Here is a 55,616-nt window from a genome sequence, read left to right on the forward strand (position 1 = left end):
TCGCGCAATGACGCCATTGGCAATGTGGCGGTGATGTTTGCCGCCCTTGGTGTATGGGGCACGGCAACGGGCTGGCCCGACCTGATCGTGGCGACAATTATGGCGGGATTGTTCCTGTCATCGGCCTTTCAGATCGTCCGCCAAGCCCTGGAAGAGCGGCGGGACATGACCGAACACGGGCCTGCAAAAGTATGATGCAAGTGGTCCTGGGCTTTCTTGGCCTTGTAATCGCGGCAGGCACCTTTGCCGCGATGCACTGGCCCATGCCGACCGGGCATCCGATCACATCGCTCTTGACCCCTCACCGCGCATCCACCAAACCCGTCTCATGATCCCAGAAGACAGACTCCACCAGATCACATCGCGGTTTGAATACCTTGAGGCCCAGATGGCCGAAGGGTCCGGCGACATTGCGGCGTTGGGCAAGGAATATGCCGATCTGCGCCCGGTGGTGGACCAGATCAACGAATGGAAGCAGGTCAGCTCCGATATCAGGGACGCCGAAGCGATGCTCGACGATCCCGAGATGCGCGAACTGGCGCAAGAGGAATTGCCCGCATTGAAAGCGCGTTTGCCCGAGGTCGAACACGCGTTGCAGCTGGCCCTTCTGCCCCGCGACAAGGCGGATGCGCGTCCGGCGATGCTGGAAATCCGGCCCGGCACGGGGGGCGACGAAGCCGCATTGTTCGCGGCCGACTTGCTGCGCATGTACCAGCGCTACTCCGAAGCGCGGGGATGGCGGTTCGAGATCATCGAGGAAACCGCAACCGAGATTGGCGGCATCAAGGAAGTCGTGGCCCATATCAAGGGCGACAACGTCTTTGCGCGCCTGAAGTTTGAATCGGGCGTGCACCGCGTCCAACGCGTGCCAGAGACGGAATCGGGTGGCCGCATCCATACCTCTGCCGCCACCGTCGCCGTGTTGCCCGAGGCCGAGGACGTGGACATCCAGATCAACGCCAATGACCTGCGGATCGACACGATGCGCAGCTCTGGGGCAGGGGGTCAGCACGTCAACACGACGGATTCGGCGGTACGGATCACCCACCTGCCCACAGGACTGATGGTCACCAGTTCGGAAAAATCCCAACACCGCAACCGCGAGATCGCAATGCAGGTGCTGCGCGCGCGGCTGTTCGATCTGGAACGGCAGAAGGTCGACGATGAACGCTCGGCCGATCGCAAAAGCCAGGTGGGGTCGGGGGATCGCTCTGAGCGTATCCGGACGTATAATTTCCCACAGGGCCGGATGACAGACCACCGGATTGGCCTGACGCTTTACAAGCTTGACGCGGTGATGGGCGGCGATCTGGATGAAATCATCGACGCGCTCACCGCTGACGCGCAGGCCACCATGCTGGCCGAGATGACGTGACCCACGATCCGAAAGACGCCCTGCACAAAGCGCGTCAACGGCTTGAGAGTGCCGGCTCTCCGAGTGCGGCGCGCGATGCGAGCGCGCTGATCAGCAAGGTGCAGGGGAATGCCTCACCCTGGACACCATTGAGCGACGCGCAGATGGCCGAGCTTGACCGTTATGTGCAGCGCCGTGCGCGCCGTGAACCGGTCAGCCAGATCGTTGGCAAACGCGCCTTCTGGATGCATGACTTCACCGTGACGCCAGAGGTGCTCGACCCGCGCCCCGAGACGGAAACGCTTGTGGATGTCGCACGGCAAGCGCCATTCTCAACGGTTCTCGATCTGGGAACCGGGTCGGGGTGCATTGTCCTGTCGCTGCTGCACGAACGGCCCGAGGCGCGGGGACTTGGCGCCGATGTGTCGGCGGCGGCGCTGGACGTGGCGCGCGGCAATGCGGATACCGTCGGTGTGGCCGACCGCGTGACATGGCAGGTGTCTGACTGGTTTGGCGAAATCAATGGGCGATTTGACATGATCGTGTCGAACCCGCCTTATATTGCGAAATCCGAAATGCCGGATCTTGCGCCGGAGCTTGGGTTTGAACCGCGCCTGGCGTTGACGGATGAGGCGGACGGTCTTGAGGCCTACCGGGCCATCACCAAAGACGCGGGGGCGCATCTCCATCCCGATGGACGCCTGATCGTGGAAATCGGCCCGACGCAAGCCGCTGATGTCCAAGCGCTCTTTGAAGCACGAGGGTTCACACAGGTGGCAACCCACACGGACCTCGATGGCCGCGACCGGGTCGTTTCCGGCGTATTCCTGCCGCAAAACACCTAATTTTCCACAGTTTTCGGCACATTTTCCGCAAATTACTCTTGTAAGCCTATCGGAGCATGGTTACTCAAGGATATCGCTGCAGTTGAGGCAGGTTGATTTCCCCTCTCGCGCGACAGTAAGCCCTTACATGGACGCACTTGCTCAAGACCCGCGCACAAAGCGCACACAGCAATGCAAAAACAGCTGAAAGAAGGCTGAAAAGTTACAGATGCGCTCTTCCAATAAACGCTCGCGGAACAAGAACAACCGCAACCGCTCGAACAACAATGTCGGCAATGTCGTCAATCGTGTCTTTGACAGCTCCGGCCCCGAAGGCAAGGTGCGTGGCACCCCTCAGCAGATCATTGACAAGTACAACCAGCTTGCGCGCGACGCACAGCTCAGCAATGACCGTGTGAACGCCGAAAACTTCCAGCAACATGCCGAACATTACATGCGCATGTTGTCCGAAGCGCAGCGCGAACAGGACGCGCGCCGCGAACAGCAGGAACGCGAAAACCGCGAACGGCAGGCGCAGCGGGATGCAGAACGCGCGGCACGGGCCGAACAGGACCAGCAGTCACAGCCGGACGATGAGCCGCGCGGCAAGCAGCCCGATCCTGCGGACGCACCGCAGCCCGACGTGATGGATGTCAGCGCTGACAGTGACAGCGGTTTGGTGGAAACCCCCGAAGCCAAGGCTGAAGAGGCCCCGCAGGACAAACCCAAGAAACCCCGCGCCCCGCGCAAACCCCGCAAGAAGCCGGAACCCAAGGCAGACGCGGCCGAAGCCCCGACGCCTGACGCGGCGGAATAAGATCGGATCAGGTGGCGCTGGCCACCGATCGCGCCAGCGCGCAAAACGCTTCCACCGACACCCGTTCGGCCCGCTCTGTCGGGGCGATGCCAACGGCGGTCAGATGATCCTCGATATTTGGTGCCACGGATTTCAACGACGCCCGCAGCATCTTGCGGCGTTGGTTGAACCCTGCCGCCACAACCCGTTCCAGCACTTTCGGATCCGCGTCGTATTTCGGTGTTGGCAGGGCGCGCAGATGCACAACGGCAGAGCTGACCTTGGGCGGCGGCGTAAACGCCTCGGGGGGCAGATGCAGCACGATCTGGGCGGTGCAGCGCCACTGGGCCAGCACCGCAAGCCGCCCGTAGGCCTTTGCACCGGGCTGCGCCACGATGCGTTCGGCAACCTCTTTCTGGAACATCAGGGTCAACGTGTCCCACACCGGCGGCCATGTCGGCGGGGTCAGCCAACGCACCAGCAACTCGGTACCGACATTGTAAGGCAGGTTGGCGCAGATCGCGATGGGCGGGGTTAAAGAGTCGAGCGGATTGATGGCCAGCGCATCGCCCTCGATCACCTCAAGCCGACCGGGATAGGCGGCGGCAATCTCGGCCAGGGCGGACAGACAGCGGGCATCTTTTTCCACGGCCAGCACCTTGCGGGCCCCTTCGGCCAGCAAGCCGCGTGTCAAACCGCCGGGGCCGGGGCCGATTTCCAGAACATCCATGCCGGTCAGATCGCCCGCCTGACGCGCGATTTTCGCGGTCAGATTGAGATCGAGCAGAAAATTCTGCCCCAGCGCTTTTCGCGCGCTCAGATCATGCGTGGCAATAACGTCGCGCAGCGGGGGGAGGGTATCAATTGCCGCCAAAACACCACCTCCCAAGAAGACCGCCCTGTCGCATCTTCTTTTTCAAAATATGCATCAACTGTCCGCTCCACCAGTGAGCCGCATGTGTTGCGCACAGGCCAATGACCACGCCATGCGCAAGGCTTCAATCGTCGAGGTCGGGTTGGCCTGACCGGTTCCGGCGATATCAAACGCGGTGCCGTGATCGGGCGATGTCCGAACGATGGGCAACCCCAGCGTGACGTTCACGCCGCGGTCGAAATCAAGCGTTTTGATCGGGATGAGGGCCTGATCGTGGTACATGCAGATCGCCGCGTCATACTGCGCGCGGGCCGCCGGATGAAACATGGTGTCTGCCGATAAGGGGCCTGCGATCACCATCCCTTCGGTGCGCAGTTCGTCCAGCACCGGGGCGATCACATCCAGTTCCTCGCGCCCCATGCGCCCGCCTTCGCCCGCATGCGGGTTGAGTCCGGCCACCGCAAGGCGCGGCGTGCCGATGCCAAACTGCGTCACCAGCGCGTCATGGGTGATCCGGATGCGGGTGCGCAACAGGTCTGCGGTGAGGGCGGTTTTGACCTCTGACAGGGGGATATGGATGGTCACCGGCACCACGCGCAACGCCGGACCGGCCAGCATCATCACCACATCCGTCTGATCGCAAAGATGCGCAAGGAACTCGGTATGCCCCGGAAAGGCAAATCCCGCGCCTTCCTGCAGCGCCTGTTTGTGAATGGGCAGCGTACACACCCCGCCAGCCTTACCGCTTGCCGCCAGTGCCACGGCCCGTTCGATGGCGGTCACCACGCCCTTGGCCTGCGCCGGTTGTGGCTGACCCGGAACGCGGTCGCCGTCAAATGGTTGCACCAGCACGGGCAATGCGGATCCGTTTGGGTCCACTTCGTCCGGGGCGGCCACTTCTGTCCAACCCGTCCCTTTCGGCAAATGGCGCGGATCCCCGATCAGGAAAAACGGCACCGTGCCGCGCAGCGCGTCAAACGCCGCCACGGCCAGTTCGGGGCCGATGCCCGCAGGCTCGCCGATCGTCAGGGCAATGGCCGGTGGCGTCATTTCTCGACGATACGCGCGTCGGCCTTGAGCTGCGCCAGATAGCTTTCGGCAAGCGATTGCAGACGTTGGTTCCGCAGACCAAGCGCAAACTGGTCGCGGTCCACTTCTTCGTTGATCTCGGCCGTGCGTCCACACAACATCAGGAACATCAGCGTCTGCCCGTTCGACCGGGTCAGCGCGGTCGACACTTCGCCGGGGTCCAGCTTGGAAAGCTCAAACGCGACATCGGTGGGAATCTCCGCAGGCGGCAGCGTCTGGCGTTCCAGCACCTCTTCCGGCTGGCCCCGTGCCACACCATAAAGATCATCGCAGCGGTCGACCTTGCTGGCCAGCACGCGGGCCTGCGCCAGCGTGGCATCGCTGCGGCCACCGGGCAGGTAATAGGCGGCATATTCGATGGCCGAATAGGTCGGGGCGGTGAAACCGGTTTCCTCGATATCGCGCAACTGGAACAGCGCGACGGCGTTGGGGATCGGCAGCGGCGCGGTCACTTCGCCCGGGGCCAGTGCCAGCACAAGCGGCCGCAGAACCGGGGGCAGGTCTTCGATGTTCTGCCAAGGCAACCGGCCTCCGGCACCCCGGGTGGCGGTTGCGGAATAGCGGCGGGCTTCCGATGAAAACGCCGCTTCGGATGTGATCTGGCTGATCCGTTCGGCCCGTTCGCGCACGGCCTCGGCCTGTGGCGGCGGGGCTGGCATGATGATTTCGGACAGCAGCACGCGGACGGATGATCCGCCCGATGCGCCCAGCGCGCGGTCAACTTCGGCTTCGGACAGGTTCACCCGCCCGGCAAACCGGGCCTGTACCAACAGACGCCAGCTCAGACCGGCGCGCACGAAGTCGCGGAAGGTCTGCGCGGCCACGCCATTGGCTTCCAGCGCCTGAATGAACTCGTCGCGGCTCAGGTTGGCGCGCGCGGCAAATTCGGTCATGCCGTCCAGCACTTCTTCGGGCGACGGGACGATCCCGGCCTGTTCGGCGGCCTGAATGCGCAGCCGGTCCTCGACCAGTTGCTCGCGCGCCAGTTCCTTGACGTTGCCGGGTGCGCGCAGAACGGTCATCATCCGTTCGCGCTGTTCGATCTCGTAGGCCGTCACAACGCTGTCATTGACCTGGATCGCCGGTGCAAACAGGTTCTGCGCCTTGCCTGGGACCGGGCCAAATGTCAGCGCAACGCCAAGCGCCAACGCGCTCAGGTGACGGAATGAAGTGCTCATCAATTGCATGAACGGCGGTACTCCTTGCCGCTGCCGCCTGTGCTGAACCCTGTCAGCGCGACGGTCAGGCCGAAATCGGTAGATGGTTCAAGATTAGTGGAAGAGGCAAAGCTGCGCGAGACCGAAAAGTCCACTGCGACGCATTCATTTCGATATTCTGCCCCGATGCCTGCGGTCAGGAACTGACCTTCGGCAATGTCATAGCGGGTGCTGCCCGTTGCCGTCCACTGGCGGTCGATATTGTAGCGCCCGTTCAGACGCCATTGGGATTGCGCATCATCGCGGTCCTCTGCCGGGTCGGTAGTCAGCAAGATGTAGGACGCCCCAAGCGAATATTTCGGTTGGGTCACGTTGGCGCGGATCTCGGCCTTGGTGAAACGCGTGTCCGCCCCATCAAAAAGCCCGCGCGCCAGAAGCTGGATACCGGTCTTGTGCGAAAACTGCCCCGCCAGAAGCCAGTCTGACGTGGTGCTGTCCATCCCGGACGAGCGCGAGAAATCGGGGTCCGCGTCGTCACGCCAGACGCGCCCTACGGTCAGCGCCGCGCGCCAGCCATCGGGATCTTCGCGCATCCAGCGCAGCCCGGCCGCACCGATCAATCCGCGTTCCCGCCGATCTGCTGCAGGAAAGCGCGACAGCGACAGCAAATTGCCCTCGTCAAACTCGACGCGGGTGCTTTCGTCATTGGGCACATCGGTGCGGTCGCCGCCGATCCACCCGACCTGCGCAATCGGCTCCAGCAACACGCGCCCGCCATTCTGGGTTTTCTTGACCAGCGGCCAACGCAGTTCCAAAGACGCAGCCGGGGTGACTTGTGTATAATCGCCCTCGGCCACGGCATCCTGCCGCACCGCGAAATGGTCAATCCAGACCTCCGTCACGGCACCGGCACGGATCCCTGCGGGCAGGGTCCAGCGATCGCGCCAGCTTAGCCCGATATTCACGCGCCCCACATCGCGCCCGTCGACCACGGTGTCGGCATCGCTGCCATCCACATCCGTATCCGAATACCGGTAATGGCTGTGCGCGGCGACACCCAGCCGCACTTCGCCGCCGATACGCTTGGGAAAGAACCGGCGGTTGTAGCGCAGATCGCCGATGATCGTGGGCTGCGTGGCGTTGTGTTCGCCATCGGTCAGGCTTTCGTAATGGATCAGCCCCGTTGAAAAGAACGTATCGCGGGTTGTGCGCGACAGGGTGATGGCACTGTCCAGCCGGTCTTTTTTGAACCTGCTGTTATAGTCGTTCAGATAGGCGTCATCGGTGACCGCTTCGATGTCAAAGGACAGGCGGAACCCCCGGTTCAACTGGAACGCGCCATCCGCGAACAGCAAGCCGCGCAGCGTGCCGCTTTCCAGCGTATCCCGACTGACCGCCGTATTCACCGTGATATCGCCATTCCTGAAGGCCTGCCGATAGCGGCCCTCAAGCGTGCGGGTGATAGGCGACAGGTAGGGCGTCAGCGTCAGGTCCGCGTGGTCGCCAATGGGGATGAAGTACGGCAGCTTGATCCCGAAGCCGAGCAGCGTTGAGGTTTTCAGTTCCGGGATCAGGAACCCCCGCGCGCGCTCCAGCGTCGGATCGGGCAGGCGCATGCGGGGGATATAGAACACCGGCACGCCCAGAACCCGCAGCTGAGCGTCGTCGAAATAGATCTGCCGCTCTTCGGCATCATGCACCACACGGCTGGCGCGGATTGCCCAAAGTGGCGGGCGGTCGCTGCCGCAAACCTGGCAGGACGTTGCCGCGACCTGGCTCATCGCCGTGTAGCGCCCATCAATCCGCGCCGCACGGGCGGACGCGATCTGAAGCTGTTCATCCAGCACAAAACGCGCGCTTTCCAGCAGCCCGTTGCGAAACCCCTGATCCAGCTGTGCTTCGGTGGCGGTCAGAATCTCGCCGGTGGGTTGGGTGATCCGGATCGGCCCCTGGATATCAAGCGTGTTGGCAACGCGATCATAAACGATGCTGCTGGCCGTCAGCCGGGTTCCGTTGTGCAAGGCTTCGACATTGCCGGTGGCCACCAGCTTGTCCCCGCCTTGTTCCACAAGAACGGAATCCGCCAGCAACACCACGTTGTCCGATTGTGCAACAGCCACGGCCGCAGTCAGGCAAAGCGACAAAAAGGACGCCATCAGGACACGCAACATCACCCGTCCTCCCGGTGCAGGATCAACCCAAGCGCCAGCAACACCGAGGCCAGCGGCGGCACCCATGCTGCCGCAAGCGGATTAAGCTGGCCGTTTTCACCCAAAATCTGCGCAAAGTTGCGAATGTAGTACAGCGTGAACCCCAGCATTACCGCCGACAGCACGGCCACCCCGGTCCCGCCCATCCGGCTGTGCCGCATGGTGAAGGCCGCGCCGATCAGGACCATCGAGATCAGGAACACCGGACGCGCCAGTTCCATCTGCAACCACACCGAATGCCGCCGAGCGGAAAATCCGGCGTCTTCCAGATCGGTGATGAAATCGCTCAGATCCCAAACGGAAATGGCCGATGGCCTGCCAAACCGGTCCTTGATGTTGTCTTCGGTCAGGCTGGACGACACGATCAACGTGTCATGCGTGGCCGCGTTCGTTTCGGGGTTTACCCCGGCCACCAGCGGCCAGACCTTGGCATCGCGCAACACCCATTGGCCGGGTTCAAGTTCAGCCTCTGCCGCCTGAATACGCCGGATCGGGCCACCGCCTTCGGCATAGGCCACGAACATCACATCAAAAAGCACCGTACCGTTCGGATTGGCGCGTGCCGCCCGGATCACGGTTTGCCCGCGCGGATCGCCCTGGCGCAGCCACAGACCTTCCGCGCCGATCGACAGCGCCGAGGTGCCGCCACTGCGATAGCTTTCGCGCAAGTCGGAATATGCTTTGGACGTCGCCGCAACAATCGGGTTGCCCATCGCCACAGCCAGCCCGCCTATGATCGCAGCCACCGTCAGGGGGCCCACCAAGGCCGCCAGCCCCGACCGCCCGGCAGCCCGCGCAACCACCAATTCGGATGACCGCGCCAGCGCGACAAACAACGCAATCGACGACAGGATCATGACCAATGGCAGGATCTGGTACATCCCTTCGGGCGTGTTCAGCAACGTCAGGCGCATGACCTCACCGAAACTGACCGAGCTGTCCAATCGCCGGATTTGCTCGACCAGATCAAGCAGAAGCTGAAACAGGAAAAACACGCCAAAGATCGCCAGAAAGGTCCAGAAGAACCGCCGCGCGAAATAGAAATGCAGGGTCATGTCGTGCCCTCCACCGCGGGTGTGCGCGACGGACGGAACGGGCGCGACGCAAGGTGCAGCACGCCTCCGGCAATCGCCAGACCAACCACCGACGGCAGGTACACCAGCGGCCAAAGCAGCGCGTTGTTGCGGGTGGGGTCGGTGACCGCACTTTCCACAAGTTTCACCACCACCAGCAAAAAAATCGCCACGATGATCTGTCGCCCGACACCGAAACGGCTGAAACTGCCGGTCATCAGCGTCGAAAACCCGATCAGCGCCGCCACCAACCCCAGCAGGGCTTGCTGAAACCGGCCGTGCAATTCTTCGTAAATCCGCGAGATCGGCACCCGCGTCAGGGTCGCCATCTCGTCTGTCCGCGTGATCATATCCCATGTTGCCAGATGCCGGGGGCGCAGGTTCATGTTCTGGCTCTGCACGATCAGATTGCTGACATCATAGGTGAAATTGTCAAAAATCGTGGTCGACAGGGCATTGGTTTCGGTGCGCAACGTTTGCGCCAAACCGCTGACCATGACCAGTCGCGGCCCTTCATCGCTTTGCACCACGTAGGCGCGGTCTGCGGTATAGGTCACTTCGCGGTCGGTCTGGCGGCGATCCGACATGTAAACATCGCGCAATTCACCTTCGGGGGTGATGTCGCGGATGAAAAACGTCACCCCGGGGCCGGGATGCAGGAACGTGCCTTCGCGCAGCAACCGGGCACTGACGGAACCTGAAATATCAACCTCACGCTGCTTGAGCTGCGCAATCGAGGCCGGCACGAGGAAATGCGTCAGGATCGACATCATCACCGCAACGATCACCCCGAACACCAGAACCGGCCGCGCCAGCCGCCACGGGCTGTAGCCGGTGGCCTGCACCACGGTCAGTTCGGAATCGCCCATCAGGCGGTTGGTGACGTAAACCGCCGCCGCAAAGGACGCCATCGGCATGACCAGCGCGATCACGCTGGGCAGGCTCAGCGCCGAGAATTCAAGGAACACACCTGCCGAATGACCGTCCGCAATCAGGCGATCAAACAGCACCACGGCGCGGTTCACCCAGTACACCGAAACAAGCACCAGAGCGAAGAACCCAAAGAGCACCATGAGTTGCGACAGCATGTATCTGTCGAATCTTGGCAAAGCGGACCCCTTCACACGACATAGAGTAGGCCTACATGACCCTACACCCTAGGGTTTGGGGGAAAACCCCGCTCTGGTCAACCGCGCGCACGAGCGCTACCCCTATGGGCAAACCAATTTACGGAGTCGAATATGGCGGATCTTCGCGCACTGACCTTTGCACCGGTCGATCTTGATGCATTGCCCACAACCCAGGGGCGGATCGCGGTCTGCGTGACACCTGACCTCAAACTGAGCGCCGGGGCACGCCGGTTGAACCGCCTGACCAAAGGCGCGCTGGCGCGGGCCACGGCATCCGAAGGTTGGGACAAGCTGTCCGAAGGCAAGGTCATGTCGGTTGCTTGGCCTGCCGGGCTTGAAGTCGAGGCGGTTGATATCCTGAAACTGCCGCGCCGTCCGGCCCCCGATCTGGCGCGCAAGGCGGGGGCTGCGCTGGCGGTCGCCGCAGGTGCGGCGCAGATGACGGTTCTGGTGGAAGGCACGACGCGGGCCGAGGAACTGGCGCTGGGGCTTGTCCTGCGCGGCTACGGGTTTGACGATCACAAGACCAAGAAAGCCGACGCCCTTGGCGCAGCGGTTCTGATGTGTGCCAAGCCGGACGAGGTTGAAGCCGCCGCGCTCCCACGACTGGCCGTCGCCGAAGGCGTACATTTCACCCGCGATCTGGTGAATGAGCCTGCCAACGTGTTGACCACCACGGAATTCGCCGCGCGTCTGGAAGGTCTGCGCGATCTGGGGGTCGAGGTCGAAATCCTGGAAGAAGACGCGCTTGAAAAGCTGGGCATGCGGGCCTTGCTGTGCGTCGGGCAGGGGTCTGACAGCCCGTCCAAAGTCGCGATCATGCGCTGGAAGGGCGGCGCAAAAGACGCAGCCCCACTGGCATTGATCGGCAAAGGGGTGGTGTTTGACACCGGGGGGATATCCCTCAAACCCGCTGCTGGCATGGAAGACATGACCATGGATATGGGCGGCGCCGGGGTTGTGGCGGGTGTGATGCATGCCGTGGCGAAGCGCAAGGCGCAGGCCAATATCGTCGGCATGGTGGGTCTTGTGGAAAACATGCCATCGGGCAGCGCCGTGCGCCCGGGCGACGTGGTGGCATCCATGAAAGGCGACACGATCGAGGTGGTGAACACCGATGCCGAAGGCCGCTTGGTGCTGTGTGATATCATGTGGCACGCGCAGGAAACGGAAAAACCGGCCGCGATGATTGATCTGGCAACCTTGACCGGGGCCTGCATTATCGCTTTGGGGCACGAAAACGCGGCGGTCTATGCCAATGACGAACCGTTGGCGCGCGCGTTTCTGAAGGCGGCAGAGACGGAACAGGAAGGTGCTTGGCGGATGCCATTGGGGCAGGCCTATGATGATTTGCTGAAATCCCCGGTTGCGGACATGAAGAATATCGGCGGTCGGGCGGCAGGATCGGTTACGGCAGCGCAGTTCTTGAAGCGTTTCGTCAAAGACGATTTGCCGTGGATTCACTTGGACATCGCGGGCGTCGCTCATGTGGCACGTGATCTGGATCTGTCACCCAAGGGGGCGACGGGCTGGGGCGTGCGCGCACTGGATCGGCTGATCTCGGACATGTTCGAAACCAAGGCGTGATCCGGTGGGGGCCGCCTATTTCTACCATCTGACGATGAAACCGCTGGAGGCGACCTTGCCCATGCTGCTGGGCAAAGCGCGCGACGCCGGGTGGCGTGTGGCGGTGCGCGGGACGGAAGCCGACCGGATGGCATGGCTGGATCAGAAGCTCTGGCTGGGCCCGGAAGAGGGGTTCCTGCCACACGGGCTTGCCGGCGGGCCACATGATGCCGCGCAGCCGATCCTCTTGACCACGGACCGGCAGGCCGCGAACACGCCACAGTGCCTGATGGCGATTGACGGGGCCGAGGTTGATCCCGATGAAGTCACGGCACTGGAACGGGTCTGTGTGCTGTTTGATGGCAACGACCCTTCGGCGGTTGAACGCGCGCGGGACCAGTGGCGGACCATCACCCATGCGGGTTGTGCGGCGCAATACTGGTCCGAAGCGTCAGGGCGGTGGGAGAAAAAGGCCGAGGCCTGATTTGTATTCCTTACCAGATGGTTAAAGGGTCACGGTGCCTGACCCATTGTTTCGCGTGCGAAACATTGGGTCCGATCTGGACCTATCCTGTCGCTCCCCATTGTCGGCCCTTGGGCTTTCGCCTACGCTTTGCAGAACCATACGCTTTTTGGGAGGAGAGCAGGCCATGAGCGAACGCTTTGACATGATTGTCATCGGGGCGGGCCCCGGTGGATACGTGGCCGCCATTCGCGGCGCGCAGCTTGGTCTGAAAGTCGCGGTTATCGAGCGCGAACATCTGGGCGGTATCTGCCTCAACTGGGGGTGCATCCCGACCAAGGCGATGTTGCGGACATCCGAGGTGTTTCACCTGATGCACCGTGCCAAGGAGTTCGGTCTGAAAGCCGAGGGCATCGGTTATGATCTTGACGCGGTGGTCAAACGCTCCCGAGGGATCGCAAAGCAACTGGCGTCGGGTGTTGGGCATCTTCTCAAGAAAAACAAGGTGACGGTGATAATGGGCGAGGCCTCGGTCCCCGCCAAGGGGCGGGTGTCCGTCACATCCGACGGCAAAACGCAAGAGTTGCAGGCCGCCAATATCGTCTTGGCCACAGGGGCCCGCGCACGTGAATTGCCGGGGTTGGAGGCGGATGGCGAGCTGGTCTGGACCTACAAACACGCGCTGGTGCCGAAGCGCATGCCGGAAAAGCTTCTGGTGATCGGCTCCGGGGCCATCGGAATTGAATTCGCCAGTTTTTACAACGCTCTGGGCGCGGACACGACGGTGGTAGAGGTGATGGACCGGATCCTTCCGGTCGAGGATGCCGAGATCAGCGCGTTCGCAAAGAAACAGTTCGAAAAGCAGGGCATGACGATCCGCGAAAAGGCGATGGTCAAACAGTTGGACCGTGGCAAGGGTACGGTGACGGCGCATATCGAGCAGGACGGGTCCGTGACCAAGGAACAGTTCGATACAGTGATTTCGGCTGTCGGGATTGTCGGGAATGTCGAAGGGCTGGGGCTGGAGGCGTTGGGCGTCAAGGTGGATCGCAGCCATGTGGTGACGGACACGCACTGCCGCACCGGAGTTGAGGGGCTGTACGCCATCGGTGACATCGCCGGTGCACCATGGCTGGCGCATAAGGCAAGCCATGAAGGCGTGATGGTCGCGGAACTGATCGCGGGTGGCCATCCACATGCTGTTTCGCCGGACAGCATTGCGGGCTGCACCTATTGTCAGCCACAGGTTGCCAGCGTCGGCCTGACAGAGGCGCAGGCGAAAGAGCAGGGATTTGACATCAAGGTCGGGCGGTTCCCGTTTATCGGTAACGGCAAGGCCATTGCGCTTGGTGAACCCGAAGGCCTTATCAAAACCGTGTTCGATGCAAAAACCGGTGCGCTCTTGGGCGCGCATATGGTGGGTGCGGAAGTGACGGAATTGATCCAAGGGTACGTGGTCGGGCGGCAGCTGGAAACGACCGAAGAAGATCTGATGCAGACCGTGTTCCCGCATCCGACGCTGTCAGAGATGATGCATGAAAGCGTTTTGGATGCCTGGGGGCGGGCGATTCATTTCTGACGTGAGGTTCCGAAAGCGGACGTTTACCCAGAATTTACTGGGCGCGTTGCAGAATCTTCGTACGAAGATTCTGGGGCCGCTCCACTATTTTCTGGTGCGTGTCAGACGTGTTGTCCGCCATTCACCTCAATTTCGGTTCCAGTGACATAACCGCTTTGACCAGAACACAGAAAGAAGATCACGTCGGCCACTTCCGCCGGTTGACCCAACCGGCGGAGCGGCAGCTTTTCGACGATTTTGTCGGTGCCTTCGCTGAGAATGCTGGTGTCCACCTCACCCGGCGCGATCGCATTCACCCGCACGCCCAGTGGGCCAAAGTCATGGGCCATTTCCCGGGTCAGCGCCGCGAGCGCTGCCTTGGATGTTGCATAAGCGGCACCTGCAAAGGGATGCACGCGCGACCCGGCAATCGAGGTGACATTTACAATCGCACCCTGCGCCTTGGCCAATTCTTCTTTTAGCCCGCGTCCCAGAACGACTGATGCGAAAAAATTGACGTGGAACACCTTGCCCCAGTCACGCAGATCGGTGTCCAGCGTGCAGAGCCGTTCGCCGTCGGGCCCTTTCGGCGAGACGCCCGCATTGTTGACCAATGCATCCAGTCGGCCGCCGTCGAGCCGTTCTTTCACCACGCGGACCGCATCCATCGTTTGTTGCGGATCGCTGAGATCGACCTGAATGTGATTGCGCTCGCCTCCGGGCCAGGGGCAATTGGGCGAAAAGGCCTGCCGCGAGCAACTGATCACGCGCCAGCCTTCTGCGGCAAATTTTTTGACGGTGGCATGGCCGATGCCCCGGCTGGCGCCGGTCAACAGGAGTGTGCGGGGAAGGTCGGTGTCTGTCATGGCGCTACCCTAGGTGAAGCGCCCGTCATGTGCGAGTTTGAAATGTTTGCCAAGAGACGCCGCGCCCCTTGGGGTGGAGGCGTTCCAAAATTCTCAGGTCTCCGGGCCTGTTATGCGGTATGCTGATCTTGCGGGCAGTTGCGGGAGGGGTGCCATGTCGTCGAATGTCATGGTGATGACCGATGCGTCGGTTGACGCGTTCGTTGACAGCGTCGCGCATCCCGGGCGCCGGGAGGATGCCCGCGTCCTGTTGGAGCTGTTTCGCGACGAGACAGGGTTTGCACCCAGGATGTGGGGGCCGTCGATCATCGGGTTCGGGTGGTATCACTACACCTATGCCAGCGGGCGGGAAGGCGATTTTCTGGCCACCGGGTTTTCGCCACGCAAGGCCAATATGTCGGTCTACATTCTGCCCGGGTATACGGATTATTCGGAAATTCTGGCCGCACTGGGGCCGCACAAACTGGGAAAATCCTGTTTGTATCTTGGGCGGTTGTCGAAAATTGATCTGACAGTCTTGCGGCGTTTGATCCGCGCGGGGCTGGATGATCTGGGCAAAACCTGGCGCGTTCATCCCACCTGAGGGTCAGCCCGGAGGCTTGATGGTGCCATCGATCCGCCCCTTGATGAAGGCGCGGGCTTTGCGTTCGGCCAAACGGACGCGAATCGCTGTGAGGTAGGCCTCTTCCAGCGTGGTTGAGGCGGCGGCCAGTTCGGACGCCACCTCCATGAAGAAGCGATCATCGTTGAGATGCTTCATGGCTTTGAGCGTGTCATCCGCAAGCTTTTCAGCGAGCTCATCGACCATCGACATTAAAAGGGCTCCTAGCGTGTGTTTTCGGTCAGGCGGCGCTTCACATAGGTGGTCACGTTGTCGATCATCGTGTCCATGTGGGGTTCTTTGAAGAAGTGGTCGGCCCCTTCGATTTCCGTGTGCGTGACCGTGATGCCTTTTTGCTCTGCCAGTTTGCCGACCAGAGACGTGGTATCTGCCGGCGGCGCGACGCGGTCGCCGGTGCCGTTGATGATCAGGCCGGATGACGGGCAGGGGGCGAGGAAGGAAAAGTCGTACATGTTGGCAGGCGGGCTGACCGAGATGAATCCGGTGATCTCGGGGCGGCGCATCAGAAGCTGCATGCCGATCCACGCGCCAAAGCTGAACCCGGCAACCCAGCAATGCTTGGAATTGTTGTTCATCGATTGCAGGTAATCGAGCGCCGAGGCGGCATCGCTGAGTTCACCCACGCCTTGATCATATTCACCCTGGCTGCGGCCGACACCCCGGAAGTTGAAGCGCAACACGGTGAAGCCCATGTTGTAAAACGCGTAATGCAGGTTGTAGACCACCTTGTTGTTCATCGTGCCACCGAACTGCGGGTGCGGGTGCAGGATGATGGCGATCGGTGCGTCGCTTTCTTTTTGCGGATGGTAGCGGCCTTCAAGGCGGCCTTCGGGTCCGGGGAAAATCACCTCTGGCATAGGCGGTGGTGGCTCCTGACTGGGCAATGGGCGCAGCGGTCGCAAAATCTTGACAGCTTCGCTCAGGCTTCTTAGAACGGTTCTAAATCCGGCTTGGACCGGATCTGGGTTATCCGCACATAGGCAATTGCCCTTGCAAGGTCAATTGCGTCGCGTGGGTGTTGTGGGAGGCGGCCATGAAGCTTAGCACAAAAGGTCGGTATGCCATGGTTGCGCTGGCCGATATTGCATTGCAGCCAGAGGGCACATTGGTGACGCTGGGGGATATTGCCCAGCGGCAGGATGTTTCGCTGCCCTATCTGGAACAGCTGTTCGTCAAGCTGCGCCGGGCCGACCTGGTGACATCGGTGCGCGGGCCGGGGGGCGGGTACCGTCTGGCTAAGCCTGCGCATGATATCCGCGTGGTGGATGTTTTGTCGGCGGTGGATGAAACCGTGGATGCGATGCACAAGGGCGCGGGCGCGTCGGGAGGGTTGTCCGGCAGCCGGGCGCAATCCATGACCAACCGGTTGTGGGAAGGGTTGTCGGCGCATGTCTACGTGTTCTTGCATCAGACGCGGTTGTCGGACGTTGTGGGCAATAGCCTTGCGCCGTGTCCGGCTGTGCCGAGCCTGTTTGCCGTGGTGGATGAGTGAGATGTCCGTGTCTCGGAGCGCAAAGCGGGACGGCGCGAAGATGCGTCGACGCATCTTGGCGTTTCCGGTGACGGAAACGATGGGGGCGCTGCCCCCGTCGCGCGGGGCGCGACTCCCCCGAGGTATTTTTGAAACAGAGATCGATCCGGGACAGCTTCGGTGAGCCGGGTGTATCTGGATTATAATGCCACCGCGCCTTTGCGCCCCGAGGCGCGCGCGGCGATGATCGCGGCCATGGATGTCGTGGGCAATCCGTCTTCGGTGCATGCCGAAGGGCGGGCGGCCAAGGCGCTGGTTGAGCGGGCGCGGGCGCAGGTGGCGGCGGCGTTCGGTGCGGACGGGGCCGATATCGTGTTTGTGTCGGGGGCCACCGAAGCTGCGGCTTTGGCCTGTGCCGGACGCGGATTGCACGGGGCCCCGGTCGAACATGACGCGGTGCGGGCCTGGATTGATCCGGTGCTGCCGGTTGATGCTTTGGGACAGGTTCAGGTGACCGACCCGGCGCAGTCGGCGGTGCAGCTGGCCAATTCGGAAACCGGGGTGGTTCAGGACCTGCCGCAGGGGCTGGCGGTGGTGGATGCCACGCAGGCCTTTGGCAAGCTGCCGGTTGCGTTCAACTGGCTGGGGTGCCAGATGGCGTTGATTTCGGCGCATAAGCTGGGCGGTCCTAAGGGGATCGGAGCGCTTGTGATGACGCGCGGCACGGATCTGGCGGCGCAGATCCGGGGCGGCGGCCAGGAGATGGGGCGGCGTTCGGGGACGGAGAACATCGTCGGGATCGCCGGATTCGGTGCTGCGGCCGTTGCGGCACAGCGGGATCTGGAGGCCGGGATCTGGGATCGGGTCGAAAAACTTAGAAACATTCTAGATTCAGCTATTGAGGCTTCTGCAAAAGAGACTATTTTTGTCGGGAAAGACGCAAAGCGCTTGCCGAACACCACTTGTCTGGCCACACCCGGCTGGAAAGGGGAAACGCAGGTGATGCAGATGGACCTGGCAGGATTTGCGATCAGCGCAGGATCGGCCTGTTCCAGCGGAAAGGTAAAGGCCAGCGCGGTACTGACCGCGATGGGGTTTGACGAGGTCACGGCAGGCAGCGCAATCCGCGTGTCGTTGGGGCCTCAAACGACCGAAGACGACGTACACCGGTTCGCGGAGACGTGGCTGGCCAAATACGACAAACACCGCGCGCGTGCCGCGTGAAAACATCGGAGAGGTGCTGACATGGCTGCTTTGGACAATGTGACCGTGAAAGAGGGCGTAGACCAGGAAACGGTTGACGCGGTGCGCGAAGTTGGTGGGGCCTACAAGTATGGCTGGGAAACCGACATCGAGATGGAGTACGCGCCGAAGGGTCTGAACCCGGACATCGTGAAGCTGATCTCGGAAAAGAACGATGAGCCCGAGTGGATGACCGAATGGCGCTTGGCGGCTTACGACCGTTGGCTTCAGAAAGAAGAGCCGAAATGGGCGATGGTGGACTACCCTGAGATCGATTTTCAGGATCAGTACTATTATGCGCGTCCCAAGAGCATGGAGGTGAAGCCGAAGTCGCTCGATGAGGTCGATCCGAAACTGCTGGCCACTTACGAAAAACTGGGCATTCCGCTGAAAGAGCAGATGATCCTTGCGGGTGTGGACGGGGCGGAGCACGCGCCCGCCGAAGGTCGCAAGGTGGCCGTGGATGCGGTGTTCGATTCGGTTTCCGTTGGCACAACTTTCCAGGCGGAGCTGAAAAAGGCGGGTGTGATCTTCTGCTCGATCTCCGAGGCGATCAAGGAACATCCCGAACTGGTGAAGAAATACCTCGGGTCCGTGGTGCCGGTGTCTGACAACTATTACGCGACGCTGAATTCTGCCGTGTTTTCGGACGGGTCGTTTGTTTACGTGCCGCCGGGGGTGCGCTGCCCGATGGAATTGAGCACCTATTTCCGGATCAATGCCGAGAATACCGGTCAGTTTGAGCGAACGTTGATCATTGCCGACAAGGGCAGCTATGTCAGCTACCTCGAAGGCTGCACCGCTCCGCAGCGGGATGTTGCGCAGTTGCATGCGGCGGTGGTCGAGATCATCATCGAAGAAGATGCCGAGGTGAAATACTCGACCGTTCAGAACTGGTATCCGGGTGATGAGAACGGCAAGGGCGGGATCTACAACTTTGTGACCAAGCGCGCCGATTGCCGGGGCGACCGGGCCAAGGTGATGTGGACGCAGGTCGAGACCGGGTCGGCTGTGACGTGGAAATACCCAAGCTGCATTCTGCGTGGCGACGACACCCAGGGCGAGTTCTATTCGATCGCGATCGCCAACAATATGCAGCAGGCCGATACCGGCACGAAGATGATCCATCTGGGCAAGAACACCAAGTCGCGGATCGTGTCGAAGGGCATCAGCGCGGGCAAGGCGCAAAACACCTATCGTGGGCTTGTGTCAATGCATCCCAAGGCCAAGAACGGGCGGAACTACACGCAGTGTGACTCGCTCCTGATCGGTGACAAGTGCGGGGCGCATACGGTTCCCTATATCGAGGTGAAGAACAACTCGTCCCGGGTGGAACACGAGGCGACCACGTCAAAGGTGGACGATGACCAGCTGTTCTACTGCCGCCAGCGCGGCATGGACGAGGAAGAAGCCGTGGCGCTTGTGGTGAACGGGTTCTGCAAAGACGTGTTGCAGGCGCTGCCGATGGAGTTTGCCATGGAGGCGCAGCAATTGGTGGCGATCTCGCTGGAAGGATCGGTTGGCTGACAATGTCCGCGTGGAAATGGTTGAGCACGCCGTCTGAGCCGAAGGGCACCTATGCCCTTCTGACAGGCCTTGGCACGTTTGTCCTGATGATCATGTCGTCCCCGCTTTGGGCGGACCATGGGTTTTTCGGGGCGCTTTTTGCGGGCGGGATCAGCGGGTTTCTTGGCGGTGTGCTGGCCAAGCTTTGGATGGAGCGACGGAAATGATTATCACGACAACACACGCAATCGAGGGTCACAAGATCCTGGAATACAAGGGCATCGTGGTGGGCGAAGCCATCATGGGAGCCAATGTGGTGCGCGATGTGTTTGCGTCGATCACGGATATCGTTGGCGGTCGGTCGGGCGCGTATGAAGCCAAGCTTCAGGATGCGCGTGACGTCGCGCTGCACGAACTTGAACAACGCGCGCTTGCGGTGGGCGGCACGGCAGTGGTTGGCGTCGACTTGGATTACGAGGTTGTCGGCAATTCGATGCTGATGGTGTCGGCGAGCGGCACAGCCGTTGTGACGGATCGGGGTTGATACCAAATGTCGGACGTGGATAGCCCTTCCGAGGTGACCGCAAATGATCTTGACCAATTTCGCATTGGCGAGGCGGTGTTTAAACTACCCAACGCACGCGTTGTGCGCACCGAAATTCATGGGCAGACGCTTTTTTTTGCCGTTGCGATCGAGCGCGATCAAATCCAGGGAAAGCACCATGGACGCGGTGTTTTCTATGAGGAAGAAGAACTCGAGATCATCCGGAAAGCGTTTCGTCCGGGCGATGTTTTTGCGGATATCGGGACAAACGTCGGCAATCACGCTTTGTTCGTTGCCAAGTTCTTGCATCCCAAAAGAATTGTGGTCGTGGAGCCAAACCCGGTGGCCTACCATGTGCTCTTGAGCAATGTGGTGCTCAACCAAATCGATGATGTCGTCGACCTAAGTTGGGTTGGTTTTGGTGTGTCGGATAGACCCAATTCCACGTTCGGGATGAGTTTCCGAGCGCGCAACGTTGGTGGTGGACGTATGGTCGAGGGTGAAGGGGACATACCGACGGTTTCTGCAGACGAGGTGTTTGCGCCCTGTATGCCCGACTTCGTGAAAATTGATGTGGAAGGCATGGAGATGCAGGTGCTGCGGTCGATGCATGCTTCCCTCGAAACTGCAAAACCGAGAATTTTTGTCGAAGTTGACCAAGAGAACTATGCCGAATTTGATGCTTGGGTAGAAGCGAACGGATATGTATCTGTGCTCCAATTCCAACGTTATCGGCGCAATAACAACCATCTTCTCATCCATAGAGACGATCAGGACTGGAGTTTTTAAAATGTTGGAAATCAAAAACCTGCACGTGCAGCTTGAGGAAGAAGATAAGCAAATCCTGAAAGGTGTGGACCTGACCGTCGAGGCGGGCAAGGTGCATGCGATCATGGGGCCGAACGGGTCGGGTAAATCGACCCTGTCCTACGTGCTGTCGGGCCGCGACGGGTACGAGGTGACCGAGGGGTCGGCGACCTTGGATGGTGAAGATATCCTTGAGATGGAGCCGGAAGAGCGCGCGGCTGCGGGCGTTTTCCTGGCGTTTCAGTATCCGGTTGAAATCCCCGGTGTGGGCAACATGACGTTCCTGCGCACGGCGGTGAACGCACAACGCAAGGCGCGCGGGCAGGACGAGATGTCGGCGACGGATTTTCTCAAGGAAATCAGAGCCAAGGCCAAAGACCTTAAGATCGATGCGGATATGCTGAAGCGTCCGGTCAATGTGGGCTTTTCGGGCGGTGAAAAGAAGCGCAACGAGATCCTGCAGATGGCGATGCTTGAGCCGAAGATGTGCATTCTGGACGAAACCGACTCGGGTCTGGACGTGGACGCGATGAAACTGGTGGCCGACGGTGTGAACGCGCTGCGTGACGAGGGGCGTGGGTTCCTTGTGATCACGCACTACCAGCGTCTTTTGGACCACATCAAACCGGACGTGGTGCATATCATGGCGGATGGTCGGATCGTCAAAACCGGTGGGCCAGAGCTGGCGCTGGAAGTTGAAAACAACGGCTACGCAGACATTCTGGCGGAGGTGGCGTAATGGCGCTTCCTCAGGTCAAACTGGATGCCACAGACGCGCGTCTGGCTGCGATGAGCCTGCCGGATGGCGGGTGGAGCGACGCGGCGCGCAAGGATGCTTTGGCGCGCCTCCGGGCGATGGGTCTGCCGTCCGGCCGCGATGAATACTGGAAGTACACCAAGCCCGACACGCTGGTGCAGCCGGACGCGCCGCATGCGGCTCTGTTCGATGGCGATACGACCCCGGTCTTCAGCGACACCGATCGTCTGAGAATTGTGTTCGTGGATGGTGTGTTTGATGCGGACGCGTCTGACGATTTGACGATGGAGAATGTGTCCATTGAACGTCTCGCAGACGCGCCGGATATTCACTGGGCCCGCGACCTTTATGGCGTGCTTGAAGCGAAGGGTCAGACACCGGTTGAACGGCCGCTTGCGGCGCTGAACACCGCCTTTGCAACCGACGGCGTTCTGATCCATGTCACGGGGCCGGTGGCGCGTCCGATCAACCTGGTTTATCGTCATAAATCAGAGCATTCTGACGCGATCCTGCACCATGTTGTGAAGGTCGACAGCGGTGCGGAAGTGACCATTCTGGAAAACGGTCCTGCCGCGGCGCGGTTCAACAAATGCATGGAGATCGACATCGCGGATGGCGGAACCCTGCACCACGTGCGCGCGCAGGGGCGCGATCACGAACGGCGCGCGGCGACCGCGATGTTTGCCCGTTTGGGTGCGGAATCGGTGTTCAAGTCTTTCACGCTGACCGCGAATGGCGTGTTGACCCGCAACGAGATGGTGGTTGAGCTGACCGGCGACGACGCCGTGGCCCATGTCGCGGGAGCCTGCGTCGGTGACGGCGATTTCCACCATGACGACACGGTGTTCATCACCCATGACGCGGTGAACTGCGAAAGCCGCCAGGTGTTCAAGAAGGTTCTGCGCAATGGTGCGACGGGTGTCTTCCAGGGCAAGATCCTTGTGAAGGAAGGGGCCCAGAAAACCGATGGCTACCAGATCAGCCAATCGCTGCTTCTGGACGATGACAGCCAGTTCCTGGCCAAGCCTGAGCTTGAAATCTATGCCGATGATGTCGCCTGTTCGCATGGCAGCACGTCCGGTGCGATTGACGAGGAAGGCCTGTTCTACCTGCGGTCGCGCGGAATCGAAGAGGGGGTGGCAACGGACCTGTTGACCATCGCGTTCCTTGCCGAAGCCGTTATGGAGATCGAGGACCAAGCGCTTCAGGACGAGATCAACAGCCGCGTGGACGCGTGGCTGTCGCGTCGGCGCGGCTAAGAGGGCGGATGCCGTTCACGCGGGATATCGCGGCCACGTATCGGGGGCCGGGCAAGGTTGTGCAACGGCTGTTGCAGGCCGGTCCGCGCGAGGACCGTGCGCTGGCGATTCTCATGGGCGCGTGCGGTGTTCTTTTCATCGCACGCTGGCCCGCCTTGGCCCGTCAGGCGCATCTTGAGGGTGTGGAACTGAACATGCTTCTGGGCGGCACCTTGATGGCGACGATTTTTCTTGCGCCACTGCTGTTCTACGGCATCGCCTTGGTGGCGCATTGGGTCGCCCGTGCGTTACGGGGCCAGGGCGAGTCGTACAACGCGCGCCTGTCGCTGTTCTGGAGCCTTCTGGCCTCAAGCCCATTGATCCTGCTGAATGGTTTGGTGGCGGGCTTTATCGGCCCGGGCATCGAGTTGACGATCGTCGGGCTGCTTTGGTTCGCCGTGTTTATGTGGTTCTGGCTGGCCAGTATGGTAGCCGTGTACCGAAAGGCGGATGCGTGACCTTTGATGGCTTTTTCCGCCTTGCCGTGAACACGGTCACGGCCCCCCGCGACGTCGCCGCCTTGCTGTTGTCGCTGAACCTGTCGCGTCAGGCGCTGTGGCTGGCCTTTGCGCTGGTCGTGGTTCTGAACACGTTGATGTTTGGCTTGACGACACTGACATCGCCTGCCAGCGATCTGATCGGGCCGTTTTTGGGCGGGCCTGCCATCTTTGGCGTGATGCTAGGCGTGTCCGTGGCGGCGCTGATCGTTGCCGTCACTCTTTGTGGGCGGCCCTTGGGGGGTGTGGCCCGGTTTGACGACATCGCGGTGCTGGTGATCTGGTTGCAGGCCCTGCGGGTGGTGCTTCAGGCGGTGGTCGTCCTTCTGGGTCCGGTGAGCCTGTTTCTGTCCGGCGTTGTTGTCAGCGCCGGATCGGTGATTGGCATCTGGATCTTTGTGAACTTTATTGACGTCGCGCATGAGACAGGGGGGCTGCTCAAGGCGGGCTTTGTCTTGCTGTTGGCGGTTGTGGGTATGATGCTGGGTTTGAGCGTGATTTTCAGCCTGTTAGGCGTCCAGACCGGAGGAATCCCTGGATATGTATGATGTTGAAACCATCCGCGCGGATTTTCCGATCCTGTCGCGCGAGGTGAATGGCAAGCCGCTGGTCTATCTGGACAACGGCGCCAGTGCACAAAAGCCGAAGGTGGTGATTGATGCGATCACGCAGGCTTATGCCGAGGAATACGCCAATGTGCATCGCGGTCTGCACTACTTGTCGAACCTTGCCACCGAAAAATATGAAGGCACGCGCGGGATCATCGCAAAATTTCTGGGGGTGAAAGACGAAGACGAGATCGTCATGAACACCGGTACCACGATGGGGATCAACACGGTCGCCTATGGCTGGGCCATGCCGCGGATGCAGGCAGGGGACGAGATCATCCTGTCGGTGATGGAGCATCACGCCAATATCGTGCCTTGGCACTTCCTACGGGAACGCCACGGTGTGGTGATCAAGTGGGTCGATGTGGACAGCACCGGGTATTTGGATCCGCAGGCGGTGATCGACGCGATCACACCCAAGACCAAGCTGATTGCAGTGACGCAACTGTCCAACGTGCTGGGCACGGTGGTGGATGTGAAAACCATCTGTGATGCCGCGCGCGAAAAGGGCGTTGCGGTGTTGGTCGACGGGTCACAGGCGGCGGTGCATATGCCGGTGAACGTGGACGAGCTGGGTTGTGATTTTTATGCGATCACCGGTCACAAGCTCTATGGTCCGTCCGCATCGGGGGCGATCTTCATGAAGAAAGAGCGTATGGCCGAGATGGTGCCCTTTATCGGTGGCGGCGACATGATCCGTGAGGTCCACAAGGACGAGGTGACATGGAACGACCCGCCCATGATGTTCGAGGCGGGAACGCCCGGTATCGTGCAGCAGATCGGGCTTGGCGTGGCGCTGGAGTACATGATGAATGTCGGGATGGACAACATCGCGGCGCATGAACAAAAACTGCGTGACTATGCGCGCGCGCGGCTGGACGGTCTGAACTGGCTTCAGGTGCAGGGCACAACCGCGGACAAGGCGGCGATCTTCAGCTTTACACTGGACGGTGCCGGGCATGCGCATGACATTTCGACCATCCTTGACAAGAAAGGCGTAGCCGTGCGCGCCGGGCATCATTGTGCCGGGCCATTGATGGATCATCTGGGCGTCACGGCAACATGTCGTGCCTCCTTTGCCATGTACAATACGGAAAAAGAGGTGGACGTTCTGGTGGATGCGCTGGAATTGGCGCACGATCTGTTTGCGTAATACGCATCAAAAGGAGACAGGGACATGGCACAGCTTTCACTGAGGCGGGCGCGGACGATCATCCGCAAGGCTTTTGAAAAGGGGCGCGAGGCCGGGATGAAGCCTTTGTCTGTCATTGTCCTTGATGCAGGTGGCAACGTTCAGGCGTTTGAACGCGAAGACGGGGCTGCACCCGGTCGGTTCCAGATTGCGCATGGCAAAGCCTATGGCGCGGTGATGTTGGGTATGGCGGGCACAGCGCAGATGCAACGCGCCGAAGCGCAGGCCTATTTCATCGCAGCCGCCAACGGGGCCTATGGCGGGCAGCTGATCCCGGTGCCGGGCGGTGTGCTGGTGCGCGACGCCAAGGGGCGTGTGCTGGGGGCGGTCGGCGTGACTGGCGACAGCTCTGACAATGATGCCATCGCGGCCACGGCCGGGATCGAGGCGGTTGGGCTGACGGCGGAAATCTAGGGGAGACAGACCATGGGGCGCCCGGTTGTTGGCATTATCGGCAATCAGTTCCTGATCAATGATCAGTATCCCGCCCATGCGGGCGGCTCCATGAACTCGGAAGCGATTTCGCAAGTGTCGCGGTGCCTGCCCTTGGTGGTGCCTGCCGATCCCCGATATGTCGGCGTTGACGAACTGCTGGATACCTGTGACGGGTTTCTGTTCACCGGCGGGCGACCCAATGTCCATCCCGAGGAATATGGCGAAGCCGAAACCGCTGCGCATGGCGAATTTGACCGCGCGCGCGATGCGGTGGCCTTGCCGCTGATCCGCGCCTGCGTCGCACGCGGGCAGCCGATCCTTGGGATCTGTCGGGGTTTTCAGGAAATCAACGTGGCCATGGGAGGCACGCTTTACCCGGAAATCCGCGATCTGCCGGGGCGCATGAACCACCGCATGCCACCCGATGGCACGCTGGAAGAGAAATTCGCGCTGCGCCACGGGGTCACCGTGGTCGAGGGCGGCGTCTTTCACCGCCTGTTCGGGACCACCGAGGTGATGACCAACACGCTGCACGGGCAGGGGATCAAGACCCCCGGGGCGCGGATCGTGATTGAAGGCCACGCACCCGACGGCACGCCCGAGGCTATCTATGTCAAAGAGGCCCCCGGCTTTACCCTTGCGGTGCAATGGCACCCGGAGTGGGATGCGGCGAATGATCCGGTGTCACGACCGCTGTTCGAAGCCTTCGGCGACGCGGTCCGCCAATGGGCGGAACAGGGTCACGTGCGACACCGCGTCGACGCGGTGTGAGCATCCGTTGACGGAGACTGCCGCCTAAAGGCTGGTGCGCACGCGCCAGAGGTCCGGGAAAAGCTCAACTTCCAGCATGCGCTTGAGATAGGACACACCGCCGGTGCCCCCGGTGCCGCGCTTCAGACCAATCACGCGCTCCACGGTTGTGACATGGTTGAAACGCCAGCGGCGGAAGTAATCCTCAAGATCCATCAGTTTTTCCGCCAGTTCATACAGGTCCCAATAGGCTGACGGATCGCGGTACACCTCGGCCCAGGCGCGTTGCAAGGCGTCATTGGGGCTGTGCGGTTTGCTGCGGTCGCGGATCAGGTCGGTTTCGGCGACAGGGATCGCGCTGGTCAGCCGTGCGATGGCGCAATCGTACAGCGACGGGCGTGTCAGTTCTGTCCTTAACCGTTCGGCAATCTCTGCCCGGTGGTCATGCGGGCGGATCATGGCGGGGTTTCGGTTGCCCAGCAGAAACTCGATCTCGCGGTACTGCGCGGACTGAAAGCCTGAACTTTGCCCCAAGGCTTCCCGAAACGTGGTGTAGTCGCTGGGCGTCATCGTGCGCAGCACGTCCCAGGCGGAATTCAGTTGTTCAAAGATGCGCGTGACGCGGGTCAGCAGTTTGAAGGCCGGGCGGATGTCGTCATTGCCCAGTTCATCCCGTGCGCAGTGCAATTCGTGCAGGGCAAGGCGCATCCAAAGCTCGGATGTTTGGTGCTGGATGATAAACAGCATCTCGTCATGCGCTGGACTGATCGGATGTTGCGCCGTCAGCAACGCGTCCAGCCCCAGGTAATCCCCGTAGGACATGCGCCCGTCAAACGCCATCTGCGCGCCTTCCTGTGCGGGATCGTAGGGATCATCGGCGTTGGTCAAAACTCACCCCCGGCGATCTGGATGGTCTGGCCGTTGACGCTGCCAGAGGCCGGATCACACAGCCATAGCGCGGCTGCGGCAACTTCTTCGGGTGCGATCAGGCGGCCATGCGGGTTCGCGCCGACCATGACGGCCTTGGCCTCGGCTTCGCTCATCCCGGTGCGGGTCATGATCCGGTCGATGTTCTGCGGCACGATATCGGTGTCGACATAGGCCGGGCAGATCGCGTTGAACGTATAGGGTTTTCCCAGATAATCCGCCGCCAGCCCCCGGATCAGCCCCACCATCGCGTGTTTCGACGCGGTGTAGCAAGGCGCCCCTTTCAGCCCCCGCAGACCCGCGATGGAACTGATCGCAATCACCCGGCCCCAATTGGTCTGATGCATGGAGGTGAGGCATTCGCGGATGGTCAGGAAAGTTCCGTCAATATTTGTCGCCATCATGTTGCGCCAGAACGCCAGGTCCATTTTGTGCAACGCCCGGCCTTCGGCAATGCCGGCATTGGGCACGCAGATCTGCACCGGACCATGCTGCGCCACGGCCGCTGCGACACCGTCCACGATCGAGGATTCGTCCTGCACATCCATCACGCGCGGCGTCAGATCATGTGTCCGGGCGGCGTCATTCAGCACGTCTTCACGCCGCCCTGTGATCGTCACCGACGCACCGGCGTCGCGCAGGGCAACGGCGATTGCAAGGCCAATGCCTGTCCCGCCGCCCGTGATAAGCGCGTGTTTTCCGTCAAGTGTCATGCAAGTCTCCCGCTCCCGTTTGGACCAAGCGTACCTGTCTGCGGGGCAGTGGCAAGATGGCCCAGTTGCAAGGGATTGTTTTTCTCATTCATATACGTGAATGTATTGAAGACGAGGGGAGATCCATCATGCGTTTTGTTGTTCTGGGTGCTGCTGCACTTGTTGCTCAATCGGTGTCGGCTAGCGAAGATATTGCCGACAAATATCCGCAATCCGAGCTGTATGATAAGCCGGTGGAAGTGATCCCACATGTGTTTTCGGCCATCGGGGCGACCGCGCCTCCCACTTACGAAAACTCGGGACATAACAACAACCTGAGCTTTATCGTCACCGGGGACGGTGTGATCGTGATCAATGGCGGTGCCTCTGCCCGGCTGGCCGCCGCGCTGCACGACGAAATCAAGGCGGTCACGGATCAGCCGGTGAAGCTGGTGATCAACGAGAACGGCCAGGGGCATGCCATGTTGGGCAATTCCTACTGGGCTGGGCTCGGGGTCGATATCCTGGCCCATGAGGACGCCATTGCCGAGGTCACGGAGAACGGTCATTTCATCCTCGAAGGGATGAAACGCTACAACCGGGACAAGGCCGAGGGCACAGAGGTTGTGCCTGCCAACCTGAGTTTCAGCGACAAACATGTCATCGAAATGGGTGATGTCACGGTTGAAGTGCTGCATCTTGGTCCGGCGCATGATCCGGGGGACGTGCAGGTCTGGATCCCGCAATGGGACATCGTGATCGCCGGGGACATTGCCTTTCACGAACGCATGCCACCGATCTTTCCGCACACCTGCACCAGTTGCTGGGTCGAGACCTTTGATGGCCCGTTCACGGACCTGAACGCCACCTATGTCATCCCAGGGCATGGGCATCCGACCAACATGGCGCAGGTGACGCGGTATACCTCGGATTACATCAAGGATCTGCGGGCCAAGATCGGTGCGCATATCGATGATGGCGGGGAACTGTCCGAGGCCTATTACGTTGACCAATCCAACTGGCAGCATCTGGACACGTTCGAGGAACTGGCCACCAAGAATGCCGGTCGCGTGTTTGAAGAGATGGAATGGGAATAAGCCCTGTCATCTGGTGATTGACGGTTAAAGCCGGAACCGCCAGTGTCGCGCGACAAACGTGACACTGGGGGCAACATGCAGCCGAATATTCTGATCCTGATGGTGGACCAATTGAACGGGACGCTGTTTCCTGACGGTCCCGCCGATTGGCTGCATGCGCCCAACCTCAAGCGATTGGCAGCACGTTCCACCCGGTTCCGCAACACCTACACCGCCAGCCCGCTCTGCGCGCCGGGGCGGGCGGCGTTCATGTCCGGGCAATTGCCGTCCGCCACCGGGGTTTATGACAACGCGGCGGAATTTCCGTCGTCGATCCCCACCTATGCGCATCACCTGCGGCGGGCGGGGTACTACACGGCGCTGTCGGGCAAGATGCATTTTGTCGGACCTGACCAGTTGCACGGGTTCGAAGCGCGGCTGACCACGGATATCTATCCGGCGGATTTCGGTTGGACGCCGGATTACCGCAAACCGGGTGATCGGATCGACTGGTGGTATCACAATATGGGCTCTGTCACCGGGGCGGGCATCGGTGAGATCAGCAACCAGCTCGAATATGATGACGAGGTGGCCTATCAGACCAAGCTGCAGCTTTATGATCTGGCGCGGCGCAAGGACGACCGCCCATGGTGTGTGACCGCCAGTTTCACGCACCCGCATGACCCGTATGTCGCGCGGAAAAAGTACTGGGATCTGTACGAAGACTGCGACCACCTGCTGCCAGAGGTGCCGGCGATGGACTATGCCGACCACGATCCGCATGCGCAGCGCATTTTCGACGCCAATGACTGGCGCAGCTTTGACATCACCGAAGACCACATCCGCGCCGCGCGCCGCGCCTATTTCGCAAATATCTCGTATCTGGACGACAAGATTGGCGAAATCCTTCAGGTGCTGGAGGATACGCAGCAAGAGGCGATCATCCTGTTCGTGTCTGATCACGGCGACATGCTGGGCGAGCGGGGCCTGTGGTTCAAGATGAGCTTCTACGAAGGATCATCACGCGTGCCCTTGATGATCTCGGCCCCGGGGATGGCGCCGGGGCTTGTGACCGACCCGGTCTCGACCATCGACGTTTGCCCGACGCTGTGTGATCTGGCCGGGGTCAGCATGGACGAGGTGATGCCTTGGACCACGGGCGAAACGCTTGTGCCGCTGGGGCAGGGGGCGTCGCGCGACACACCGGTGGCCATGGAATACGCGGCAGAGGCGTCGTATGCGCCGATGGTGTCGCTGCGCTATGGCAGGTGGAAATACAATCGCTGCGCGCTGGATCCCGACCAGTTGTTTGACATGGATGCCGATCCGTTTGAGCTGACCAATCTTGCGGATGCGCCAGAGCATCAGGGCACGGTCCAATCGCTGCGTGCCAAATCCGAGGCGCGTTGGGATCTTGACCGCTTTGACGCGGATGTCCGTGCCAGTCAGGCCAAGCGCTGGGTCGTGTACGAGGCGCTGCGGCAGGGCGGGTATTACCCGTGGGATTACCAGCCCCTGCGCGACGCGTCCGAACGGTTCATGCGCAACCACATGGACCTGAATGTGCTCGAAGAAACACAGCGTTTTCCGCGCGGAGAGTAACGCCTCCCGTCTGGCACGGTTCTGCCTTCGTTCTTCCATCATTCCGTGATTGATTCACGGAATGTTAAGACTTGCGACACTTCTCTGCGTCACCCTTGCGCTGCCTGTCTCGGCGGGCCCCAGCGGGCCGGTACACGTCATTGATGGCGATACGATTGATGTGGGTGACACCCGCGTGCGCCTTCACGCCATCGACGCGCCTGAAGCGGACCAGATGTGCGGATCGGCGGACAGCCCTGCATGGGAATGCGGCGCATGGGTCACGTCCGAGGCGCGCCGCCTGTTCGAAGGCAAGCGCGCACGCTGCATTGTTCAGGACATCGACCGCTACGGCCGCACCGTGGCCATCTGTGATGTTAAAGGCCGTGATATGGGGGAGGTGCTGGTCAGCGAAGGTCTGGCCTTTGCTTATCGCAGATACGGAATGGCGTATGACCTGACCGAAAAGCGGGCTGCTGTGAACGCGCGCGGTTTGCACGGGGCGGGTGCGACGTCACCCGCCGCGTTCCGCGCGTCCAAACGGGCGACGCGGCAGGCCGTAAAGGTGCGTTCGGGTACAGGTGCCAAAACCGTCACGGTGCCCAAATCGTCAAACCGCAGCAGCTGGCTGCCCAAGGCGTTGGACCCGTCCTGCGCCATCAAGGGCAATATCAGCCGCAACGGCGGAACCCGCATCTATCACGTGCCGGGACAGGACTATTACGACGCCACGCGCATTGATCCAAGCAAAGGCGAACGCTGGTTTTGTTCGGAATCCGAAGCCCGCGCGGCAGGCTGGCGAAAGGCGCGAAAATGATCCGCGTTTGATCCGGGTCAAGGTGGTCGAACCGCCTCTCTGACAGTCTTCATCTGAACACTACAGGAGAGGATACGCCCCATGTCTCATACACCACACGAACTGGCCGAAGAATTCCCGGATCGGGTCGAGCAGATGAGCACGCTCAAGCAATCCGATGCGCATTTCGCCAAGATTTTTGAACAGTATCACGAGCTCAACCGGGCGGTTCATCGAGCCGAAACCAATGTCGAACCGATGGACACATTGGCCGAAACCGACCTGCGCAAACAGCGCGCGGCGCTCAAGGACGAAATCTGGGCCTATCTTCAGAAATGATCAGTCAAGCAGGGCCGTGATCGCCGAGGTCACGGGCCGCGACATGGGCCGCGCGTTTGATCCGAACGTCGCGGCCACGTGCCCGTCTGGTGCAATCAACACCTTGTTGAAATTCCAGCGTGGCGCAAACCCGGTTTCGGACTTCAGCCATTGATAAAACGGATGCGCCGCATCGCCCAAAACCGGGGTGATGGTGGTCATGGGGATATCGAGGCCGAAATTGACCTCGCAAAACTCTTTCACATCTTCATTCGACCCAAGCTCCTGCCGGAAATCATTGGATGGAACCGCCAACACGACCAGCCCGCGGTCGCGGTAGGTGTCGTACAGCGTTTGCAATCCGTCATATTGGTTGGTGAACCCGCAGCGTGAGGCGGTGTTTACCACAAGCACCGGCTGTCCGCGCCACGCGGTCAGGTCAATCTCGCCCCCATCAATCGACGGGAAGGTGAATCCGGTTGGTGCGGCATGGGCGAAGCTGGCCACCCAAATCAGGAAACTGGCAAAGAACAGGCGCATCGTCTTTCTCCTCTTACGCAACAAGGTAGAAGCGCAGACAAGATTGGAAAGGGTCAGGTTTTGCGGAACACCATGACAAGTCCGCGATCCTTGGCGTGGTCGTGGGTTGCGTTTTCGTAGATCGGGATGTCAACGAAATCGACCGGTGTGATGATCCGGTGTGCGACCAACAACGCCAGTTTTGATCCGAAACCCGCGCCGTCAAACACAGGTGGGATGACGCCACAGACAAAAAGCGCACCGTTCCTGGCGATGCGCATCAGCTCTGGCAACACCTCTGGCCCGACATGGCCATGGGTAAACGTCCCGCAGGACACAAACCCGCCATAGCTGGCATCCGCGATGGGCAGCGCCTCGGTCAGATCCGCAACAAGACGTTGACGGTAGAGCCCCTTTGCCTCGGCCTGCCGAAGCATCTCTTCGGAGATGTCGATCCCGTCCACCACGAGGTCCGGCAGGTGTTCGGCGACACGCCCGGTGCCGGCGCCGATGTCAAGGATCGGCACGTTGTCTACGCTGTGCTCTTGAAACACCCTGGCAATCTCGCGCGGTGCGACATAGCCGTGGGCATCACCGAAACTGCTGTCATAGGTTGCCGCCCAGTTGTCATACAGGGTCTTTGCATCCGCCGCACCGCTGATGGCGTAGGCATCGTCAAGATCATAGTCCGGCATGGCACGCTCCGCTGATGGTATGTAAGCGCTGTCAGGATGCCCGTGCGCCGGCAATCGGGCAAGGCCCTTGAATGACGGCTAGGGGCAGTCTTACCTATACAGGAGTTGGAAAGGAGCACGCGATGGCAGGTGGGTGGACACGCGATGGCGCGGTGCAGGACCAGATCGACGCGTCGATCAATGATGAACTGGCGCGGCTGAAGGCCCGCAAAACGCCCGTGGGCGAAAGCCTAACCCATTGTGCGGACTGCGAAGAGCCGATCCCCGAAAAGCGCCGGTTGGCTGTGCCGGGCGTGAAGCTGTGCATCGACTGCCAGCAAGAGCGTGACGGTGCCTTCAAGGCGCGCGGCGGGATCAACCGGCGTGGGTCAAAAGACAGTCAGTTGAAGTAGTGCGGCTATTCGCCAGCCATGCCCTGAGCAATGTCCGATTGTATGCGTTGCGCGTCACGCTGATTTGCAGGACGCAGGTCAAGGTCTAGCAAGGTCAGACCTTGGCTCTTGGCGATCAAAAACCCATGGGATAGCCGCGTTTCCCATTTTTCTTTTTCGCTCAGAATTGAGTACTCATGCAACGTCATGTCTTAGTCATACTCCAATCGCGCCTCTGAAGGTAGCCACCATTTGAGCAATTTCTGTTGGATTTAATCCATCTTTCGACACGGGTGTTACCGCCATCACAATGACAACGACATTTCGATCTTTGTCCAGCGACGGCAAGAAGTAACACCAGTGTTGCTCGATTTCCCGCCTGAGCAGGGGCCCAAGTTCAACATCTGTCTTGCTGACCGGAAGCCGTTCAAGTGAACTGCCGATACGGTCGACCACAGCTTGAGGAACGCTATAAAGCAGGATGTCCAACTCAGCGGGTTCCGTCGTGTCTACGGACACCTTGATCCCGCGTCGCCGGAAACTCACCCTTCCATAGCCTCCAACTCGTCAATGAAGCCGGAAATCATGCTGAGGCCCTTGTCCCAGAACTTGGGATCGCTGGCATCAAGCCCGAACGGGGCAAGCAGGTCTTTATGGTGCTGTGATCCGCCCGCTTTGAGCATGTCGAAGTACTTGTCCTGAAAGCCCTCGGGGTTTTCTTCGTAGACAGCATAAAGCGCGTTCACCAAGCCATCGCCGAACGCATAGGCATAAACGTAGAAGGGCGAATGCACGAAGTGCGGGATGTAGGCCCAGAAGGTCTCGTACCCGTCCATGAATTCAAACGCTGGCCCAAGGGATTCGGCCTGTACCGACATCCAGAGCGCGTTGATGTCGTCCGGTGTCAGTTCACCCCCGCGCCGAGCCTCGTGCAGTTTGCATTCGAAGTCGTAGAACGCAATCTGGCGGACAACCGTGTTGATCATGTCTTCGACCTTGCCGGCCAGCATGATCTTCTTCTCCGCATCATCCTTGGCGTTGTCGAGCATGCGACGGAAGGTGAGCATTTCACCGAACACAGACGCGGTTTCGGCCAGCGTCAGCGGGGTAGAGGCCAGCATTTCGCCTTGTTCGGCGGCCAGAACCTGATGCACGCCATGGCCCAGTTCATGCGCAAGCGTCATCACGTCGCGCGGTTTGCCAAGATAGTTCAGCATCACGTAAGGGTGCACATCTGTGACCGTGGGATGGGCAAACGCGCCGGGGGCTTTGCCGGGTTTCACCGCCGCGTCGATCCAGCCGTCGGTGAAGAACGGTTTTGCGATTTCCGCCATACGTGGATCAAAGGCGTTATAGGCGGACATGACGGTTTCGGTCGCCTCGTCCCAATCGACGATCCGGGTCGCTTCCATCGGCAACGGCGCGTTGCGGTCCCAGACCTGCATGACGTCCAAGCCCAGCCATTTGCGTTTGAGCTCGTAATAGCGGTGGCTCAGCTTGGGGTAGGCGGCAACCACCGCATCACGCAGCGCCTCGACCACTTCGGGTTCGACATCGTTCGACAAATGCCGCCCGGTCTGCGCGCTTGGCATCCCGCGCCAGCGGTCCATGATTTCTTTTTCCTTGGCTTGTGTGTTGTGGACGCGCGCGAAGATCTTAATGTTTTCGGCAAAGACGGCGGCGAGTTCCTTGGCAGCGGCCTCACGTTTGCTGCGGTCCTGTTCGGTCAGCAGGTTCAGCGTGCCTTCGATGTTAAGCGGCTCACCGTCCACCTCGAACTCCAGCCCGGCGATGGTTTCGTCAAACAGCCGCTCCCACGCGTCGCCGACAACACCGAGATCGTGCAGGAATTTCTCCATCTCGTCAGACAGCTGATACGGTTTCATCGCACGGATGCGGCGGATGGCGGGTTTGTAGCGGGCAAGGTCCGCATTGGCGTCAAACAGCGCGTCGATCTTTGGGTCTTCGATGCGGTTCAGTTCCAGAGTGAAGAAGACCAGCGGGGTCGTGTAGATGGTGATCTTTTCCTGATGATCCGACATGAACTTCGCGCGTTCGGCGTCGGTGGTCAGTTGGTAATAGCGCAGACCCGCGTAGGACATGATGCGGCCTGCAATGTTTTCGATCTTTTCGTGCCGGTGGATGGCGGTCAGGAAGCCCTCGGCGTCCAGATCAGCCAGCTTGCCTTCGTAGTCAGAGGCAAAGCTGCGGCAGGCCTCTTCCAGCCAGTCGAGATCGCGTTTGAGTTCTGCCGCATCGTCAGATGGGTAGAGGTCCGTCAGGTCCCATTCCGGCAGGTCTCCCAGATCTTTGCCGCCGCTTTGGGCGTTGGCGTCATAAAGCGGGGATGGGGTGCGCAGCATGGGTCGTCTCCTGTTCGTTGTTACCGTGGAACCTGTGCCGCGCGGGGCAAAGGTTCAAGGGGCAAAGCCATAGAGACGCGCGGGATTGTCGGTAAAGAGCTTTTGGCGGGTTGTGTTGTCCGGGATTGCGTCGAGCAACATGTTCAGTTGCTGGCCTGCGTCGGGCATCGGTACGCCGTTCAACATGAGATGGGGCCAGTCGCTGCCCCAAAGGATACGATCAGGGTTGGCGCTGGCAAGACGCTGGATCAGGGTCTGCGGCTCTGGCGTATGGCGGTAGGTGGCGCTGAGCTTGGTCCAGGCGTGTCCCTCAGCCAGCAGGCGTTCAAGGGCTTGTTGTCCTTCGGTCACACCAAGCGCCGGATCGGGCCAGGCGCAATGGTCGAACACAATCTGTACCGGCAGGTCGGGCACCTGAGGCGCAACGTCCGTCAGGTGCAGATGCGAATGCGCCAGCATTTCAACATGCAACCCGTGATCCGCGAGCATAGGCGCAAGGCGCTTCATCCCGTCCCAACTCAGCAACCCGCCATGCACGTAATTGAGCCGCACCGCCTTGCAGCCCTGATCCGCAAGCGCCGCGATGTCAGCCTCGGTCGCATCGTCAGAGATCAGGCAGACCGCCCGGAACTGGTCGCCCATGCGGCGTGTCGCCTCTAGCGTGACGCTGTTGTCGCCGCCGTAGAGGATGGAATGCACGATGACGCCGCGTGTGCATCCTAGCGCGGACAGATGCACGCGGTAGCGATCAAGCCACGCGTCCAGCGACCCCGCTGGCGGGTTTTCAATGCGCCCGTCCCACAGAGCAAAATCATCCCCGATCAGGTGGACATGGGCATCACAGGCCTGCGCGGGCAGCGGGTGTACAGGCGGTGTAATGGCGCTGGGCGGTGCGATGGCTGTCGGTTTATCCATAAGTCTCTAACAATTCTTTAAGGTCATCGAGGGTATTTGCCTCTTGCAGCGGCTTATCATGGCGCCAGCGCGACATGCGCGGAAACCGCAGGGCGATCCCTGATTTGTGGCGGGGGGAAGCGTGGATGCCTTCGAACGCGATCTCGAACACATGATGCGGCGTGACCTGCCGCACCGGGCCAAAGCGCTGTTGCGTGTTCTTGCGCACCCAGGCGGTGATCTTGCGAAATTCCTCATCCGTCAGGCCGGAATAGGCCTTGGTAAACGGCACCAGATCGTTGCCGTTCCAGACCGCGAAGGTGAAATCGGTGAACAGGTTCGCGCGCCGCCCGTGGCCCTGTTGCGCATAGATCATCACCGCATCGACGGTCAGTGGGTCCAGTTTCCACTTCCACCAATCGCCTTTCTTGCGGCCCGACAGGTAGGGGCTGTCCAACCGTTTGAGCATCAGCCCTTCGGCGCGGGCATCGCGGGCGCTGGCGCGGATGTCCGCCAGCGCGTCCCACGTGTCAAAAGCCAGCGGAGGCGCTGGGCGGATCGGTGCGTCCTCTGGCACAGAGCCCAGCACCGTGTCCAAACGCGCCCGGCGGTCCCGCAGGGGCAGATCGCGCAGGTCCTCGCCGTCTTGTTCCAGCAAATCATAGGCCAAGAGGATCACCGGAGCCTCTGCCAACAGCTTCTTCGGGACCGTCTTGCGTCCGATCCGGGCCTGCAAGGTGTTGAACGGGAAGGGCTGCGTGCCATCCCACGCGACGATCTCGCCGTCCAAAACGATACCATCCGGTAAAAAATCGCGCAGGCGGGCGAATTCGGGAAAGCGGTCGGTCATCAGTTCTTCGCCCCGTGACCAGACATGGTGGGTGCCATTGCGCAGGATCACTTGTCCACGGATGCCGTCCCATTTCCACTCGGCTTGCCAGTGATCCGGTGCACCAAGCGCGTCTGGATCGTCTTCAAGTTGGTAGGCGAGATAAAATGGGTAGGGCCGGCTGTCATCGGCCGCCGCATCTTCGGCCTCGATCAGCGCGTGGTAGGTCGTTGTGTCGGGCGTCCAGCCGCCCATGAGGCGATGCGCGAGGCTCGCTTCCTCTTGTCTGGTGGCCTTGGCCAAGGCGCGGGTCATGAGTTTCTGGCTGACCCCGATGCGAAAGCCACCCGTGATCAGCTTGTTGAACAAAAACCGCTCGGTTGCATCAAGCTGATCCCAAGCATCCAGTATGCGGTGCTTGCGGGCGTCGACATCAAGCGCTGTCAGTGCCTTGAGTTCAGTGATCCAGTGGGTCAGCGGCAGATCGCTTTCCCGGCGCGGCGGCGGCAGGATGAGCGCGATGGTTTCGGCCAGATCGCCGACGATGGGATAGCTTTCCTCCAGCAGCCACAGCGGGATTCCTCCGACCTCTGCCGCCCATTCGCGCAGCTGGGTCGTGGTCACCGCGCGCTTGGGGCGGCGGCCCGAAAACAGGGCGATGGTCCAGAGTTTGTCGTCGTCGCTTGCCGACGTAAAGAAGTCCGCCAAAGCCGCTGTTTTAGCGGTTGTTTTCGTGGTTTGATCTATGGTTGTGAAAAGCGCGGCAAAGTCTTTCATGCGGCCTCTTCAGCCTCATCATCCTCGCCGCCGAATTCGGTGGGTACAACTTGGGCGTTGTAGCCTTGTGTCTTCAACCATCGCGCAAATATATCTGTGTAACCATGCGTTGCATATATATTTTCTGCACCAGTTTCCTTGATGGCTGTCATCAATCCCGGCCAGTCGGCGTGGTCCGAGATCACGAAACCCCGGTCCGCCGCCCGGCGACGACGAACGCCGCGCAGGCGCATCCAGCCCGAGGCAAACGCGGTCGAGGACGCGCCGAACCGCCGCGACCAGTTTGACCCAAGCGCCGATGGCGGAGCGATGATCAATGCGCCGGGGTGGTCTTTGGGGTTCAGATCCGGCGTGACATGCACCGTGTCGGGCAGGTGGTACCCCTGCGCGCGCAAAACGGCATTGGTGTTTTCCACCGCCCCGTGGGTCAGGATCGGTCCGATGTCGGGGTCGACCATCGACAACAGACGTTGCGCTTTTCCCAGGGAATATGCGCCAAGGATCGTGGCTTTTCCTTCGCCTGCATTGGCGGCCCACCAGGCGTTCAGATCATGTGCGACATGCGCCTGATCGTCCCATTTAAACACCGGCAGACCAAAGGTGCATTCGGTTATGAAGCTGTGGCACTTGACCGGTTCGAACGGTTCGGAAATGCCGTCTGGCACCACCTTGTAGTCGCCGGAGGCAACCCAGACCTCGCCCGCGACTTCGACCCGGATCTGGGCAGAGCCGGGCAGGTGGCCTGCCGGGTGAAACGACACCAAAGCGTCGCCAATTTTACGGGTCTCGCCGAATTTAACGGTTTCGACAGAAATATCACCCAACCTGTGCCGCATGACAGGCGCGCAGGCCTCGGTACACAGGTAGCGTTTGTGACCGGACCGCGCGTGATCCGCGTGGCCGTGGGTGATCAGCGCGCGGTCTACCGGGCGCCACGGGTCAATGTAGAAGTCCCCGGCGGCGCAATAGATGCCGCGATCTGTGAAGGAGAGAACCTGATCTGACATACAAAACACTATAGGGCCAATAGCGTGTCTCGCCAGAGGGTTGCCATGGCGCGTGCGGGGCGTAGGGTGACATCGTCTGACCATGACGACCTGACTTCGAGGAGACATCCCATGCAAATCGCCGGATTTCGCCAGCGCCTGGTATCCCGCATGCCCTTGGCGGGCACGTTCCTGAAAACGCCTGCCTATCAATTGATCGAAGTCCTGGCGCAATCCGAACTGGATTTTGTGTGTCTTGATGCGGAACATGCTCCGTTCGACCGCAGTGCGATTGATGCCTGTTGCGCCATGGGCCGCGCGCTTGACTTCCCGATCCTGATCCGGGTCGGTGACGGGTCCGCGCGCGAAATTCTGCAGGCTCTGGATTGCGGTGCTGTTGGGGTCGTCGTGCCCCATGTTGACAGCGCTGAAAAAGCGGCCGCGGTGGCGCAATCGGCCCGTTTTGGGCGTGGCGGGCGCGGCTATGCCGGGTCCACGCGATGGGCGGGGTACGCAACTCAGTCGATGCCTGATTTGCTGGCCAAATCCGCCGAAGAAACGGTGGTGATGGCACAGATCGAGGAACCGGAAGGCGTTGAAGCCTGCGAGGCCATCGCCGCGACGGACGGGATCGACGCATTGTTTCTTGGACCCGCGGATCTGTCCGTGGGGTACGGCCACGACAATCAGGCGTCCGAGGATTTGCTCACTGCGATGGAGAGAGTCGGACGGGCGTCAGAGGCGGCCGGAAAGGCATATGTGTCCTGGGTGGCCAATGCGCAGAAAGCGCAGGAATGGTCGAAATACGGCATGAGCTGTTTCTTCATCTCGTCCGAGCATTCCTGGATGCGGGCCGGCGCAACCGCAGAAGCGCGCGGCGTGCATGAAATCGGAAAGACTTGAGAGCCGCAGGTCATTGTTGGCCGACCTGCTAAAACCGCGATGACGGCGCAGTGCACCGTTCCAGTTGAACAGGATCGTCTCAGACTTTGACGGGAGTCTTGCTCAAAGGACCCGTTTCAGCTGACGCTGGAAAACAATGAGATCGCGGAGCCGGTGATTTGTCGACGGATGTTGGCGGCTTCCATCAGCACTTCGTGTTCCGCGCCGTCGACCATCAGGAGCTTGCCGCCGCGCCAATGTGTCATGCGCTCGCGGATGCGGGTGGTGTCGACGATCTGCTCGTTCGAGCCAACGAAACACAGGGCCGGCATCGCGGGGGATGGCTTGGTGGACAGCGCGTCGCATTCGGCGAGGGCGGTTTGCAGCCACGTGTAGGATGGGCCGCCCAAACCAAAAAGCGGCTCGGCTTCGACGTGACGGCGCATATAGGCAAACATCTCGGGGTCGGAGGTGAGCATATTGCCGTCAAACGGCGCGGCGGTCAGGTAGCTTTCGATGGATGTCCCGGGTGCGAGCCGGTGACCCTGGCCAAGAAGCCCCATCACCCGGGGCAGCGCCCAAGCCACGGGGCGCAGATAGGCGGCCATCCTGATGCCCCACATCGGTCCGGTGAACACCACCGCGCGCATGTCCGCACCCTGCACCAGCGCCCTCAGACCAATGCACCCGCCCATCGAATGTGCGACCATGAACCAGGGTTTGGGCAGGCGCTGCTGTTGGGCAAAACTCCGCATTGCGGACCAGTCTTTCTGAAAATCCAGAAACCGGTTTACGTGACCCACCATCGGGTTCGGGCTGAGCCGATCGGCAAGGCCCTGGCTGCGCCAGTCGATGGTCAACGTGTCAAACCCGGCCTGCACGAAATCCTGCGCAGGGTAGCCATATTTTTCAATATATTCAGAGCGTCCGGGCAGGATAAACACCGTACCCTTGAGCTGTGTGCCCGCCGCATGGCCAACGCGAATGCGCACCCCGTCCGAGGTGCGCAGCCAGAACGCCTGCGTGTCCGGCCCGTCGGCCAGATCCGCCCTGTAGGGCGCGGGCTCGGTCATCAGGCCAGCGACGCGGCCAGTTTCATCGCCATGCCCATATCGCCGTCGATGGTCAGGCGGCCGGACATGAAGGCCGATGTCGGGTCAAGCGAGCCGTCGAAAATCTCGCGATAGGTGTCTGCATCGGCGTTGAATGTGACGTCCGCATCACCTTCGCCTTCGCGTGCGCCCTCGCTGTCGACGATCATGCTGCCTTCGCCCTCGATGTTGAATTGCGCGGTGCCGTCAATGCCCTCGCCCCCCAGCTTTTCGTTCAGGGCTGTCACTGCCTGTGCCACAACATCGCTCATACGCTCGTCTCCTTGTGATCGCGCTTTCAAAGTGAAGACTGGCATTGCGCCCGTCTCACGCTAAACTCAGATTGGTTATGAGGTTCAGCATGCGCAATTACAAATCTGCCGTTGCGGCATTTCTTTTGACGTCGGGTCTTGGTGTCGGCGGGCTTGTCGCCAAGGAAGACGTGGCCGCGTCTTTGCTGCAGGATCTGGCGCAGGCCGAAGATGAACGCGCGGCGGACCGGCTTGAACGTCAGGTCCGTCAGGAATGGGCCAAATCCGGGTCCGCGTCCTTGGATCTGCTGCTCAAACGCGGGCAGGACGCGCTGGATGTGGATGATGTCGAGGCCGCAATGGACCATTTGACAGCATTGACAGACCATGCGCCGGACTTTGCCGAAGGCTGGCATGCGCTGGCACTGGTTTATTACCGCGCGGACATGTTTGGCCCGGCGACCGACGCGCTGGAACGCACGTTGGCGCTCAACCCGCAGCATTTCGGTGCGTTGCGGGGGCTTGGCGCGATCCTTGAGCAGGTGGACAAGCCCGACCTTGCTTATGACGCGTATTCGCGGGTACTGACGCTGAGGCCGCACGATTCCGATGTGATCGAGGCAATGGAGCGGCTGGAGGGGCGGGTGACGGGCACAAGCCTGTAATTTCCCGAACCGAGGCGAAAAAGGGCAGGCTCAATGGCCGGACAAGCGCGGGTTGCGGCCATTCTTGGCCCGACCAACACAGGCAAGACGCATTACGCGATTGAACGGATGCTGGGCTATCGCACGGGCATGATCGGCTTGCCGTTGCGGCTGCTGGCGCGCGAAGTGTACGACAAGATCGTCGCCGCGCGGGGGCCATCGGTGGTGGCTTTGGTCACCGGGGAAGAACGCATCGTCCCGCCCCGCGCGCAATATTGGGTGTGCACCGTCGAAGCCATGCCCGAAGGCATGGGCTGTGATTTCGTCGGCATCGACGAGATTCAGCTCTGCGCCGATCCAGAACGCGGACATGTGTTCACCGACCGCCTGTTGCGGATGCGCGGCCTGCATGAGACGCTGTTTATGGGCTCAGACACGATGCGCGGGCCAATCTCAGAACTGGTGGACGGGGTCGAGTTTGTCCGCCGCGAACGGATGAGCCAGCTCACCTATACCGGGTCCAAGAAAATCAGCCGCTTGCAGCCGCGCACGGCGATTGTCGGCTTCTCGGTTGAGAACGTCTACGCCATCGCCGAGCTTTTGCGCCGTCAGAAGGGCGGGGCGGCTGTTGTCATGGGGGCGCTCAGCCCGCGGACACGCAATGCGCAGGTCGATCTCTACCAGAACGGAGAGGTGGATTACCTTGTCGCGACCGATGCCATCGGGATGGGTCTGAACCTTGATATCAACCACGTGGCGTTTTCGTCGCTGACGAAATTCGATGGACGGCGGATGCGGCCGCTCATGCCCAATGAACTGGCACAGATCGCGGGCCGGGCCGGGCGCGGGATGGCCAACGGCACCTTTGGTGTGACGGGCGAGGCCGGGCCGCTGCATGAAGACGTGGCCGAGGCGATCACAAACCACAGGTTCACGCCGCTCAAGAAACTGAACTGGCGCAGCGCGGATTTGCGGTTTGGCACGATTGACGCTCTGATTGCGTCGCTTGAAACCGCGCCAAATGATGACCGGTTGGTCAAGGCGCGCGAGGCCGATGATCTTCAGGCGCTCAAGGCGCTGAGTTCGGTAGCCGAAGTTGTCGCCCGTGCGACAGATCCCGTTTCGGTGCAATTGCTGTGGGATGTCTGCCGGATCCCGGATTTCCGGGGAATCAGCCATGCCGAACATGCCGGGCTTTTAGAGGTGATCTACGGTCACCTGCACCAGCGCGGCAGCATCCCCGATGACTTCCTCGCGCGGCAGGTGAACCGGATTGACCGGACCGATGGCGACATTGACACGCTGTCGAAACGATTGGCGTATATCCGCACATGGACCTACGTGGCGCAACGCAAAGGCTGGGTTGGTGACGAAAGCCATTGGCGCGGCCAGACACGCGCTGTAGAAGACCGGCTATCGGACGCCTTGCACGAGCGTCTGACCCAACGATTTGTCGACCGGCGCACGTCCGTGCTGTTGCGGCGGTTGAAACAGAAGGAGGCCCTCTTGGCCGAAGTGAACGATAAAGGTGAAGTCACCGTCGAAGGCGAATTCGTCGGACGACTTGAAGGGTTCCGGTTCCGTCAGGACAAGGATGCGACCGGGCAAGAGGCGAAGACATTGAAGACAGCGTCGTTGCAGGCGCTGGCACCGCATTTTCATCTGCGCGCCGACCGGTTCTACAACGCGCCGGACACCGAGATGGATTTCACCGAACAGGGTGGTCTCATGTGGGGCGATCAGGCGGTGGGCAAACTGGCCGCTGGTGATGATCCACTGAAGCCGCGCGTTGTTGCGTTTGTCGATGACGAGGCTGGCGCGGATGTGGCCCAAAAGGTCGAACGCCGCCTGCAGCATTTCATCGACCGCAAGATTGCCGCGCTGTTTGAGCCGCTGATCAACCTTCAGAAAGACGAAACGCTGACCGGCCTTGCGCGTGGATTTGCCTTCCGCATGGTTGAAGGCATGGGCGTTCTGCCGCGTGCCGATGTCGCGGATGACGTCAAAGCGCTGGATCAGGACGCGCGTGGCATGTTGCGCAAACATGGCATCCGCTTTGGTCAGTTCACGATCTTTATGCCGCTCTTGCTGAAGCCTGCGCCGACGCGGTTGCGTCTGGTGTTGTGGAGCCTTGCCAAGAATTTTGACGTGTTCCCGGAATCTCCCCCTCCGGGTCTTGTGACAATCCCGAACACCCCCGGAACGCCGCCCGAACATCATACAGTGTCCGGATACCGTGCCGCTGGCGACCGTGCGATCCGCATCGACATGCTGGAACGTCTGGCCGATCTGCTGCGCGCGCAGGACAGCCGGGGCGGGTTCGAAGCCAATCCCGATATGCTCTCGATCACCGGTCTGACCCTTGAACAATTCGCCGATCTTATGGGTGGACTGGGCTACAAGGCTGAAAAGGGCGAACGCCAAAAGGTACGCGCTGTGGATGCGGTCGTGCCGGGCGCGGACGCGGCGGTGGCCAAGGAACAGGATGCCGCCATTGATGGCGCGGTGCCGGTCGAAGACACCCCGGTGATGGACGCCGCGCAAGACGGCGCACCGGGAACAGCGGCAGAATCCGTGACCGAAGACGCAGCGCAGGTTGCCGATGACGGTGTGGCCCCCATTGCCGAAGAGCCGGTTGAAGCGCCCGCCGAAGGCGGCGTTGATGCCAACTCGGAGACCGAGATCGATCCCGGCGCAGCACCGGATGCGGCCCTGGCCGTACCGGAACAGGAGGTGTTTTACACCTTCACATGGCGCGGCAACCGCCCCAACCGCCAGGGCACGCGGGACGGTGGCAAAGGTCGCCGCGAGGGCGGCAAGCCACAGGGCGACCGTCCGCGTGGCAAAGGCAAACCCAAGGGCAAAGGCAAACCGCGCGATGCGGGGCCAAAGACCTTTGCGTCGAAACCGCCGCGCAAGGAAAAGCAGATCGACCCGGACAACCCGTTTGCAGCAGCCCTGATGGGGCTGAAAGGCAAAGACTGAGTTGACCGAGCCGACGTTAAAACTGCGCGTGGACAAATGGCTGTGGCACGCGCGGTTTTTCAAGACGCGCAGTCTGGCGGCCAAGGTGGTTTCAGCCGGGAAATTGCGGGTGAACGGACAGCCGATTTCGAAACCCGCATATGTTGTGACGCCCGAGGATGTGCTGACCTTTCCGCAAGCGCGTGATGTGAGGGTGATCAAGGTTCTGGCCTTGGGCGAACGGCGTGGACCAGCCCCCGAAGCGCAGGCGCTGTACGAAGATCTGGACCCGCCGAAACCGCGTGAGCCGTCAACGCAAGTGCCTCGTTTTGAAGGAAAAGGGCGTCCAACTAAGAAAGATCGTCGCGCTTTGGCACAATCGCGGACGGACCTGCTTGAATGATGCGACGGCGTGGACTAGCTAGCCTTCAAACGACAAACGGATCCGCCGCATGACCTATATTGTCAATGATGCCTGCATTGCCTGCAAATATACCGACTGTGTTGAGGTTTGCCCCGTAGATTGTTTCTACGAAGGCGAGAACATGTTGGTCATTCACCCCGACGAATGCATTGACTGCGGTGTGTGCGAACCGGAATGCCCGGCCGACGCCATTCGCCCGGACACAGAGCCGGACATGGAAAAATGGGTCGAGTTCAACCGGAAGTATTCGGAAATGTGGCCGGTGATCATCACCAAGAAAGATCCGTTGCCCGACGCGGAAGAGCGGGATGGCGAAAGCGGAAAACTGGAAAAGTACTTTTCGGAAGCACCCGGCGAAGGTGGATAATGATTCGGCATCCGATTCTTGTCCACATGTGTCGAAAGCCGTAAGTCCCTGAAATTAAATAGATGTTGCGAAATTGGCTGGCCCTACCGTGGGGGGTCGATTCGTGGTATAGTGTCGTCAATGCAAACGACATCTGTGAGACATCGCCCTGCACAGCGGGGCAGGATTGCTAAAGCAAGCTAATTCTGATCATCGGCAAGAAACGTTCGGAGCTTTGCCTCCGCGCGGTTTTTTTGTCTGTGATCTCATCGGTGCACGCCAAGGAAGGTTCTGAATGACCAAGTCGAAAAAATCCGAATTCCGCCCGAATGACTATGTCGTCTATCCCGCGCACGGGGTGGGTCAGATCGTGTCGATCGAAGAGCAGGAGATTGCGGGAATCAATCTCGAACTGTTCGTGATCTCGTTCGAGAAAGACAAGATGACGCTGCGTGTCCCCACGCACAAGGCCACCGAGATCGGAATGCGGTCGCTTAGCTCTCCGGATGTTGTCAATCAGGCGATGAAAACGCTGAAGGGCAAAGCCAAGGTCAAGCGCGCGATGTGGTCGCGCCGGGCGCAGGAATACGAACAGAAGATCAATTCGGGCGATCTGATCGCGATTGCCGAAGTGGTGCGCGATTTGCACCGCGCCGATGACCAGCGCGAACAAAGCTATTCCGAACGTCAGTTGTACGAAGCCGCGCTTGAGCGTTTGACCCGCGAAATCGCGGCGACTTCGGGTGGGGATGAACTTGCTGCGGCCAAGCAGGTGACGGATGTTCTGATGTCCCGCGCCCCAGCGGCGGCGTAACGGCCCTTACAGGTTTCCGAAAAGCGGCCCCAATCCGGGGCCGTTTTTTTATGCCGCATCGTTGTTGTTGGCCTCCAGCGCTGCCAGCAATGACGCTTCAAGCTCTTTCTCCAACTCCTTGGCGCGTTCGATATAGGGTTCGTTCTGCGCAGACCGAATGTTGGGGTCCCAGAGCTTGGCGAGTTCCCGTACCGAGTATCGGTCGTGATGATAAAACAGCTTTTCCGCCTCGGACGCTTCGAATTCGCTCAGCCCGATGTTTTCAAGCACGTAGCGACCCGCCCGCAATGAACTGTCGAACAATTCCCGCACGATGTCATTCGCACCGGCCTGATAAAGACGGTAGGTGTGTGTCCTGTCCCGCGACCGCGCGACGATATGAATGTCGGGCCGCAGCCTGCGGGCGTATCGCACCAGCTTTTCGGCCGCGATGGGATCATCGAGCGCCACCATCAACACGCGCGCCTTGGCGATCCCGGCCGCGTGCAGCAGATCCGGGCGCAGCGGATCGCCGAAAAAGCCCTGATATCCGAAGCGGCGCATCAGCTGGATCGTTTGCAGGTTGTTGTCGATAACCACGGTCTTGGCCCCAACCGACTGCACCAGCCGGTTGACGATCTGTCCAAACCGGCCAATGCCCGCGATAATGACCGTGCCCTGATCGTCGATCGTGTCATGCTCGGGTGTATCGGCGCTGTCCTTGATCCGTTTTGACAGAACCTCGTAAAGGATGAACGCCAGCGGCGTGATCAGCATCGACAGCGCGACGATCAGCAACAACCGGTCGGCCAGATAGCCGGGCAGGATGGATTGCTGCAGCGAGAATGAAATCAGGACAAAGCCAAATTCACCCGCCTGCGCCAAGCCAAGCGTGAACAGCCACTGATCGCGCCCTCGCAGCTTGAACGCGCGTCCCAGCATATAGAGGATGATGCCTTTCAGCAGCATCACGCCAAGCGCAAGCGCCAGAATGGTGATGGGTTCGGAAAACAGCAGATTGAAATCAATCCCGGCCCCGACGGTGATGAAGAACAGACCCAGCAACAAGCCCTTGAACGGTTCGATGTCCGATTCCAGTTCGTGGCGGAATTCACTGTTGGCCAGCACGACACCGGCCAGAAACGTCCCCAGCGCCGGAGAAAGGCCAACGGCGGTCATCAGAAACGCAATGCCAATGACGATCAGCAGGGCCAGCGCGGTGTACATCTCGCGCAGGTTGGCCGCGTGGATGAAGCGAAAGATTGGCCGTGCGCCATAGATGCCGCCCAGAATGATCAGTGCCACCGCGCCCAATGTGACAAGGGTGACGCCCCATCCGGGCAGACCTTCGACCAGCGACATGGTGTGCCCGTGGGCATCGCTGGAATGGTCTTCGACACTTCGCTGGATCGAGCCGTCGGTGTTCAGCGTTGGGCCTGTCGGCACAGCCAGAAGCGGCAGAAACACCAGCATCGGAATGACCGCGATGTCCTGCGTCAGCAGCACCGAAAACGCGGATCGCCCGCCACCGGTTTGCATCAGACCCTTTTCGCTGAGCGTTTGCAAAACAATCGCGGTCGACGACAGGGCAAAGATCATCCCGATGGCCAGCGACACCTGCCACACCATGCCCATCATCATCGCCGCGACCATCACTGCCAGCATCGTGATGGCGATCTGCAGGCCACCAAGCCCGATCAGCCGGTGGCGCATATCCCAAAGCGCGCGCGGCTCCAGTTCAAGCCCGATCAGGAACAGCATCATCACAACGCCGAATTCGGCGAAATGCTGCAGGTCCGTGGTGTCTGCGACAAGGCCAAGACCGGGGCCAATCGCGACGCCCGCCAGAAGGTATCCCAGAACGGATCCCAGGCCCAGCCGCGCTGCTATGGGAACCGCGATGACGGCGGCAAGCAGGAAAACTGACGCCAGAAAAAGAAATTCGCCCATATAGATGATGCCTTTTGCTCTGCAAACAGGATGCAGGGGGAAGCGGACCGATTGCAACACGGCGTTGCCGGGATCGGCAATTTAGTTTGTAAATGGCAGCTTAGTGCGAAAGAGACTGGCGATGCTGCCGGGGTGTCAGCCGTCCGGCATATCCAGAACCACGTTCCGCCCGTTCTTGGTATATCGCAATTCGCTGTTGCCGATGGCCGCCACGCGCCCGCCATCCAGACGGTCGCCGACCGCGACTTTCTGATACCGCCCGTTTGAGAGACGAACCAGCGCCCGGCGGCTGGAAGGTTTGCCATACACGCCGATCAGGTTGATCCGACGCAGATTGATGGCGTTCTTGACCGTCGCCTGTCGCGCCACATTAGCGGTGGACGGAATGCGAGGTTGCACCGTCCGGGGGGCGACTGCTGCCACCTGGGTAACTTGTGTTTCCTGGCTTTGCTGGATTTCCCGCGCCCGGGACACGATGCGCGAGAAGTTGCGGGGCCGCGTTACCGGTTCAACCGATTGCGCAACTGCAAATTTGGTGGCTTCGGGCTGAGCGTCTTCTTCGGCGGCTTTGAGTGCCGCTGGCCGGGCCGATGGGCGGAACGCGGCCAGTTCTGCCCGCGTGCTGCCGCTGAGGGTTGCACGTTCATTGCTTTCAACAAGCCCCCCCGGACGGGGTTTCGGGCGGAACTGTTGAAGCGCCGAGACGGCGGTTGTGACCTCTTCTGTCGGTTCCGGTGCGACCTCGGGCGCGGCCGGACGGGCCGGGGGCACCACGGGCGGCAATCCTGCGAAAATGCGCACGCCTTCCGGGTTAACGGCCCCTTCGGGTGTGGCGATAACCAAGCCCCGCGCGTCCAGATTATAGCGCGACCCGGCGGCGGGAGGGTTGGACAAGGACAGATAGGTTTCATCGTTGCGCAACACGGTTGCACTTGGCAGAGCGACCGCGTCGAACTGCTGAACACGTCCGTCAATCGAAGCGACGTACAGATCGTCCAGCGATGTCATGGACGGCGCGGCGGGGGCGTCGGGCGATTTCAGCCAAATCCCTGTCGCGGCATATCTTGCATCGGCCTCTTCCGGGGTCAGCGCAGCGGGGGGCGGAAGGAGGCTGGCCAGACCGGTGTCGTCGGGTTGCTCTGCGTCATCCACGTTCAACGCTGCCAGCTGCACCGCGTCTTCGTCAACCGGGGCGGTGACCGACCCGTCCAGCGGCTGCAGTTCCACATCCGGCAACCGCGCGATCGAGGGGGTCTCGTCGCTGCGATCAAAGAACCGCGAAATCCCTTCGTCCATAAAGACGCTGGCCCACGCCGCGACCGCCAACAGCAACACCAGCAACGCGCTGGTGAGCATCAGCCCAAGAAAGCGCGGCTTGCCGCCGATCTGTGGCTCGGCCCGCGCACCAAAGACGGTCATGCGCTGACGTTCGTCGGGAAGCTCTGCGGCGTTTGGCTTTGGTTGGTCTGTCGACCTCCCGGCGCGCATGGCGGCAATGCGGGCCACCGCGGCACGGGCAGGGCCGGGGTCATGCGCCGGTTTGGCCGCCGGGGCAGGCGGCACCGCGTCGCGTTCCGGAGTGACCTCGGGCTTCGGGGGCTGTGTCTCGGCGGTGGTTGCTGCGGTCTCTGCCTTCTGACGGCGACTGAAAAAGCCGAACCCCTTGCGCTCTTGCGGGTCTTCAACGGGTTCGACCTGCAGGACAGGTGCGGTGACATCGCTGTCCCGCGTCGATTTCCGCGCGCCGCCCAGTTTGAACCGGGGCGTTGGCGCGGCGCTGTCGGTTTGCAGTGGAACGGCTGGTGGTGGTGGGGGGGCGGTTCCCGTGTCAGCGGACCGCGATGCCCGGATGGATGCAAAGGATGGCGTCGCCGCCGGCGCCGCAGGTCGCGGTGTGAGCACCGGACGCTCGGCCGGAGGCGGAACATCGGATGCAGCGTCTTCGGGCGCGTCGTCATCGACAGGCGCATCCGCTGCCCCCGGCGCCAAGGCCTCCGCTTCGATGGTAGCGTCGTGCTCTGCGTCAGACGCAGTCGCCTCGGGGCTATCCTCTTCGACGACCGGCTCTGCGTCCGCAGCACCATCGGGTGCATCTTCCGCGCTTGCCTCAACCACCTGCTCTGGTGGGACAATGACGATGGCGTGATCGTCTTTTTCGGGTGTCGGCCCGGTCCAGCTTGCGGCGGTGCCAAAGAACACTTCGCCCTCGAAATCGCCATCCTCTGCAATCGCGGCAAAGCTGACTGGTTCGAAATGATGGCTTTTGGCAAAGGCTTCCGCTTCGTCCAGCGTTTCGTTCGCCACGGCGGCCACGAAGACCTGGCCATCACGGGTCGCCCAGTCAAAGCTCAGGTCATCAACCGCATAGGGCGTCGCCCCGTCCAGCGCATGGCGGATGTCCTGTTGCAGATCATCGCCGGTCTGTCCGATATCGGGCAGCTTGAGATACTTGATCTGCTCGTTGGGGACGATCAGTTTGACCTGACCGCCATGCGGGGACAATGTGTCCGCCTCGGTGCGCAGTTCTGCCAGCGCGCCGCGCAGATCAGCGGCATCCAGCGCCACGTCACCAACCAGTGCCCAGCCATTGGACACGCGACGCAACAGCGAAATACCTTCGAACGACAGGGTCAGGGCAAAGTCTGGCTTCATAACGCTATTTTAGCAGCCCTTTTCGCGGGATGGGAGTCACTTGGACAGGTCTTTTGCGGATTGAGGCGGGCTTTTGCGCAGTTTCGTTTCAGGCCTTGTCAGCCTTGGGTCAGACGTGAATGCTGAAGGTCAGTTTAATCAGATCAGGGCGATATCATGCAATTCCTTAAAGGCGTATTAGCCATGTTTTCGGTGGTTTTCCTTGTCACGGCGGCGCAGGCCGAAACGACGGGGCACATCACCGTGTCGGGCGAAGGACGTGTTTTTGCCGTGCCCGACATGGCCGTGATCACGATGGGCGCGTCAGCCGAGGCAAAAACAGCGAAGGCAGCAATGGACGAGACCTCGCAAATCACCTCTGCGATTCTCACCCAGTTGGAGACGTTTGAAATCGCGCCTCGCGACGTTCAGACCTCGGATTTGTCGCTGCATCCGGTGTGGGAAAACCGCACCCAATCCAACAATCAACCACGCATTCGCGGTTATCAGGCGTCAAACCGGGTGACGGTGCGGATCCGGGATCTGTCCAAACTGGGGACCGTGCTGGATGCGGTGTTGACGGATGGGGCCAATCAGCTTGGCGGGTTGCAGTTCACGCTGTCCGATCTCGACCCGCTGATGAACGACGCCCGCAAAGCAGCCGTGGCCGATGCGCGGGCGAGGGCCGAGCTTTATGCCGCCGCTGCAGGTGTCACACTTGGTCCCTTGGTCAGCCTGAACGAAACCGGTATACGCGCGCCGCGCCCCGAAATGCTGAGCATGGCCCGCGCGTCGGATGCCGGTGTGCCTGTCGCGGAAGGCGAGACCGAGCTGCGCGCCGGGGTCACAATGGTTTTCCAGATCGCGCCGGAATGACTTTGGCCCTAGGCGGATGTGGCCCGTGCGCCTATACACAGCTTAAAAGAGCAGTCGAACAAAAGAGGCGTCATGTCACGGGCCAAGACCAAGACCAGCGCACACACCGTTAACGTCTTAATCATCGGGCAAATGGGGCGTCTGGCCTATGAAGCGCTGCTGTTTGCGCTCTCACTCAAGGCCAGCACGCCGGGCACGCGCTTCAAACTGTACGTGGCCGAGCCACAGCCGTCAGACCGCTGGACGATGGATCCGACCATTCGTCCGGACGTTCTGCGCGATATGCTAGAGGTGCAGGGCGCAACGATCCTGCCATTCGAAAACACCCATTTCGGCAGTGATTATCCCTATGGAAACAAGATCGAGGCCCTGTTGGCTTTGCCAAAGGGTGAGCCGTTTATCTTTTTCGACACGGACACGCTGATCACCGGTGATATGGCAGAGGTGCCGTTCGACTTTGCCAAACCGATGGCGTCCTTGCGGGTTGAAGGCACCTGGCCGCAGATCGAACTCTACGGTCCCGGCTATTCGGCGATCTGGAAGTCGCTCTACGATCGCTTCGGGCTTGATTTCGAAAGCTCTCTGGACCTGTCGCAACCGGATGAACACTGGCGCCGATACCTTTATTTCAATGCAGGTTTTTTCTATTACCAATGTCCCCACATCTTTGGACAAACCTATCTCGACATGGCGCTGTCGATCCGGTCCGATCCGCCCGAGGAACTGGTGTGCCAGCCGATGCACCCGTGGCTGGACCAGATCGCCTTGCCACTGGTGATTCACAAGCTGGGTGGCGGGCGCGACGCGCTGCCGCCGGGCTTTATCGATGGCAAGACTTCCGTCCATTACCGCAACATGCCCTTGCTTTATGCGCGCGAAAGCGACGACGCGATTGCGTTTCTGGAACAGATCTCTGCACCGAACCCGGTGAAAAAGATCCTCAAAGGCTATGAACCGTTCAAGCGCATGATCTATCAAAGCCGCGGGCATAAGGTGCGTGCCTTGTTTGACCGCGATCATCTGCCGACACGCGAACAACCCATCCGCCAGAAAATCAAGAAAAACGGGTTCTGGATGGTGTAGCGGCTGCGCGTTGTTGTGCTGTCTGATCGCGAACCCGTTTACAATTCCGGACAGCATTGCCAAGCTTGCCGGACGCGCCGCAATTTTGATGACGAAACACGGACAGGCGCGTGCGATTTCATTTGTGATCCCTGAACGGAGACGTCATGGCCTTTCAAACCGGATTTTCCTATGGCCCCAGCTCCAGCGATGCGATTGACGTCATTCTGGGCGGCAGCGGCTGGAACACGTCGCAATCGACCGTGCTGTCCTGGGCGGTTGCAGACGGGTTGAACGGCGAAACCTTCCCGGACCGCGCCTTTGCCATCGACTATTTCGGCGCGGCGCTTGCCGCGATTGAACCGTTCATAGACGTCCAGTTCAGCTATATCGGTGCGTTCGATGATCCGATGGCCGCAGGGGCGGCGGGGTCCGACCTCACCTATACGCTTGAATCCGATCCCCAATCAGACACTCTGGCCTTCGCCTACTTCCCGTCCCCGCCCGGCACCCAGTTCGAAGTCTATGCGGCAGAGCCGGGAGATGTGTTTCTCAACCTCGATCACCCGATCATCGCCGCATCAAGTTTCCGGCCCGGCTCCGAAGGCTTCCTGACAGTATTGCATGAAATCGGTCATGCGCTGGGTCTCAAACATCCCTTCGAAGAAGCCGGCGGTTTCCCCGACTGGGCGTCCGCAAACATCACCGATCTCATGGAAACCGACTGGGCCTCGATCATGTCCTACTCGGACCAATTCGAGCAGGAAGAGGAAAAATGGGATCCGGCCACGCCGATGGTGCTCGATATCCTCGCGCTGCAATACATCTACGGCCCCAACCCAACCATCAATGCTGGCGACACCATCCACCGGTTGGAAAACCAGGACTACTATTACGCCATTGCAGATGCGACCGGGACCGACACGGTGGATCTGTCGGCAATGACCGAAGGGTGGCAGGTCCTGCTGCCCGATGCGCAACCCAGTTCCGAAGTCGACACGCTGGTCGGGATCGCCGCGAAAGCATCGGAATACCGCGCTGACCTGACGCAACTTGTCCCAACCGAGCTTGTCTGGCTCACCGGCGAGATCGAAAACGCGGTCGGCACGCGGTTCGGGGATGGCTTGACCGGCAGCTTTGCAGACAACCGTCTGGCGGGCCGGGCCGGGGATGATCTGCTCATCGGGGCAGGGGGCGATGACACGCTAGACGGCGGCGCGGGTCGTGACACCGCACAGTTCAGCAATGCGCAAAACGCCCACACGCTTGTTCTGTCCTCCAGCGGCATAACCCTGACCGACCGCACCGACGAGGGGGATGGCACGGACCGGTTGATTGACCTCGAATTCCTGACCTTCGGATCCGAGGATGACACCGCCGCCTTCGATCTGGCGCGGTATACGGGCACGGCCGCACTCAACGACGCCAATCTTGAAAGCTTCATCGAGCTGTACATTGCCTATTTCAACCGCGCACCCGACGCGCTGGGGCTAGGTTTCTGGGGCACGGCTTTTGCCAATGGCACAAGCCTCGAAGAGATGGCATCGCTGTTTGTCGACCAGCCGGAAACCCGCGCCATCTATCCCGAAGACCTCAGCAATGCCGCCTTCGCCGCCGCCGTCTACGGCAATGTGCTGGGTCGCATCCCGGATCAGGACGGGTTCGATTTCTGGGTCAACGGGCTCGAGTCCGGCCGTGTGACCCGCGATCAGTTCATCTTGAAAGTGCTCGACGGCGCGAAAGCCGCCCCGCCCCCTGATGCGGCGCAGGCGTTTATCGACCAGCAACAGGCAGACCGCGCCTATCTTGCCACCAAAACCGATATCGGAGCGCTCTACGCCGTGCATCGCGGCATGTCCGACGTCACTGACGCGATCGAGGTGATGTCCCTGTTCGACGGGTCACAGGCCGGAACCAACGCGGCCGTCGATGCCATCAACGACCTCCATGCATCGGCCCTCGACGCCGAAACCGGCGCATTCCTGATCCAGATCACCGGTGTTCTGGACTCCCCGTTTGACGCAATCGCCTGAACCGTACGGCACAGCCGGTCCGATAAAACGGGGCGAAAGCAATCAGTACGGATGGGCCAAAATGGCGGAGAGACAGGCGGCCATTGTGCCGAAACAGCCTGTAACGACTTGCCTCATAATGTGCTGAAATACCTTGTTTTTATAGGCTTCTCTGAA

General features: G+C 60.7%; 59 protein-coding genes (1 of these 59 running past the window's edge). 36 read left to right on the top strand and 23 right to left on the bottom strand.

The window, feature by feature from the left end:
• The 5 genes from MWU54_RS13330 to MWU54_RS13350 all read left to right on the top strand — a co-directional run.
• Positions 1 to 195, top strand: the 3' end of a protein-coding gene (locus MWU54_RS13330; protein ID WP_247084640.1) for a cation diffusion facilitator family transporter. 441 nt of this gene lie to the left of the window's left edge; only the last 195 of its 636 coding nucleotides appear in the window; its start codon lies off the left edge, out of view; the stop codon is at positions 193 to 195.
• The gene (locus MWU54_RS13335) at positions 192 to 332 is read left to right on the top strand and encodes a hypothetical protein (protein WP_247084642.1); all 141 of its coding nucleotides are present in this window, start codon (positions 192 to 194) and stop codon (positions 330 to 332) included. The genes MWU54_RS13330 and MWU54_RS13335 overlap by 4 nt, the downstream gene beginning before the upstream one ends.
• The gene (gene prfA, locus MWU54_RS13340) at positions 329 to 1,375 is read left to right on the top strand and encodes a peptide chain release factor 1 (RefSeq protein ID WP_247084644.1); all 1,047 of its coding nucleotides are present in this window, start codon (positions 329 to 331) and stop codon (positions 1,373 to 1,375) included. The genes MWU54_RS13335 and prfA overlap by 4 nt, the downstream gene beginning before the upstream one ends.
• Entirely contained in the window at positions 1,372 to 2,199 is an 828-nt protein-coding gene (prmC, locus tag MWU54_RS13345; RefSeq protein ID WP_247084646.1) for a peptide chain release factor N(5)-glutamine methyltransferase, read from the top strand. Before prfA ends, prmC begins: the two co-directional genes overlap by 4 nt.
• Before the next feature lie 208 nt (positions 2,200 to 2,407).
• Positions 2,408 to 2,995, top strand: coding sequence for a DUF4167 domain-containing protein (locus MWU54_RS13350; RefSeq protein WP_247084648.1), 588 nt, complete (start codon positions 2,408 to 2,410; stop codon positions 2,993 to 2,995).
• Positions 2,996 to 3,002: 7 nt separating this feature from the next.
• Here the strand turns inward: MWU54_RS13350 and rsmA are convergent, their stop codons facing one another.
• From rsmA to lptF, 6 genes are read right to left on the bottom strand one after another with little or no spacing between them, the layout of a single operon-like run.
• On the bottom strand, positions 3,003 to 3,848 hold the full coding sequence (gene rsmA / locus MWU54_RS13355; protein ID WP_247084650.1) for a 16S rRNA (adenine(1518)-N(6)/adenine(1519)-N(6))-dimethyltransferase RsmA: 846 nt from the start codon (positions 3,846 to 3,848) through the stop codon (positions 3,003 to 3,005).
• A 54-nt stretch (positions 3,849 to 3,902) separates the two neighbouring features.
• The gene (gene pdxA, locus MWU54_RS13360; RefSeq protein ID WP_247084651.1) at positions 3,903 to 4,898 is read right to left on the bottom strand and encodes a 4-hydroxythreonine-4-phosphate dehydrogenase PdxA; all 996 of its coding nucleotides are present in this window, start codon (positions 4,896 to 4,898) and stop codon (positions 3,903 to 3,905) included.
• Positions 4,895 to 6,115 (bottom strand): peptidylprolyl isomerase, encoded by a 1,221-nt coding sequence (locus tag MWU54_RS13365; RefSeq protein ID WP_247084653.1) that lies wholly within the window; start codon positions 6,113 to 6,115, stop codon positions 4,895 to 4,897. The genes pdxA and MWU54_RS13365 overlap by 4 nt, the downstream gene beginning before the upstream one ends.
• Positions 6,115 to 8,265, bottom strand: coding sequence for an LPS assembly protein LptD (gene lptD, locus MWU54_RS13370; RefSeq protein WP_247084655.1), 2,151 nt, complete (start codon positions 8,263 to 8,265; stop codon positions 6,115 to 6,117). The genes MWU54_RS13365 and lptD overlap by 1 nt, the downstream gene beginning before the upstream one ends.
• The gene (gene lptG, locus MWU54_RS13375; protein WP_247084657.1) at positions 8,265 to 9,359 is read right to left on the bottom strand and encodes an LPS export ABC transporter permease LptG; all 1,095 of its coding nucleotides are present in this window, start codon (positions 9,357 to 9,359) and stop codon (positions 8,265 to 8,267) included. The genes lptD and lptG overlap by 1 nt, the downstream gene beginning before the upstream one ends.
• Complete coding sequence (gene lptF, locus MWU54_RS13380) at positions 9,356 to 10,465, bottom strand: LPS export ABC transporter permease LptF (protein WP_247084659.1); 1,110 nt, start codon at positions 10,463 to 10,465, stop codon at positions 9,356 to 9,358. The genes lptG and lptF overlap by 4 nt, the downstream gene beginning before the upstream one ends.
• Before the next feature lie 153 nt (positions 10,466 to 10,618).
• Here lptF and MWU54_RS13385 point away from each other — a divergent pair, with 153 nt between their 5' ends.
• The 3 genes from MWU54_RS13385 (at position 10,619) to lpdA (ending at position 14,115) form a co-directional block, all read left to right on the top strand.
• Positions 10,619 to 12,094: a leucyl aminopeptidase gene (locus MWU54_RS13385; protein WP_247084661.1), complete on the top strand. Its 1,476-nt coding sequence runs from the start codon at positions 10,619 to 10,621 to the stop codon at positions 12,092 to 12,094.
• 4 nt (positions 12,095 to 12,098) lie between these two features.
• Positions 12,099 to 12,557 (top strand): DNA polymerase III subunit chi, encoded by a 459-nt coding sequence (locus MWU54_RS13390; protein WP_247084663.1) that lies wholly within the window; start codon positions 12,099 to 12,101, stop codon positions 12,555 to 12,557.
• A gap of 166 nt (positions 12,558 to 12,723) precedes the next feature.
• Positions 12,724 to 14,115 carry a dihydrolipoyl dehydrogenase gene (gene lpdA, locus MWU54_RS13395; RefSeq protein WP_247084665.1) on the top strand — a complete coding sequence of 464 codons (1,392 nt, stop codon included), beginning with the start codon at positions 12,724 to 12,726 and terminating at the stop codon, positions 14,113 to 14,115.
• A gap of 101 nt (positions 14,116 to 14,216) precedes the next feature.
• Here lpdA and MWU54_RS13400 read toward each other — a convergent pair whose 3' ends face one another.
• Positions 14,217 to 14,960 (bottom strand): SDR family oxidoreductase, encoded by a 744-nt coding sequence (locus MWU54_RS13400; RefSeq protein WP_247084667.1) that lies wholly within the window; start codon positions 14,958 to 14,960, stop codon positions 14,217 to 14,219.
• Between the two features lie 154 nt (positions 14,961 to 15,114).
• Here MWU54_RS13400 and MWU54_RS13405 point away from each other — a divergent pair, with 154 nt between their 5' ends.
• Positions 15,115 to 15,543 (top strand): DUF1801 domain-containing protein, encoded by a 429-nt coding sequence (locus tag MWU54_RS13405; RefSeq protein ID WP_247084669.1) that lies wholly within the window; start codon positions 15,115 to 15,117, stop codon positions 15,541 to 15,543.
• A 3-nt stretch (positions 15,544 to 15,546) separates the two neighbouring features.
• Here MWU54_RS13405 and MWU54_RS13410 read toward each other — a convergent pair whose 3' ends face one another.
• Positions 15,547 to 15,774, bottom strand: a complete 228-nt coding sequence (locus tag MWU54_RS13410; RefSeq protein ID WP_247084671.1) for a hypothetical protein — start codon at positions 15,772 to 15,774, stop codon at positions 15,547 to 15,549.
• Between the two features lie 11 nt (positions 15,775 to 15,785).
• Positions 15,786 to 16,439 (bottom strand): alpha/beta hydrolase, encoded by a 654-nt coding sequence (locus MWU54_RS13415; protein ID WP_247084673.1) that lies wholly within the window; start codon positions 16,437 to 16,439, stop codon positions 15,786 to 15,788.
• 176 nt (positions 16,440 to 16,615) lie between these two features.
• On the opposite strand from MWU54_RS13415, the gene MWU54_RS13420 reads away from it, so the two are divergent.
• The 13 genes from MWU54_RS13420 to MWU54_RS13480 all read left to right on the top strand — a co-directional run bounded on the left by MWU54_RS13420 (position 16,616) and on the right by MWU54_RS13480 (position 26,710).
• On the top strand, positions 16,616 to 17,074 hold the full coding sequence (locus MWU54_RS13420; RefSeq protein WP_247084675.1) for an Rrf2 family transcriptional regulator: 459 nt from the start codon (positions 16,616 to 16,618) through the stop codon (positions 17,072 to 17,074).
• Positions 17,075 to 17,233: 159 nt separating this feature from the next.
• Entirely contained in the window at positions 17,234 to 18,277 is a 1,044-nt protein-coding gene (locus tag MWU54_RS13425) for an aminotransferase class V-fold PLP-dependent enzyme (protein WP_247084676.1), read from the top strand.
• 21 nt (positions 18,278 to 18,298) lie between these two features.
• Entirely contained in the window at positions 18,299 to 19,822 is a 1,524-nt protein-coding gene (gene sufB / locus MWU54_RS13430; RefSeq protein ID WP_247084679.1) for a Fe-S cluster assembly protein SufB, read from the top strand.
• 20 nt (positions 19,823 to 19,842) lie between these two features.
• Entirely contained in the window at positions 19,843 to 20,028 is a 186-nt protein-coding gene (locus MWU54_RS13435; protein WP_247084681.1) for a hypothetical protein, read from the top strand.
• Positions 20,025 to 20,345: a heavy metal-binding domain-containing protein gene (locus MWU54_RS13440; RefSeq protein WP_247084683.1), complete on the top strand. Its 321-nt coding sequence runs from the start codon at positions 20,025 to 20,027 to the stop codon at positions 20,343 to 20,345. Before MWU54_RS13435 ends, MWU54_RS13440 begins: the two co-directional genes overlap by 4 nt.
• Before the next feature lie 6 nt (positions 20,346 to 20,351).
• A complete protein-coding gene (locus MWU54_RS13445) occupies positions 20,352 to 21,134 on the top strand; it encodes an FkbM family methyltransferase (protein WP_247084685.1) in 783 nt (260 codons plus the stop codon).
• Position 21,135: 1 nt separating this feature from the next.
• A complete protein-coding gene (gene sufC / locus MWU54_RS13450; protein WP_247084686.1) occupies positions 21,136 to 21,891 on the top strand; it encodes a Fe-S cluster assembly ATPase SufC in 756 nt (251 codons plus the stop codon).
• Positions 21,891 to 23,168 carry a SufD family Fe-S cluster assembly protein gene (locus MWU54_RS13455; protein ID WP_247084688.1) on the top strand — a complete coding sequence of 426 codons (1,278 nt, stop codon included), beginning with the start codon at positions 21,891 to 21,893 and terminating at the stop codon, positions 23,166 to 23,168. Before sufC ends, MWU54_RS13455 begins: the two co-directional genes overlap by 1 nt.
• Positions 23,169 to 23,176: 8 nt before the next feature.
• Positions 23,177 to 23,665 carry a YIP1 family protein gene (locus MWU54_RS13460; protein ID WP_247084690.1) on the top strand — a complete coding sequence of 163 codons (489 nt, stop codon included), beginning with the start codon at positions 23,177 to 23,179 and terminating at the stop codon, positions 23,663 to 23,665.
• Positions 23,662 to 24,252 (top strand): YIP1 family protein, encoded by a 591-nt coding sequence (locus tag MWU54_RS13465; protein ID WP_247084692.1) that lies wholly within the window; start codon positions 23,662 to 23,664, stop codon positions 24,250 to 24,252. The genes MWU54_RS13460 and MWU54_RS13465 overlap by 4 nt, the downstream gene beginning before the upstream one ends.
• Positions 24,245 to 25,465 carry a cysteine desulfurase gene (locus tag MWU54_RS13470; RefSeq protein ID WP_247084694.1) on the top strand — a complete coding sequence of 407 codons (1,221 nt, stop codon included), beginning with the start codon at positions 24,245 to 24,247 and terminating at the stop codon, positions 25,463 to 25,465. Before MWU54_RS13465 ends, MWU54_RS13470 begins: the two co-directional genes overlap by 8 nt.
• A gap of 24 nt (positions 25,466 to 25,489) precedes the next feature.
• Positions 25,490 to 25,918: a heme-binding protein gene (locus tag MWU54_RS13475; protein ID WP_247084696.1), complete on the top strand. Its 429-nt coding sequence runs from the start codon at positions 25,490 to 25,492 to the stop codon at positions 25,916 to 25,918.
• 12 nt (positions 25,919 to 25,930) lie between these two features.
• Positions 25,931 to 26,710: a gamma-glutamyl-gamma-aminobutyrate hydrolase family protein gene (locus tag MWU54_RS13480; RefSeq protein WP_247084698.1), complete on the top strand. Its 780-nt coding sequence runs from the start codon at positions 25,931 to 25,933 to the stop codon at positions 26,708 to 26,710.
• Between the two features lie 24 nt (positions 26,711 to 26,734).
• Here the strand turns inward: MWU54_RS13480 and kynA are convergent, their stop codons facing one another.
• Positions 26,735 to 27,577, bottom strand: a complete 843-nt coding sequence (kynA, locus tag MWU54_RS13485; protein WP_281496108.1) for a tryptophan 2,3-dioxygenase — start codon at positions 27,575 to 27,577, stop codon at positions 26,735 to 26,737.
• Positions 27,574 to 28,329 carry an SDR family oxidoreductase gene (locus tag MWU54_RS13490; protein ID WP_247084700.1) on the bottom strand — a complete coding sequence of 252 codons (756 nt, stop codon included), beginning with the start codon at positions 28,327 to 28,329 and terminating at the stop codon, positions 27,574 to 27,576. The genes kynA and MWU54_RS13490 overlap by 4 nt, the downstream gene beginning before the upstream one ends.
• A gap of 128 nt (positions 28,330 to 28,457) precedes the next feature.
• Between MWU54_RS13490 and MWU54_RS13495 the strand changes: the two genes are divergently transcribed.
• From MWU54_RS13495 to MWU54_RS13510, 4 genes are all read left to right on the top strand, one after another.
• Positions 28,458 to 29,405 carry an MBL fold metallo-hydrolase gene (locus MWU54_RS13495; protein ID WP_247084702.1) on the top strand — a complete coding sequence of 316 codons (948 nt, stop codon included), beginning with the start codon at positions 28,458 to 28,460 and terminating at the stop codon, positions 29,403 to 29,405.
• A gap of 75 nt (positions 29,406 to 29,480) precedes the next feature.
• Positions 29,481 to 30,986, top strand: a complete 1,506-nt coding sequence (gene betC / locus MWU54_RS13500; protein WP_247084704.1) for a choline-sulfatase — start codon at positions 29,481 to 29,483, stop codon at positions 30,984 to 30,986.
• Positions 30,987 to 31,047: 61 nt separating this feature from the next.
• Positions 31,048 to 31,782, top strand: a complete 735-nt coding sequence (locus tag MWU54_RS13505) for a thermonuclease family protein (protein WP_247084706.1) — start codon at positions 31,048 to 31,050, stop codon at positions 31,780 to 31,782.
• Positions 31,783 to 31,863: 81 nt separating this feature from the next.
• Positions 31,864 to 32,100: a YdcH family protein gene (locus tag MWU54_RS13510; RefSeq protein WP_247084708.1), complete on the top strand. Its 237-nt coding sequence runs from the start codon at positions 31,864 to 31,866 to the stop codon at positions 32,098 to 32,100.
• On the opposite strand, the gene MWU54_RS13515 is transcribed toward MWU54_RS13510, so the two are convergent.
• Positions 32,101 to 32,619 (bottom strand): glutathione peroxidase, encoded by a 519-nt coding sequence (locus MWU54_RS13515; RefSeq protein WP_247084711.1) that lies wholly within the window; start codon positions 32,617 to 32,619, stop codon positions 32,101 to 32,103. It lies immediately after the preceding gene.
• Between the two features lie 53 nt (positions 32,620 to 32,672).
• Entirely contained in the window at positions 32,673 to 33,293 is a 621-nt protein-coding gene (locus MWU54_RS13520; protein WP_247084713.1) for a class I SAM-dependent methyltransferase, read from the bottom strand.
• Positions 33,294 to 33,415: 122 nt separating this feature from the next.
• Here MWU54_RS13520 and MWU54_RS13525 point away from each other — a divergent pair, with 122 nt between their 5' ends.
• A complete protein-coding gene (locus tag MWU54_RS13525; RefSeq protein WP_247084715.1) occupies positions 33,416 to 33,685 on the top strand; it encodes a DksA/TraR family C4-type zinc finger protein in 270 nt (89 codons plus the stop codon).
• Positions 33,686 to 33,690: 5 nt separating this feature from the next.
• Here the strand turns inward: MWU54_RS13525 and MWU54_RS13530 are convergent, their stop codons facing one another.
• The 6 genes from MWU54_RS13530 to MWU54_RS13555 are packed head-to-tail and all read right to left on the bottom strand — an operon-like array spanning position 33,691 to position 39,534.
• A complete protein-coding gene (locus tag MWU54_RS13530; RefSeq protein ID WP_247084717.1) occupies positions 33,691 to 33,873 on the bottom strand; it encodes a hypothetical protein in 183 nt (60 codons plus the stop codon).
• Positions 33,874 to 33,880: 7 nt separating this feature from the next.
• Positions 33,881 to 34,183 carry a hypothetical protein gene (locus MWU54_RS13535; protein ID WP_247084719.1) on the bottom strand — a complete coding sequence of 101 codons (303 nt, stop codon included), beginning with the start codon at positions 34,181 to 34,183 and terminating at the stop codon, positions 33,881 to 33,883.
• Positions 34,184 to 34,206: 23 nt separating this feature from the next.
• Positions 34,207 to 36,027 (bottom strand): M3 family oligoendopeptidase, encoded by a 1,821-nt coding sequence (locus tag MWU54_RS13540; RefSeq protein ID WP_247084721.1) that lies wholly within the window; start codon positions 36,025 to 36,027, stop codon positions 34,207 to 34,209.
• 54 nt (positions 36,028 to 36,081) lie between these two features.
• The gene (locus MWU54_RS13545) at positions 36,082 to 36,942 is read right to left on the bottom strand and encodes an amidohydrolase family protein (protein WP_247084723.1); all 861 of its coding nucleotides are present in this window, start codon (positions 36,940 to 36,942) and stop codon (positions 36,082 to 36,084) included.
• Positions 36,935 to 38,527 (bottom strand): ATP-dependent DNA ligase, encoded by a 1,593-nt coding sequence (locus MWU54_RS13550; protein ID WP_247084725.1) that lies wholly within the window; start codon positions 38,525 to 38,527, stop codon positions 36,935 to 36,937. Before MWU54_RS13550 ends, MWU54_RS13545 begins: the two co-directional genes overlap by 8 nt.
• The gene (locus MWU54_RS13555; RefSeq protein WP_247084727.1) at positions 38,524 to 39,534 is read right to left on the bottom strand and encodes a ligase-associated DNA damage response exonuclease; all 1,011 of its coding nucleotides are present in this window, start codon (positions 39,532 to 39,534) and stop codon (positions 38,524 to 38,526) included. Before MWU54_RS13555 ends, MWU54_RS13550 begins: the two co-directional genes overlap by 4 nt.
• 111 nt (positions 39,535 to 39,645) lie before the next feature.
• On the opposite strand from MWU54_RS13555, the gene MWU54_RS13560 reads away from it, so the two are divergent.
• Positions 39,646 to 40,416 (top strand): aldolase/citrate lyase family protein, encoded by a 771-nt coding sequence (locus tag MWU54_RS13560; RefSeq protein WP_247084729.1) that lies wholly within the window; start codon positions 39,646 to 39,648, stop codon positions 40,414 to 40,416.
• A 116-nt stretch (positions 40,417 to 40,532) separates the two neighbouring features.
• On the opposite strand, the gene MWU54_RS13565 is transcribed toward MWU54_RS13560, so the two are convergent.
• Both MWU54_RS13565 and MWU54_RS13570 read right to left on the bottom strand, forming a co-directional pair.
• Positions 40,533 to 41,468 (bottom strand): alpha/beta hydrolase, encoded by a 936-nt coding sequence (locus tag MWU54_RS13565; protein ID WP_247084731.1) that lies wholly within the window; start codon positions 41,466 to 41,468, stop codon positions 40,533 to 40,535.
• Entirely contained in the window at positions 41,468 to 41,758 is a 291-nt protein-coding gene (locus MWU54_RS13570) for an SCP2 sterol-binding domain-containing protein (RefSeq protein WP_247084733.1), read from the bottom strand. The genes MWU54_RS13565 and MWU54_RS13570 overlap by 1 nt, the downstream gene beginning before the upstream one ends.
• An 89-nt stretch (positions 41,759 to 41,847) precedes the next feature.
• On the opposite strand from MWU54_RS13570, the gene MWU54_RS13575 reads away from it, so the two are divergent.
• The 5 genes from MWU54_RS13575 to MWU54_RS13595 all read left to right on the top strand — a co-directional run bounded on the left by MWU54_RS13575 (position 41,848) and on the right by MWU54_RS13595 (position 46,929).
• Positions 41,848 to 42,402, top strand: coding sequence for a hypothetical protein (locus tag MWU54_RS13575; RefSeq protein WP_247084735.1), 555 nt, complete (start codon positions 41,848 to 41,850; stop codon positions 42,400 to 42,402).
• A gap of 33 nt (positions 42,403 to 42,435) precedes the next feature.
• A complete protein-coding gene (locus MWU54_RS13580; protein WP_247084737.1) occupies positions 42,436 to 45,366 on the top strand; it encodes a helicase-related protein in 2,931 nt (976 codons plus the stop codon).
• A 28-nt stretch (positions 45,367 to 45,394) separates the two neighbouring features.
• Complete coding sequence (locus MWU54_RS13585; RefSeq protein WP_247084739.1) at positions 45,395 to 45,748, top strand: RNA-binding S4 domain-containing protein; 354 nt, start codon at positions 45,395 to 45,397, stop codon at positions 45,746 to 45,748.
• A gap of 49 nt (positions 45,749 to 45,797) precedes the next feature.
• The gene (fdxA, locus tag MWU54_RS13590; protein ID WP_247084741.1) at positions 45,798 to 46,136 is read left to right on the top strand and encodes a ferredoxin FdxA; all 339 of its coding nucleotides are present in this window, start codon (positions 45,798 to 45,800) and stop codon (positions 46,134 to 46,136) included.
• A gap of 274 nt (positions 46,137 to 46,410) precedes the next feature.
• The gene (locus MWU54_RS13595) at positions 46,411 to 46,929 is read left to right on the top strand and encodes a CarD family transcriptional regulator (RefSeq protein WP_247084743.1); all 519 of its coding nucleotides are present in this window, start codon (positions 46,411 to 46,413) and stop codon (positions 46,927 to 46,929) included.
• A 48-nt stretch (positions 46,930 to 46,977) separates the two neighbouring features.
• On the opposite strand, the gene MWU54_RS13600 is transcribed toward MWU54_RS13595, so the two are convergent.
• On the bottom strand, positions 46,978 to 48,858 hold the full coding sequence (locus MWU54_RS13600; RefSeq protein ID WP_247084745.1) for a monovalent cation:proton antiporter-2 (CPA2) family protein: 1,881 nt from the start codon (positions 48,856 to 48,858) through the stop codon (positions 46,978 to 46,980).
• 135 nt (positions 48,859 to 48,993) lie between these two features.
• Positions 48,994 to 51,510 (bottom strand): hypothetical protein, encoded by a 2,517-nt coding sequence (locus MWU54_RS13605; protein ID WP_247084747.1) that lies wholly within the window; start codon positions 51,508 to 51,510, stop codon positions 48,994 to 48,996.
• A gap of 183 nt (positions 51,511 to 51,693) precedes the next feature.
• Between MWU54_RS13605 and MWU54_RS13610 the strand changes: the two genes are divergently transcribed.
• The 3 genes from MWU54_RS13610 (at position 51,694) to MWU54_RS13620 (ending at position 55,460) form a co-directional block, all read left to right on the top strand.
• Positions 51,694 to 52,365 (top strand): SIMPL domain-containing protein, encoded by a 672-nt coding sequence (locus tag MWU54_RS13610; RefSeq protein ID WP_247084749.1) that lies wholly within the window; start codon positions 51,694 to 51,696, stop codon positions 52,363 to 52,365.
• Positions 52,366 to 52,437: 72 nt separating this feature from the next.
• On the top strand, positions 52,438 to 53,448 hold the full coding sequence (locus tag MWU54_RS13615) for a hypothetical protein (RefSeq protein ID WP_247084751.1): 1,011 nt from the start codon (positions 52,438 to 52,440) through the stop codon (positions 53,446 to 53,448).
• A gap of 146 nt (positions 53,449 to 53,594) precedes the next feature.
• Complete coding sequence (locus MWU54_RS13620; protein WP_247084753.1) at positions 53,595 to 55,460, top strand: DUF4214 domain-containing protein; 1,866 nt, start codon at positions 53,595 to 53,597, stop codon at positions 55,458 to 55,460.
• Positions 55,461 to 55,616: the final 156 nt, after the last annotated feature.

The organism is Marivita sp. S6314 (assembly GCF_023015985.1).
Taxonomy (GTDB): domain Bacteria; phylum Pseudomonadota; class Alphaproteobacteria; order Rhodobacterales; family Rhodobacteraceae; genus Marivita.

Excerpts from the sequence above, each read along its gene's own strand:
- MWU54_RS13335 (WP_247084642.1), top strand. The coding sequence starts at position 192 with ATGATGCAAGTGGTCCTGGGCTTTCTTGGCCTTGTAATCGCGGCAGGC.
- prfA (WP_247084644.1), top strand. The coding sequence starts at position 329 with ATGATCCCAGAAGACAGACTCCACCAGATCACATCGCGGTTTGAATAC.
- MWU54_RS13350 (WP_247084648.1), top strand. The coding sequence starts at position 2,408 with ATGCGCTCTTCCAATAAACGCTCGCGGAACAAGAACAACCGCAACCGC.
- pdxA (WP_247084651.1), bottom strand. The coding sequence starts at position 4,898 with ATGACGCCACCGGCCATTGCCCTGACGATCGGCGAGCCTGCGGGCATC.
- MWU54_RS13365 (WP_247084653.1), bottom strand. The coding sequence starts at position 6,115 with ATGAGCACTTCATTCCGTCACCTGAGCGCGTTGGCGCTTGGCGTTGCG.
- lptD (WP_247084655.1), bottom strand. The coding sequence starts at position 8,265 with ATGTTGCGTGTCCTGATGGCGTCCTTTTTGTCGCTTTGCCTGACTGCG.
- lptG (WP_247084657.1), bottom strand. The coding sequence starts at position 9,359 with ATGACCCTGCATTTCTATTTCGCGCGGCGGTTCTTCTGGACCTTTCTG.
- lptF (WP_247084659.1), bottom strand. The coding sequence starts at position 10,465 with ATGCTGTCGCAACTCATGGTGCTCTTTGGGTTCTTCGCTCTGGTGCTT.
- MWU54_RS13385 (WP_247084661.1), top strand. The coding sequence starts at position 10,619 with ATGGCGGATCTTCGCGCACTGACCTTTGCACCGGTCGATCTTGATGCA.
- lpdA (WP_247084665.1), top strand. The coding sequence starts at position 12,724 with ATGAGCGAACGCTTTGACATGATTGTCATCGGGGCGGGCCCCGGTGGA.
- MWU54_RS13400 (WP_247084667.1), bottom strand. The coding sequence starts at position 14,960 with ATGACAGACACCGACCTTCCCCGCACACTCCTGTTGACCGGCGCCAGC.
- MWU54_RS13405 (WP_247084669.1), top strand. The coding sequence starts at position 15,115 with ATGTCGTCGAATGTCATGGTGATGACCGATGCGTCGGTTGACGCGTTC.
- MWU54_RS13410 (WP_247084671.1), bottom strand. The coding sequence starts at position 15,774 with ATGTCGATGGTCGATGAGCTCGCTGAAAAGCTTGCGGATGACACGCTC.
- MWU54_RS13415 (WP_247084673.1), bottom strand. The coding sequence starts at position 16,439 with ATGCCAGAGGTGATTTTCCCCGGACCCGAAGGCCGCCTTGAAGGCCGC.
- MWU54_RS13420 (WP_247084675.1), top strand. The coding sequence starts at position 16,616 with ATGAAGCTTAGCACAAAAGGTCGGTATGCCATGGTTGCGCTGGCCGAT.
- sufB (WP_247084679.1), top strand. The coding sequence starts at position 18,299 with ATGGCTGCTTTGGACAATGTGACCGTGAAAGAGGGCGTAGACCAGGAA.
- MWU54_RS13440 (WP_247084683.1), top strand. The coding sequence starts at position 20,025 with ATGATTATCACGACAACACACGCAATCGAGGGTCACAAGATCCTGGAA.
- MWU54_RS13445 (WP_247084685.1), top strand. The coding sequence starts at position 20,352 with ATGTCGGACGTGGATAGCCCTTCCGAGGTGACCGCAAATGATCTTGAC.
- sufC (WP_247084686.1), top strand. The coding sequence starts at position 21,136 with ATGTTGGAAATCAAAAACCTGCACGTGCAGCTTGAGGAAGAAGATAAG.
- MWU54_RS13455 (WP_247084688.1), top strand. The coding sequence starts at position 21,891 with ATGGCGCTTCCTCAGGTCAAACTGGATGCCACAGACGCGCGTCTGGCT.
- MWU54_RS13460 (WP_247084690.1), top strand. The coding sequence starts at position 23,177 with ATGCCGTTCACGCGGGATATCGCGGCCACGTATCGGGGGCCGGGCAAG.
- MWU54_RS13470 (WP_247084694.1), top strand. The coding sequence starts at position 24,245 with ATGTATGATGTTGAAACCATCCGCGCGGATTTTCCGATCCTGTCGCGC.
- MWU54_RS13475 (WP_247084696.1), top strand. The coding sequence starts at position 25,490 with ATGGCACAGCTTTCACTGAGGCGGGCGCGGACGATCATCCGCAAGGCT.
- MWU54_RS13480 (WP_247084698.1), top strand. The coding sequence starts at position 25,931 with ATGGGGCGCCCGGTTGTTGGCATTATCGGCAATCAGTTCCTGATCAAT.
- MWU54_RS13490 (WP_247084700.1), bottom strand. The coding sequence starts at position 28,329 with ATGACACTTGACGGAAAACACGCGCTTATCACGGGCGGCGGGACAGGC.
- MWU54_RS13495 (WP_247084702.1), top strand. The coding sequence starts at position 28,458 with ATGCGTTTTGTTGTTCTGGGTGCTGCTGCACTTGTTGCTCAATCGGTG.
- betC (WP_247084704.1), top strand. The coding sequence starts at position 29,481 with ATGCAGCCGAATATTCTGATCCTGATGGTGGACCAATTGAACGGGACG.
- MWU54_RS13505 (WP_247084706.1), top strand. The coding sequence starts at position 31,048 with ATGTTAAGACTTGCGACACTTCTCTGCGTCACCCTTGCGCTGCCTGTC.
- MWU54_RS13510 (WP_247084708.1), top strand. The coding sequence starts at position 31,864 with ATGTCTCATACACCACACGAACTGGCCGAAGAATTCCCGGATCGGGTC.
- MWU54_RS13515 (WP_247084711.1), bottom strand. The coding sequence starts at position 32,619 with ATGCGCCTGTTCTTTGCCAGTTTCCTGATTTGGGTGGCCAGCTTCGCC.
- MWU54_RS13520 (WP_247084713.1), bottom strand. The coding sequence starts at position 33,293 with ATGCCGGACTATGATCTTGACGATGCCTACGCCATCAGCGGTGCGGCG.
- MWU54_RS13525 (WP_247084715.1), top strand. The coding sequence starts at position 33,416 with ATGGCAGGTGGGTGGACACGCGATGGCGCGGTGCAGGACCAGATCGAC.
- MWU54_RS13530 (WP_247084717.1), bottom strand. The coding sequence starts at position 33,873 with ATGACGTTGCATGAGTACTCAATTCTGAGCGAAAAAGAAAAATGGGAA.
- MWU54_RS13540 (WP_247084721.1), bottom strand. The coding sequence starts at position 36,027 with ATGCTGCGCACCCCATCCCCGCTTTATGACGCCAACGCCCAAAGCGGC.
- MWU54_RS13545 (WP_247084723.1), bottom strand. The coding sequence starts at position 36,942 with ATGGATAAACCGACAGCCATCGCACCGCCCAGCGCCATTACACCGCCT.
- MWU54_RS13550 (WP_247084725.1), bottom strand. The coding sequence starts at position 38,527 with ATGAAAGACTTTGCCGCGCTTTTCACAACCATAGATCAAACCACGAAA.
- MWU54_RS13555 (WP_247084727.1), bottom strand. The coding sequence starts at position 39,534 with ATGTCAGATCAGGTTCTCTCCTTCACAGATCGCGGCATCTATTGCGCC.
- MWU54_RS13560 (WP_247084729.1), top strand. The coding sequence starts at position 39,646 with ATGCAAATCGCCGGATTTCGCCAGCGCCTGGTATCCCGCATGCCCTTG.
- MWU54_RS13565 (WP_247084731.1), bottom strand. The coding sequence starts at position 41,468 with ATGACCGAGCCCGCGCCCTACAGGGCGGATCTGGCCGACGGGCCGGAC.
- MWU54_RS13570 (WP_247084733.1), bottom strand. The coding sequence starts at position 41,758 with ATGAGCGATGTTGTGGCACAGGCAGTGACAGCCCTGAACGAAAAGCTG.
- MWU54_RS13575 (WP_247084735.1), top strand. The coding sequence starts at position 41,848 with ATGCGCAATTACAAATCTGCCGTTGCGGCATTTCTTTTGACGTCGGGT.
- MWU54_RS13580 (WP_247084737.1), top strand. The coding sequence starts at position 42,436 with ATGGCCGGACAAGCGCGGGTTGCGGCCATTCTTGGCCCGACCAACACA.
- fdxA (WP_247084741.1), top strand. The coding sequence starts at position 45,798 with ATGACCTATATTGTCAATGATGCCTGCATTGCCTGCAAATATACCGAC.
- MWU54_RS13595 (WP_247084743.1), top strand. The coding sequence starts at position 46,411 with ATGACCAAGTCGAAAAAATCCGAATTCCGCCCGAATGACTATGTCGTC.
- MWU54_RS13600 (WP_247084745.1), bottom strand. The coding sequence starts at position 48,858 with ATGGGCGAATTTCTTTTTCTGGCGTCAGTTTTCCTGCTTGCCGCCGTC.
- MWU54_RS13605 (WP_247084747.1), bottom strand. The coding sequence starts at position 51,510 with ATGAAGCCAGACTTTGCCCTGACCCTGTCGTTCGAAGGTATTTCGCTG.
- MWU54_RS13610 (WP_247084749.1), top strand. The coding sequence starts at position 51,694 with ATGTTTTCGGTGGTTTTCCTTGTCACGGCGGCGCAGGCCGAAACGACG.
- MWU54_RS13615 (WP_247084751.1), top strand. The coding sequence starts at position 52,438 with ATGTCACGGGCCAAGACCAAGACCAGCGCACACACCGTTAACGTCTTA.
- MWU54_RS13620 (WP_247084753.1), top strand. The coding sequence starts at position 53,595 with ATGGCCTTTCAAACCGGATTTTCCTATGGCCCCAGCTCCAGCGATGCG.